Here is a 57,671-nt window from a genome sequence, read left to right on the forward strand (position 1 = left end):
GTACGCTGAGCTTGATTAAGCAAGGGGCAAAAACGGTCACTGAAGCTTCGGATATTATTGAGGAGTATGAAGCAGATTTGCGTACAAGGGAGGTTTCTTCATACAATAGAGAGCAGAGTCTTAATCTGAAGGAGGTCTCCAAAGTGCCAGAAAGTGAGACTTCTGAGGAAAACCGTGTCATACTGTTGCTTGAACAGGGAACCATGACACTGGATGAACTGCTTGATGCTACGGCATGGGATTTTGGACTTTTACACGCAGTTCTGTTATCGTTAATCATAAAAAAAAGGATCGCCCAGCTAGCGGGCACAAAATACAAGCTTATTTAGTAGTTGTTTTTGCAAAGTCCTTAGTTAGTAAATGCACAAATTCAATTTTAAACATCAGGTGGAGGGCAGTATGGCATTCATCCGCGTCGCGGATTCCTACTCCTTCCCCACTTCCTGAAATGTGTTGACATTATGACTCGCAGCAGCGGAGCAGATGGAATTTTTCTGAAGAATCTCAGCGATCCGGAAGAATGACCAATCTGTGAAGCTCTCTATCGCGTCATAACTCACCACATTTCAGGAAGTCTATCATATTCATGTGTGTAATTGAGAGGAGGAAGAGCCTATGGCGGATTCACTCGTCATCGTGGAATCGCCTTCCAAGGCGAAGACGATCGGCAAATACTTAGGCAGCAAATATATCGTCAAGGCTTCTATGGGTCATATCAGGGATTTACCGAAGAGTCAGATCGGCGTAGAGGTCGAAAATGATTTTAATCCCAAATACATTACCATTCGAGGTAAAGGCTCAATTCTAAAAGAATTAAAGGATGCCCGAAAAAAAGTAAAAAAAGTATATCTGGCGGCTGACCCGGATCGCGAAGGTGAGGCTATTGCCTGGCATCTGGCACATGCGCTGGAACTGGACGATACAGCAGATTGCCGTGTTGTATTTAATGAAATTACGAAGCAGGCTGTCAAAGATGCTTTTAAAACACCACGTAAAATCAATATGGATTTGGTCAATGCTCAGCAGGCACGACGGATACTGGATCGACTTGTTGGCTACAAAATCAGCCCGTTGCTCTGGAAAAAGGTAAAAAAGGGCCTATCCGCTGGGCGTGTGCAGTCGGTTGCGGTGAAAATTATTTTGGACCGGGAAAACGAGATCAGTGAGTTTGTACCGGAAGAATACTGGACGATTACAGCTAAACTAGCTATTAAAGACAGTACCTTTGAAGCGAAATTTCATAAGCTGCGCGGTGAAAAGAAAGAACTCTCTAGCGAAGCGGATGTACAGGAAGTGTTGGAAGCTATCGGAAAATCGTCCTACAAGGTACGCGATGTTAAAGAGAAAGAGCGTTTACGCAATCCTTCTCCTCCATTCACAACAAGTTCCTTGCAGCAGGAGGCGGCTCGGAAGCTCAACTTCCGTGCATCTAAAACGATGTCTGTAGCTCAGCAGCTATATGAGGGTGTGGATTTAGGTAAAGAAGGGACCGTGGGTCTGATTACGTATATGCGTACGGATTCCACACGGATCGCCGCTTCAGCTCAAGAGGAAGCGAAAGAATTAATTATTCAAAAATATGGCGAAGCTTTTGTACCTGAAACTCCTCGTCAATATTCAAAAAAAGCGGCCAACGCCCAGGATGCGCATGAAGCGATTCGTCCAACCTCTGCGTTACGCGATCCGGAAACAGTTAAGCCGTTTATGAGTCGGGATCAGTTCCGTTTGTACAAATTGGTATGGGAACGTTTCATGGCCAGCCAGATGGCGTCTGCTATTATGGATACTTTGTCCGTAGATATTGAAGCGGGTGAGACGATATTCCGGGCAGCAGGTTCTAAGGTTCGTTTTCCAGGTTTCATGAAAGTGTATGTAGAGGGAAATGACGACGGTAAAACCGAAGAAGATAAACTGCTGCCACCACTTCATCCAGGCGATAAATTAAAAAAAGAAGCGGTTGAGCCGAAGCAGCATTTTACACAACCGCCTCCCCGTTATACGGAAGCGCGACTGGTGAAGACGCTGGAAGAACTGGGTATAGGACGTCCAAGTACGTATGCACCAACGCTGGAAACCATTCAGAAACGTGGGTACGTTGCTATTGAAGAGAAGAAGTTTTTCCCTACAGAGCTGGGCGAATTGGTCATCGAACAGATGGAGGAGTTCTTCCCAGAGATTCTGAATGTGGAGTTTACAGCTAATATGGAAGGTGATCTTGACCACGTCGAAGAAGGCGAAGGTAATTGGGTCAAGGTGTTGAGTGACTTTTACGAGTCATTCGAGAAGCGACTTGAAGTGGCTGAAGAAGAAATGAAAGAAATTGAAATAAAAGATGAAGTATCCGATGTCATTTGTGATAAGTGTGGCAGCCAAATGGTGTATAAGCTTGGCCGATTTGGTAAATTCCTGGCCTGTTCTGCTTTTCCAGATTGCCGTAACACAAAGCCAATTGTTAAGGATATCGGGATTAATTGTCCTACATGCGGTGAGGGTCATGTCGTCGAACGACGGAGTAAAAAGGGACGTGTCTTCTATGGATGTGACCGCTACCCGGAATGTGATTTTGTTTCCTGGGATAAACCGTCCATTAAGCCTTGCCCAAGTTGCAGTAGCCTAATGGTCGAAAAACGTACAAAACAAGGAACGAAGCTCAACTGTACTGTCTGCGATCACAGCGAAATGCTGGAAGAGAGCGATGAGAGCGTAGAGACTTCTTAAGAACAACAATAGCAGGGGGATTTAAACGTGAGTGAACTACAAAAGGTAACGGTCATCGGAGCAGGTTTGGCGGGCAGCGAAGCTGCCTGGCAAATTGCAAGCCGTGGAGTGCCAGTTAAGTTATATGAAATGAGGCCGGTTGTAAAAACACCAGCACATCATACAGATAAATTTGCCGAACTGGTATGCAGTAATTCCTTGCGGGCAAACGGCCTAACGAATGCAGTAGGCGTACTGAAGGAAGAGATGAGAATACTGAACTCCTTGATTCTGAGTGCAGCAGATCGTCATGCTGTTCCGGCTGGCGGTGCATTGGCAGTGGATCGTGACGGATTTTCCGGTCATATTACTGATACGCTTCATCAACACCCTTTGATCGAGGTTGTTAATGAAGAGCTTCAGGAAATCCCACAGGATGGTATTGTGGTCATTGCGACGGGGCCTTTAACTTCTCCCGCTTTGTCGGAACAGATTAAATCGCTGATGGGAGAGGAGTATTTTTATTTTTACGATGCGGCAGCCCCGATTGTAGAAAAGGACTCTATCGACATGAGCAAGGTTTATGTGGCTTCCCGTTATGATAAGGGAGAAGCAGCGTACTTGAATTGTCCGATGAACGAAGCGGAATTTGATGCTTTTTATGAGGCTCTGATTACGGCTGAGGTAGCGCAAGTCAAGGAATTCGAAAAAGAAATTTATTTCGAAGGCTGTATGCCCATCGAAGTGATGATGCAACGTGGGAAACAAACGGCATTATTCGGACCAATGAAACCTGTGGGTCTCGTAAATCCACATACAGGTGAACTGCCCCACGCAGTTGTTCAGCTTCGGCAGGATAACGCCGCAGGAACGCTGTATAATCTGGTTGGTTTCCAGACTCACCTCAAATGGGGGGAGCAAAAGCGTGTATTTTCAATGATTCCGGGTCTTGAAGAGGCAGAGTTTGTACGTTACGGTGTGATGCATCGTAATACCTTTATTAATTCTCCGCAGCAACTTCATCCAACCTATCAGTTCAAGGGAAGAAGTAATCTATTCTTCGCCGGACAAATGACCGGTGTAGAGGGATATGTGGAGTCGGCGGCTTCTGGTCTGCTGGCCGGGATGAATGCGGCACGAGCAGCGCGTGGACAGGAAATGTTTGTATTTCCTGCAGAAACGACATTAGGCAGCATGGCGCGGTATATTACGACCGCTGATTTTAAGCATTTTCAACCGATGAATGCAAATTTTGGTTTGCTTCCAAAGTTGGAGGAACGGATTCGTAACAAAAAGGAAAAAAATGAAGCTCTCGCTAATCGCGCGCTGGAAAGTTTGCATGGTTATATCAACGAAACGGGAGTTATGTCAGCTGAAGTACAGGCATAGGGATGAAGGAAAAGGAGGAGCGCGTTATGGATATGTCCTTTCATGCTACCACCATCTGCGCTGTACGCCACAATGGCAAAGGAGCTATTGCGGGTGATGGACAGGTAACGTTCGGCAACAGTGTTGTAATGAAGCAGACGGCAAAAAAAGTGCGCAGATTGTATCGTGGTCAGGTCGTTGCTGGATTTGCGGGTTCGGTGGCAGATGCTATCACGTTATTTGAAAAGTTCGAAAATAAGCTAGAGGAACACCACGGAAATCTTCAAAGAGCAGCCGTGGAACTGGCCAAGGACTGGCGTCAGGATCGTATTCTGCGCAAGCTGGAAGCGCTCATGATTGTGATGGACTCATCCGGAATGCTGCTCATTTCTGGAGGCGGCGAAATTATCGAGCCGGATGATGATGTGCTTGCGATTGGCTCAGGTGGTAATTTTGCATTGGCGGCTGCCCGTGCTTTCAAACGCCATGGCTCTGGCATGGAAGCAAAGGACATGGCACGGGAAGCGCTAGAGGTTGCTTCGGAAATATGTGTGTATACGAACAATCAGATTATCGTGGAAGAACTGTAAATCGGCTCTGAGTATTCAAGGGTGGAGGAGTGCAAAATGAATAATCAATCGTTGACGCCCAGACAAGTGGTATCCGAGCTGGATAAGTATATTGTCGGACAAAAGGAAGCTAAAAAATCTGTTGCTGTTGCCTTGCGTAACCGTTATCGGCGTAGTAAGCTGCCGGATGATATCCGGGATGAAATTGTGCCTAAAAATATTTTGATGATCGGACCGACAGGTGTGGGTAAAACTGAAATTGCACGTAGACTTGCACGGCTCGTGGGGGCTCCTTTTGTCAAGGTAGAGGCGACCAAATTTACAGAAGTGGGTTACGTCGGTCGTGATGTGGAATCCATGGTGCGTGATCTGATGGAAACCTCCATTCGCATCGTTAAGACGGAACGAACAGAGAATGTGAAGGACAAAGCGGAGGACATGGCAAATGAACGGATTGTCAGCATCCTTGTACCTGCAGAAAAGTCAAACAAATCGCAACGTAATCCCTTTGAAATGCTGTTTGGCAATAACACGGGAACTTCGGTAGAAGAAGAACCACCACAACAGGATGGATCTTTGGCGGAAAAGCGCCGTAAGGTTAAATTCGATCTGTTATCCGGTAAGCTTGAGGATGATGTCATAGAGATTGATGTGGAGGATACTGCACCCAATATGCTCGATATGTTTGCTGGGCAAGGGAATGAACAAATGGGTATGAATATGCAGGAGATGTTCGGAAGTTTTCTGCCCAAGCGGACGAAGAAGCGCAAGCTACCAGTCAAGGAAGCTCGCAAGGTGTTGATTCAAGATGAAGCCGCCAAATTGATCGATATGGATGATGTGATTCAGGAGTCTGTGAAGCGTGCTGAGCAATCCGGTATTATTTTTATTGATGAAATAGATAAGATTGCCAACCAGGGTAAGGGTAGTGGCCCCGATGTGTCAAGAGAAGGCGTCCAGCGCGATATTTTACCTATTGTCGAGGGATCTACCATCATGACCAAATACGGTCCGGTAAGAACAGATTACATTCTGTTTATTGCTGCAGGTGCTTTTCATGTTGCAAAACCATCTGACCTGATCCCTGAGCTTCAGGGCCGTTTCCCAATCCGTGTGGAATTAAGTAGCCTGACCTTGGATGAGTTTGTGTCGATATTGACGGAGCCTAAAAATGCGCTGACCAAGCAATACACTGATTTACTCCGTACTGAGGAGATTGAAGTCGAATTTTCTGAGGAAGCGATCCGTGAGATTGCCAGCATTGCTGAGTCTGTAAATCGCAACACCGAAAATATTGGCGCACGTCGTTTGCATACCATTCTAGAAAAGCTGCTGGAGGATCTGTCGTTTGAAGCACCAGAGCTTACATTGGATCGTATGATCATTACCCCGGAATATGTACGTGAGAAGCTGGGAGATATTGCCCAAAACAGGGACCTTAGTCAGTATATTTTATGAATAGGGTTTCTAAAAATAGGGTGTGTGGTCCAGAATAACACTATCTTGCACCGTCGTTTAGACCTAGATAATGGTCAAGTTGATGATTTTTCTGTCTATTCCAAAAGTAGGACGTATAATCTTTTACAGGTGTAAAGTGCTAAGAAAACATTCATTTTCTTGAAATAAACCTGAAAAATTTAACATTTTATGCATCTAAAGCCCTCTTTTTTAAAAAAGATAGGGCTTTTTTCTTATTGTAATTAGGTCCCAACTCTACGAAACTTAGAATATATGACAGAAAGTTATTATTTTCTACTTAAGACCTAAAAGAAATGTATAATTATGAAATTTTATTGTCGAAAAAAAGTGAAAAATCTTGTTTTATTGAATCTTACTTTGGAGTAGACGCTGGGAGGGAGGAGCTAAATGAATCTGCTGGGTGATATGAGCTTTCAAAAGCTTCAGGCAGGTGTACAGGCGGCAAATACGAGACAACGTGTGATGGCGGACAATATATCCAATGCGGATACCCCGTATTTTAAGCGTTCGGAGGTTTCATTTGAAGAACTGCTTCAGCAGCAAATGGACGGTGATGTCACACCACTACGTGGAAAAGTAACCAATTCAAGACATTTTCAAATAGGACCTGTGAACTCCATTCCAGATGCCACGGTCACCAAAGATGGGTACTCAGTCATGAATAACAATATGAACAACGTAGATATCGACAGAGAAATGAGTCTTATGGCTGAAAATCAACTAAGATATAATACCTACATCCAAGAAATTAATGAGCGCATCAAAATGATGAGAACAGCGGTAGAAGGGAGATAGGACTAGGTGAAGATTAACAACGGCTTTGATATTAGTGCATCTGCTCTTACGGCCCAACGGTTGCGGATGGACGTTATATCTAGCAACATTGCCAACGCAGAGACAACTCGGGCGAAAGTAGAGAATGGACAAGCAGTTCCATATCGGAGAAAAACGGTTGTTTTGGAGCCGAACCAATCTGGCTTTGCCGATGTTTTAAAGGCTCAAATGGAAGGAAGTAGCACAAACGCTGCTGGCGTTAAGGTTTCGCAAATTCAGGAAGATCAGTCACCTTTGAAGCCTGTGTACAATCCGGGTCACCCGGACGCTGATAAAGATGGCTATGTATATATGCCTAATGTAGACATTATGAAAGAAATGGTCGACATGATATCCGCAACACGCTCATACGAAGCCAATGTAACAGCTCTGAATGCATCAAAGGCTATGGTTTCCAAAGCGCTTGAAATCGGTCGCTAAGTTCTAGGACTACTAACTACTTAATAGGGAGAGTAAAACATGATTCAGAACGCCATGTTTAATGTACAGACACCGGTAATACAGCAGATTCAATCGCCTAACAATGAGTTGACGAAAGCGACGCCTTCCGAATCCTTGAAGGATTTTGGTTCCTTCCTAAAGGATGCTCTCAATGAAGTAGGGCAGCAGGAAGCCGCTACGCACCAGATGTCCGACCAATTCATGGCAGGCAAAGTTGATGTAGATCAGGTCATGATCACTTCCCAACAAGCGCTGCTTTCCCTGCAGCTTACTACACAGGTCCGAAACAAAGCGATCGAAGCCTATCAGGAGATCATGCGTACACAGATGTAAAGAGGGTTTAGCAAAGTTTCGGATGGGGTGACGGAGTGAACGAGAGAATCGCCCAATATCGGGATAAGATTTCCGGGTATTGGAATAATTTCAGCAAAAAACAGAAGATATTACTTGTTTCGACATTAGCATTCATCATTATCGCCGTTGTAGTGCTAACGATGCAGTTTACTAAAACCGAGTATGAAGTGGCTTTCCGAGATTTAAATGCTAACGATGCAGCCGGAGTCATTAAATATCTCGATTCTGCGGGTATACCGTATCAACTTAATGCTGGTGGGACACAAATCGCAGTTCCAACCGCTAATGCGGATAAGGCGAAGGTAGATGTTGGGTCTCAAGGCCTGATTCAGAAGGGTTCAATCGGCATGAGTGCTTTTGACCAGTCCTCCTCTGCCATTGGTATGACGGAGAACGAGTTCAATGTGAAGTACAATAATGCATTGAACGGCGAAATACAGCAACTGTTGGAACGGATGGATGGTGTCCAAAGCTCCAAAGCTGTCATTAATATGCCAAAGGAAAACATTTTTGCCGGACTTGAAGAAAAGGACAAAGCCTCCGCTTCGATTCAAATGGAATTCGAGCCTGGCTTTACTCCAAATCAGCAAGCGATCGACGGATATTTTAATCTGGTAAAAACGGCCGTACCGAATCTGCCAGTGGAAAACATTACGATCACCAATAAGGAATATGAGTTGATTCCAACGGCCAAGGGCGGCCAAGGTGGGCTCACTAGTGGTGTTCAGGAAAACATGGCTCTACAGAAGAAGTTTGAGAGCGATGTAAGGAATAATGTCCAACAATTTTTGTCGAAAATTGTTGGAGACGACAAGGTAAACGTGCTGGTTATGTCCCAGCTAAATTTCGACAAAGTCACATCAAAAGAACAAATGGTCACACCTGTTGATCAAACGAAAATGAAGGGTATTGAAATTAGTGCCCAACAAATTCAGGAAAGCTATACGGGCAGTAGTGGACAAACCGGAGGAGTTGCAGGAACAGGAACACAGGATGTTCCGGGCTACCCGGGAGGAGCTAATTCCGGTAATACCAGCTCAGATAAGAGCTCAAGTACGATTAACTACGAAGTTAACCGAATTGCAAGGGATATTATCCAAAGTCCGTACACTGTAAAAGATTTAACCATTAATGTTGCAGTTGAACCACCAACAGGTCAGCAAACGTTGGATACTGCAACTCAGACAGCAATTCAAAATATTTTGGTTAATATTGTAAGAGCATCTTTGGCGAATTCTGGTACTACTATTACAGACGCTGATTTGGCTAAGAAGGTTTCAGTGTTCTCACAAGCTGTTCCAGCACCTGCGAGCACGAATACATTCTTCTCAGCTTCCAACCCTTGGCTATGGGGCATCGGAGCTGCTGTTCTGGCACTGCTGGCGGGGGTAATCTTCCTCATCGTACGCGGTCGTCGTAAGCAGGAAGAAGAGTTGGATGAAGAATTGCAACTCATGCCAACGCCGACGGAGTTCCCGTCTATTACCATGGAAAGTGTGACAAATGAAAGTCAAGTGCGTAAACAGCTTGAAAGTCTGGCGAAAAAGAAACCCGACGAATTCGTCAATCTGCTTCGTACATGGCTGGCTGACGAATAGAGGTGAGTTCATTGGCAAAGGCAAGCAGTCAAGGTTTAACGGGAAGACAGAAAGCAGCTATACTTCTGATCACAATGGGACCAGAGGTATCTGCTCAAATATTCAAGCATTTGCGTGATGAGGAGATCGAGCAACTTACATTGGAAATTGCCAATGTGCGGAAGGTCGATGCCATTGAGAAGGACTCCATCATGGCCGAGTTTCATCAAATTTGTTTGGCTCAGGAGTACATTTCCCAAGGCGGTATTAATTACGCTAAAGAAATATTGGAAAAAGCACTCGGGTCGCAAAAAGCAGTTGAGGTCATTAACCGTCTAACAGCGACGTTACAGGTAAGACCCTTCGATTTTGCCCGCAAGGCTGATCCAAACCAGATATTGAATTTTATACAGAATGAGAATCCGCAAACGATTGCTCTCGTGCTTTCGTACTTGCAATTCGAGCAGGCGGCTGCAATTCTGTCGTCTCTGCCACAGGAAAAACAGGCAGATGTGGCCCGGCGTGTCGCTGTCATGGACAGTACATCTCCGGAAGTTATTTCCCAGGTGGAACGAGTGTTAGAGCAAAAGCTATCTGCAACCGCAACGCAGGATTATACAAATGCGGGTGGTATCGAGTCCATTGTTCAGATTTTGAATGGCGTAGACCGCGGAACCGAACGTACGATTCTCGACTCGCTTGAAATTCAAGATCCAGAACTGGCTGAGGAAATCAAGAAAAGAATGTTCGTGTTCGAGGATATCGTCAATGTGGACAACCGTTCCATTCAGCGCATTATCCGCGATATCGACAATGCAGATTTGCAATTGGCGCTTAAAGTGTCCAGTGAAGAAGTACGCGATGTGATTTTCCGAAATATGTCGAAACGTATGGCAGAAACCTTCAAAGAGGAAATGGAGTACATGGGACCGGTGCGGTTGCGTGATGTGGAAGAAGCACAGACACGTATCGTATCGACAATCCGCAGATTGGAAGAGGCCGGTGAGATTATAATCGCACGCGGCGGAGGAGATGACATCATTGTCTAACTTGATCAAATCTTTCCAATATGTTCCTGTAGAGGCTTTGAAAACAATTGATGTGGCACATACGTATGCGCCAGAAACGACGGATGAAGAAATCACAACTGAATATACGGAGCCGGAGCCTCAGCGAGATCACGAGGCTGAACGGCTACGGGATGAAATGCTGAATGATGCTAAGGATTTTGCCGAACGTCAGGTTCGCGAGGCAGCTGAAGAAGCGGAACGGATGCTTCAGGAGGCACAGCAGCAGATTGAAGCCTGGTGGCAGGAACGACGCGAGCATGACGAGCAGTTAACTCAGTCGTTAAAAGCTGATGGGTTTCAGCAAGGATATGAAGAAGGTCAGAAGCTGGCTGAGGCCGAGCTCCAGACGAAATCAGAGCAGATGATGGAAGAAGCACAGGATATTCTGCGTCAGGCCTATGAGATCAAGGAACAACTGATTCAGGAAGCTGAGCCTTTCCTGGTTGAACTGAGTAGTGCTATTGCTGAGAAGGTCATTGAGAAACAGCTTAGCCTTGAGCCTGAATACACGATTGAATTAATTCGTAAAAATTTGGCTCGTAAGCGGGAAAAAGGAACCATTACATTGTGTGTGTCGCCTCAGCATTTCGCATTTGTGCAAGGTGCGCGAGAAGAATTGTCATTAACTGTCGATTCGCAGGCAGAACTGCAAATTATTCCTGATGGTACTGTGAAAGATCGCGGTTGTGTTATCCGTTCTTCCTTTGGAAGTGTGGATGCGCGGATTGATACACAATTAGCTGAGATCAAAAAGGAATTATTGCGTCTGGCACATGAGAATGAGGAGCGAAGACATGAAGGGGCTTAATGCGCAGCGCTACATGGATCATTTGCGCCAGCTGGACCCGGTTCGGGTAAATGGCAAGGTTACGCAGGTTATCGGCTTGATGGTTGAATCGGAAGGTCCAGACGCCAGTATCGGGGATGTTTGTTACATTTATCCGGGTAAAACGGCAAAGCCCTTGCAAGCGGAGGTCGTAGGCTTCAGGGACAATAAAGTGCTTCTGATGCCACTTGGAGAACTGCAATCCATTGGTCCCGGTTGTGATGTTGTAGGAACAGGGAAACCGTTGAATGTGCAGGTCGGGTCGGAGCTGTTAGGCAAAGTGCTGGACGGATTGGGTCAGCCTCTGGATGGCTCATTGATTCCCTCTCGAATGGCGAGATATTCAACCTTCAATATTCCGTCCAATCCGCTGAATCGTCCGCGTGTGCAGGAACCAATCAGTATCGGGGTGCGCGCTATCGACGGGTTGCTTACTATCGGTAAAGGACAACGGGTTGGTATTTTTGCAGGTTCGGGTGTAGGTAAAAGTACCTTGATGGGAATGATTGCTCGTAATACGGAAGCTGATGTGAATGTAATTGCCTTGATCGGGGAACGTGGACGCGAGGTGCTGGACTTTATTGAACGGGATTTAGGTCCGGAGGGACTAGAACGTTCCGTGGTCATTGTGGCAACTTCCGACCAGCCTGCGTTAATCCGTATTAAGGGTGCACTTATTGCAACGACGATTGCGGAATATTTTCGGGATCGCGGGTTAAATGTCATGCTGATGATGGATTCAGTTACCCGGTATGCGATGGCCCAACGTGAAGTGGGACTAGCCGTAGGGGAGCCGCCAGCAATGAGAGGGTACACACCTTCCGTGTTTGCTAGTCTACCTAAGCTTCTAGAACGTGCAGGGACAGGTCCTACTGGCTCCATAACCGCTTTTTATACGGTACTGGTCGATGGTGATGATATGAACGAGCCCATCGCAGATGCGGTGCGCGGGATTTTGGATGGACACATTGTCTTGAATCGTGGGATTGCGAACAAAGGACATTTTCCCGCAATTGATGTGTTAGCGAGTATTAGCCGGGTTATGAAGGATATCGCACCACGAGATCAGATAGACGCTGCCGAGAACATTAAGCGCTTAATGGCCGTTTACAAAGATTCGGAGGACCTGATTAATATCGGGGCCTATCAGCAGGGTTCAAATGCAGAAATTGACGAATCCATGGAGCGCATACGGGATATATGGGATTTTACAAGACAAAGAACAGATGAAAAGGCTGAACTGGACGAGGTAAGGGAGCGTTTGATTTCTGAATTTACGAGGAGATGAAGGTTGAACGATGAGATTTCAGTATTCCTTTCAGAAAGTTGTAGACTTGAAAACCAACGAAAAGTCACAGGCCGAATGGTTGCTTTCCAGTGCTGTTGGACAATTGCAGGCTGAGGAGCAGACATTAACACAGCTTGTAGGCGAAAGGAATCGGGTCATATCAGCCATTCAAAAGGCTGCCGAGGATTGCGCGCCACTCTCTACCATTCAGGAATTACAGGCTTATGTTAATCATCTGGACCAATGTATTACACGCAAGCATAGGGATGTTCAATATGCGCAGCAAAATGTGCAAAGCAAACAAACCGTTTTGACCGATAAAATGCTGGATGAACAGGTTTGGCTGAAAGCGAGAGAGAAGGCCAACGTGAAATTCCAACAGGAAATGCTCCTGCGCGAGCAGAACGAGCTGGATGAAATGGCTTCCGTGCGATTTGCCATGAAAGCCCGGTAAGCGGAAAGTCATAGGATACGCATATCAGCTGCCTGAGGAGGAAGACGATGGCACAGAAGTTAGCAGAAAATGAACTGGATATGGATTTAGGAAAAGAATCAGGCGGGGGATTTGAACGGTTTATGTTTTTCCTGATTCCGATTGTGTTCACAATCGTTCTGGTCGGGGTCCTGCTTACATTGTTCAATATGGACTTCAGAAGCGAAATGATTTCATTAGGGAACAAAATACCAGTTGTTAAAAATTGGGTGCCTGAACCGAAAGATAAGGCTACCCAGACGAAAGAGGCAGATCAGAAGGCACAGTCTGAAAGTTCTGAAGCAACCATTCAGCAGTTAAAGTCAGATTTAGCCAAGCAGACGGAGGAGCTTAAAAAGGCTACCGCTGCTAAGACGACACAAGATAAAAAGGTTACTGAACTGCAGAATCAGGTCAATACGCTGCAAACGCAACAGGAACAGCAGCCACAGGCCAGTCAGCAGGGACAGGCTGGTACGCAAACTACAGGTGGAACAACAAATGAAGATCCTTATGTAAAACAGGCCAGAGATCTTGCTAGCATGTATGAAGGAATGACAGCTAGTAAAGCGGCACCGATTATGGAGAATCTGACTACGGAAGAGACTGTGCAGCTGCTAAGCTACATGGACCCTGCCAACAGTGCAAAGATTTTGCAAAAGATGGACGCTAAAAAAGCAGCCGATATTACTATGGCTCTGAAAAACGTAACGCCATCTACGGATTTGTCAGTTGCTGCGTTGCAGTCTCGTCTGAAAAAGGATCAAGGTACCACAGCTGGCACGACGAGTAAGAGTTTGCAAAGCACTCAAATCAGTAGCACATTTGCTTCCATGGACAAGAAGAGCGGTGCCGAACTTATTTTACAAACTTACAAAATCAGTCCAGACAAGGCATTAAACATATTAAATACAGTAGATGATTCGACACGTGGTTCTTTACTACAAAATATGTCTGCCAAGGATGCGGCTCAGACTGCAAAAATTTTGAACAAACTGATGGGCAGTAAGTAATTTAAATGAAGGGAGGTGAAAAATAAATGACCCTTATTTCTCAAAGTGTATCGCTCAGCTCCAATCAAACAGCTAGCAGTACGACAGCCTCAACAACGAGTACAGCCACGGCTGCCGGAGCAACCACGGGTGCTTTTAATCAAACACTTACGCAAATGATGACAGGCGGGCAAACGGGCTCAGCAGGCACAGATGCGAACGGTTCTCCATTAGTTATGGTACTTCCGCTGATTGCAACGGGAGAATCCACGGAAGCTCCAACCGAGCCGCTGGTCGAAACACTGGCTCCTTTGCTGCAGAATCTCGAAAAGCTGGATGATCAGGTAGCTGCCGATCCTGCTCTGCTTGCTTCTCTGCAAGCGTGGATTCAGCAAGTACAACAGTTTTTGCAAGGCGACGGAACAAATCAACAGTTAAACGGTGGAGAAACGTCAGAGGCGACAGGCTTAACAGCCTTGGCAGCCAACCCTGCTACTCTTCGATTTGCATTGCAGGACGCTTTGTCACAACTTGCCAATGTAGCAGAGCAGGCTTCTGGAGACCAAAAGTCCCAGGTGGCACAGTTGCTACAATCGCTCCAAAGCGCAACGGCAGGGACGGGAGCTATTTCCGATGAGCAGTGGAATGGTGTAATGAAAGCTGTGGAACTTGCTGATGGTGGGGACTCACAAGCGGTTCAGCCTTCTGCAAATCGAGCAAATGGTACTCAGACCGTAGCTACAGCTACTACAGACAAACAGGTTGTTGTTTCTCAGCAGCAAGCAAGTCAGGGCGAAACTAATCAGCAAGGTTCAGAAGGGCAACGTTCATCAACTAATATTCTCGTTCAGTCTACAGTTAAGACGACTGGAGCGGATGAAGCGAGTGCATTCGTAGATGCAACTGAGCAAGCGGATCCGACAGCAACTGACAATCAGACTCCAGTGATCACAACTGCGGGACAGCTTTCGGTACAAACGCAAGGAACAACACCTTCGGCTCCAGCTCAACCAGTCGTACATGTACGGCAATTTGCCAAGGAGATGACCGAATTTGTAGTGCAGAAACTTGACATTGTAAAACACACTGGTTTGACGGAAGCGACTATCATGCTTCGTCCAGATCATCTGGGCCAGCTGGAGGTTAAGCTGACAATGCAAAATGGTCATCTGGTTGCCCAGTTCATGACTGAGCATAGCGGAGCGAAGGATTTGCTGGAACAGCAAATGTCGCAGCTGCGTTCGAGCCTGCAGAGCCAAGGTATCCAGGTAGATAAGGTAGAAGTAACGCACAATGAGTCGCTTTCCTCCCATATGTATCAGGATGGACGCGGATCTGGAGCTAATCAGCAGCAGCAATCCAACCAACGTTCCAAAGCACGTGGTAGAGAAGAGAGCGAGGATGCTATGAAGGTAGCTGAAATGGCAGAAGAGCTTCGTAACTGGACAGCAGAACAACGCGCAGATGATATGAATCGGACAGGCTCCTTTACAGCACAAGCGTAATGATGGAGGTGAGAACACAATGACGACTACAGACAACAATGTATCCACCAGTAACGTCTGGCCGAATTACAATGTGAATAATGTCAAAACAGCAAGTGCCAAGGATACTAAAACGATGGGTAAAGATCAATTTCTGAAAATTTTGATCACCCAGCTACAAAATCAGGATCCGATGCAGCCTTTGGAGGATAAAGAATTTATCGCTCAAATGGCCCAGTTTTCCTCGGTGGAACAACTGATGAACATTTCTACGCAGTTGAATGCATTGGGACAGTCTTTGGGTACGGCTTCCGGTTTGATAGGAAAAGAAGTCAGCTGGATTGAGGCAGGTAAAAAAGACTCCATTACAGGTGAAGCAGGCGCGGGTACAGTGAAAAGTGGAATCGTGGATTCCATCGTTATTCGCGACGGTGTGCAGTATGCCAAAATGGGAGCGGCTGAGGTAGCATTAAAAGATGTAACATCAGTAAGCCAGGCTAACACAACGACTCCCGCTACAGATACATCGGATACTTCATCTTCTTCCTCTACTGGAAGCGGTGAGAACTCATGAATGACAGGCTAACGGTCGGACGCCTTTTTCCCGCCAACGTGCCCCCGGCAGCAATCTCACAAAACCGAGTGAATTCGGTATCCAAGGATGCCAGACCGTTCGGTCAGGTGTTGCAGGATCAGGTGCTCAAGCTGAGCAATCATGCAGCCAAGCGTCTGGAGCAGCGGGGAATAGAGTTGAGAAGTGACCAAATGGCGAAAATTAACTCTGCTGTGGATAAAGCAGCTGCCAAAGGCGCCAAAGAATCATTGATTTTAATGCAGGATATGGCTTTGATTGTAAGTGTACCTAATCGAACAGTTGTTACCGCGATGGATAAGAAATCCATGGAGGATAGCGTATTTACGCAGATAGATAGTGCTGTAATTATTTCATGAAAAATGTATACGAAGTGGCTGGCCCGAATAGGAAAGCCATGAAAAAGCCGCGGATCGACTGATGCGGTCAACTAAGCAACCAATCAGAGGAGGATTTATACTCAATGTTGAGATCAATGTATTCAGGTGTATCGGGCATGAAGGGCTTTCAAACGAAGCTGGACGTTATCGGTAACAACATTGCAAACGTAAATACTACAGGCTTCAAGTCCAGCCGAGTGATGTTCAAGGATATCTTGAGCCAAACGAGTTCAGGCGCAAGTGCACCAGACGGAACCACAACCGCCGGGCAGAATGCCAAACAGGTAGGTTTGGGGGTATCGGTCAGTTCAATTGATACACTGCACCTTCCAGGTAGTGCAATGACTACGAATAACCCAACGGATTTACGTATTAACGGTGACGGATTTTTCCTGGTCAAAATGAATGATGCACAGGAAGTTCCTTATCTGACTCGTGCGGGCGATTTTCATGTAGACGCGAACCGAAATCTGGTTACATCTGATGGATTTTTCGTAGGAGATGCGGGTGGAGATCCCATCACACTTGCTGACAATGTTACAGCGTTCTCCATCTCACAGGACGGTACAATTGTACAACAATTGGATGACGGAACAGTTGATAATGGCACGCAAATTGGATTAGCCAGAGTCACGAATCCGGAAGGTTTAGAAAAAATCGGCGGGAGCTTGTACCGTACTACGGTCAACTCAAATATTGATGCAATTGAGCCTGGAGTAGCGAACGCAGATGGTCTGGGAGCTATTATCTCAGGTCAGCTGGAAATGTCCAACGTTGATCTGACAGGCGAATTTACCGAAATGATCGTAGCTCAGCGCGGATTCCAAGCGAACTCGCGTATCATTACGACCTCGGATGAAGTGCTTCAGGAAGTTGTAAACTTGAAACGATAATCTCATTTAAACGCGGAGGAGTAGAGGCTCCTCCGCACCTATCAGGAGGTTGGTGTTACGATGATCCCGTTAACGCGGCTGAACGGCTCGCCTATGTGGCTTAATGCGCTGCTCATTGAGACTGTGGAGGAAACACCGGATACATACGTCACTTTGGTGACGGGGAAACGGTTGATTGTATTGGAAAAAGCGGCAGATGTCGTCTCCTTGATCAAGGGTTACAGCCGTGAAATCGGCATGCATGCCGCCACGATAAAAGTGCAACAAATGGAGGAAGACGAATGAAGAAGATGCTGCCATGGCTCATTACAATTTTACTCGCGATTACTTTGATTGCAGGCGCGGCCTTTGTACTTATACCAGCGCTTAGCGGGAAGAAGTCGGAAGTCATACCGAATGCGCAAGCTGCTCAAGCAGAACAACTTCCAAGATTGTCAGCAGATGAATTGGTGGAAGTGAGCTCTGAAATTACCGGTATCAAAACGAATTTGGCAGACGCAGATTACATTGTCCAGATGAACCTATCTTTTCAATTGAACGATGCCAAAGCAAAAGAATCTTTTGAAAAAATCAAAGATATCAGTATTAAGCCCATCGTTATTCAATTACTTGCAGACACCAAACCTGATGAGCTCAGAACGGCTAAAGGCCGGGACCAGTTCAGTGACAAGCTGACGGATCTCATCAACAAGTCGCTCCCTGAAGGTCACCTGGGGAACGCCAAAATTACAGACTTTTTGCTGGCAGCCATTTGATTCCAGGTGAACTTGTCAGGAACACGTAAGGGGGTGAATAACATTGGTGGATGTACTGTCACAAGGGGAAATTGATGCCCTTTTAGCAGCTCTTTCGTCCGGTGAAATGGATGCGGAAGAACTTAAAAAGGAAGATACCCAAAAGAAAGTTCGCGCTTATGATTTTAAAAGAGCGCTTAGGTTTTCCAAGGATCATATACGGAGTCTGACGCGGATACACGAGAACTTTGCACGGTATCTGACCACATATTTTTCAGCGCAGCTTCGTACTTTTGTCCAAATTAATGTCGTTCAGGTGGAGCAGCTTCCTTATGATGAATTCATTCGCTCCATTCCGAAAATGACCATTCTGAACATTTTTGAAGCTGAACCGCTGGAAGGCCGTATGGTGCTTGAGGTTCACCCGAACGTTGCTTATGCCATGTTGGACAGGCTACTCGGAGGAACAGGTTCGGCACCGTCAAAGGTTGCTGCGTTGACCGAAATCGAGACGACGATCATGGAGCGAATTTTCAGTCGTACCTTTGATAGCCTGCAAGAGGCTTGGAAAACGGTACTGGACATTGAACCGCGCCTAGAGGCGATGGAAACAAATCCGCAGTTCATGCAGATTGTTTCGCCGAATGAAACGATTGCTCTGATTTCGCTTAGCACCAAAATTGGTGATACCACAGGGATGATTAACCTCTGTATCCCGCACGTGGTATTGGAACCCATTATGGCCAGACTGTCCACGCACCAGTGGTTTACATCCGAAAAGAAATCAAGGGCGCCCGAAGAGATCGACGCCTTGAGATTACGGGTCACCAAAGCAGAGCTCCCTATTATTGCGGAGTTGGGTGAATCCCGAATAAATGTAGCCGAGTTTCTGGGTCTTTCGGTAGGGGATGTCATTTCATTGAACAAGCCTGTCAAAGAAGGACTATCCATCCGGGTAGGCGAGAAATTGAAGTTTATGGGAAGTCCCGGCATGGTAAGAGATCGTGTTGCCGTACAAATTGATGAAATTGTCAACGAAGGAGTTGAAGAAATTGACGAGTAAAGACTATTTGTCCCAGGAGGAAATCGATGCCTTGCTGAAACAGTCTGAAGCGGGGACGGATTCTACTCCCGCCAACAAGACCGTTGACGATTTTCTGACTCCTCTGGAGCAGGATGCTCTCGGGGAAATCGGTAATATAACGTTCGGCAGCGCAGCTACGGCTCTTTCCACACTGCTCGGTCAAAAGGTGGATATTACGACACCTAAAGTTTCAATTATTACCCGTTCTGAATTTGAAACTGCATTTCCAAAGCCACACGTAGCTGTACATGTAAATTATGTTGATGGATTCGAGGGTATTAACTCACTCGTAATCAAAAAGCGTGATGCACAAGTGATAGCTGACTTAATGCTTGGTGGTGAAGGAAACCCAGTAGATGAAGAATTGAATGAAATCCACATCAGTGCCGTGCAGGAAGCGATGAACCAGATGATGGGGTCGTCGGCGACCTCTATGTCTACCATGTTTAATCGTTTTGTTAATATCTCTCCACCGGGGATTGATATTTTGGATCCTATGCACGGTGATGGAGTATCCAGTCTGCCGGATGAAGAGACGCTCATTACAGTATCCTTCCGTTTATTGATCGGGGATCTTATTGACTCTACGCTGATGCAACTGTTACCTGTTAATTTCGCCAAAAAAATGGTGAGCATCCTAATGAATGGCGGAGAGGATGAGGAACAACCGCAAGCGTCCGCACAGCAGGTAGCTGCAACAGCAGCTCCTGAAGCGCCGCAACAAGCTAGCGTTCCGCAGCAACCGCCTGCACCAGCCTATCAGCAGCAGCCTGCAGCCGCGCAGGCGCCACAAGACGCAGGCTATGGGCAACAACCGCCAATGTATCCTCAAGACCCGGGATATGGGCAGCAGGGCGCTCCAGGCTATGGAACACCGGGTTATGGAATGCCAGCTGGTGTACCGCCGCAAGCTCCTTACGGAACGCCTCATCACTACGGCGCAGTACCGGGACGTAATGTAAATGTACAACCTGTACAATTTTCTAACTTGCAGTCCGGTGCATTTGCGCAAGTGGATGAAAACAATTTAAATTTATTGATGGACATTCCCCTTAGAGTCACCGTAGAATTAGGAAGGACCCAAAAGCAAATTAAAGATATACTAGAGCTCTCACAAGGTTCAATTATTGAACTGGACAAGCTTGCCGGGGAGCCGGTGGACATTTTGGTTAACAACAAACTGATTGCCAAGGGCGAGGTTGTCGTAATCGACGAGAACTTTGGCGTGCGTGTAACAGATATTGTAAGCCAATGGGACCGTATTCAAAAATTACAATAAAAGCATAATTTAGGGAGGATTTATTTCAGATGGCAAACCGTATTTTGATCGTGGACGATGCTGCATTTATGAGAATGATGATTCGGGACATCCTGTCCAAAAATGGATTTGAAGTAGTAGGAGAGGCCCAGGACGGATCACAGGCCATTGAAAAATTCAAGGAGCTTCGTCCGGACCTGATTACGATGGATATCACGATGCCTGAAATGGACGGCATTGCCGCTCTGAAGGAAATCAAACAAATTGACGCGAACGCAAAGGTTATCATGTGTTCCGCGATGGGTCAGCAAGCAATGGTTATTGATGCCATTCAAGCTGGCGCAAAAGATTTTATCGTTAAGCCTTTCCAATCGGATCGGGTTATCGAAGCCATCAACAAAACACTGGGTGTGTAAGGCGCACCCAGTATGGATACACAACAGGGTGCCTCTGACGCATTGAGTACATCCAGCAATATAGGCAACATTGCCTGGGTCCTTTTCGTGCTAATCTTTATCATCGTACTGATCGTGTACTTGATACGGTTTTTGAGTAAAAGAAATCAGAGCTGGTTCAGCAACCGCTCCGTTCGCATACTGGGAGGCGTGGGACTTGGTCCCAATAAATCCCTTCAGCTTGTTGAAGTTGGTAGCAGTGTGTACCTCATTGGTGTGGGAGAAGATATCCGGCTTGTTGACAAAGTATCCGATCCTGAAGAAGTGGAGCAAATTTTGGCCGCACTGGAGCAAGAAGCTTCTCTGCAGCGCGGCCCGATTGCCCCGCTATTCGCTAAAATTGCGGATAAGCTTCGCCGGAACAACGCGGCACAGCAGCAGTCTGAAGAGGAGACATCTTTTCACGAGATGTTTGAATCCAAGCTTCGGCAAATGCCGAATCGCAAGGATAAACTTGAAAAGCTGCGCAATGAGGAGAATACTACAGATCGGTCGGGAGATTCATGAGAAAAAAGATTATACTTGCATGTTTGCTGCTTGTCTTGTTCAGCTTCATTTCGGTGACGGCGGCCTCTGCGGAACCGATTCCGAACATTGATATTCAAGTCGGCAATTCGGACAAAGGACAGCCCGGTGCCACCTCGCTGTCTATTATTTTACTTATTACTGTCATTAGTGTAGCGCCGGCGTTGCTTGTACTTATGACAAGTTTTACGCGAATTGTGATTGTGCTTGGCTTTGTGCGAACTTCGCTGGGAACCCAGCAGATGCCGCCTAATCAGGTGCTTGTCGGGCTGGCTTTGTTTCTCACTTTATTCATTATGGCACCGACGTTCTCAGCTATGAATGAAACTGCACTTCAGCCGTATCTCAAGGGGGATATAACACAGTCTCAGGCGCTGGATAAGGCATCGGTACCGATCAAGACCTTTATGTTCTCTCATACACGTGAGAAGGATCTACTGCTCTTTATGAAATACACCAAGATGGAAAAGCCAAAGAATTATCAGGATATTCCACTAACGGTGATGGTTCCGGCTTATGCAATCAGTGAGTTGAAGACGGCATTTCAGATGGGCTTTATGATTTTCATACCGTTTTTAGTTATAGACATTGTGGTGTCGAGTACACTCATGGCTATGGGGATGATGATGCTACCACCAGTAATGATTTCACTTCCTTTTAAGATACTGCTTTTCGTACTTGTAGATGGTTGGTATTTGGTTGTCAAATCATTGCTTCTGAGTTTTAACACATGAATACTTCATGCAAGGACAGCAATCAAGGAGGACGGCAATGACTTCGGAGTTTATTATTTCCCTGGCTGGGCAAGCGGTGTACATTGTACTCAAGGTGAGCGCTCCGATGCTGATTTTGGGGCTAGTCGTGGGTTTGATTATCAGCATTTTTCAGGCGACAACCCAAATTCAGGAGCAAACACTGGCCTTTGTTCCGAAGATTGTCGCCGTATTGCTGGCATTGCTTTTGTTCGGGCCCTGGATATTGACCACATTAGTGGACTTTACGTATAACATTCTGGACAATTTGTACAAATATATAGGTTAGGCTGAATGTTATGAACATATTGTTACAGAGTTTTCCTGTTTTTTTGCTGATTTTTTGTCGGATTACCTCATTTTTTGTAGTAGCGCCTATTTTTTCAACCCGAGGGGTACCTAATATCTTTAAGGTCGGAATTTCAGGATTTCTAGCTTTGGTCGTGTATCTTACATATGGTACGCATCAACAGGTACCGACCGATGTAGCGTATGTGCTCTTAGTGGGCCGTGAAGTGCTGATTGGGTTGTTATTGGGGTTTACTGCATATCTGTTCATGACAGCGATCCAAACCGCAGGTTCTTTTATAGACCTACAGGTGGGTTTCGGAATGGCGAGTGTGTTTGATCCTATGACAGGGGCTTCAACGCCTTTAACGGGGAATTTTAAGTTTGCCATAGCTGTATTGTTCTTTTTAAGTATAAATGGGCACCATCATCTGCTAAATGCTATCTTATACAGCTATGATTGGGTACCGTTGACAAATGATTTTTTTGTAAAGCTGTATGGTGGCAGTGTAACTGAATTCCTGGTACGTTCTTTTGCGGAATCATTTATGCTTGCTTTTCAAATTGCTGCTCCCATTGTAGTGGCTACCTTTTTAACAGATGTGGGACTCGGTTTTTTAGCTAAAACAGCGCCACAATTCAACATTTTTGTTATTGGTGTACCTCTTAAAATTATTGTGGGACTGTTCATGTTACTGCTTCTCATGCCAAGTTTTGCTTTTATATTCGAAAGATTGTTTTCTGTGATGTTCGAATCCATGCGCAACTTGTTGGATATTATGGGTAATCGTCCTTAATGTCTGGTCTGGAGGAACGTAGTTTGTCATTTAAATATGCTATGAACCTGCAGTTGTTCTCAGGGGAAAAAACGGAAAAAGCTACACCCAAAAAGAAACAGGATGCAAGACAAAAAGGGCAGGTTGCCAAAAGTATGGAGTTGCCCGCCGCTGGTGTCCTGCTGGTTACGTTTTTTTGCCTCATGATTTTCGGCGGGTATTTTAAGGATCATGCAGTTCGACTATTTCGAGATATTTTTGTGAATCGGCTCTCTATGGAGGTAACGCCGAACACAACGCTGCTGATGATGGGTGAGTACGGCGTGCAAATCTTGATTATGCTGGCACCTATTTTTATTGGGGCTATTGTCATCGGGATAGTAGCAAATTACATGCAGATCGGTTTTTTATTAACCGGAGAGGGCATTACGCCCAAGTTTAGCAAGATTGATCCGATTAAAGGATTCAAAAATATTTTTTCCATGAGGTCATTGGTTGAATTCCTGAAATCTGTTTTAAAGATGACCGTAATTGGTTATCTGGTGTACAGCGTACTCTGGAAAACAAAGGCTGACCTACCCAAACTAGCTGAAATGTCCGGCGATCAGATGTTGAGCTTTACAGCTTCATTAACAATGGAACTGGGACTCAAAATTGGTGTGGTGCTGTTCGTTTTAGCGGTGTTGGATTATATGTATCAACGTTACGAGCATGAGAAAAACCTGAAAATGTCCAAGCAGGACATTAAGGATGAATACAAGAAAATGGAGGGTGACCCGCTGATCAAGGGGAAAATTCGCGAGCGTCAGCGCCGTATGGCTATGCAGCGTATGATGCAGGAGGTTCCTAATGCAGATGTCATCATCACCAACCCTACGCACTTTGCTGTGGCATTGAAATATGACGGTTCGGAGATGGAAGCGCCGCAGATTATTGCGAAAGGGCAAGATTACGTTGCACTCCGAATTAAAGAAATTGCCAAGCAAAACGGCGTAATAACGATGGAAAACAAGCCGCTGGCGCGGGCGCTGTTTCAACGAGCCGAAATCGGGGATGCGATACCAGCTGATCTGTTCCAGGCCGTTGCCGAAGTGCTGGCGTATGTATATAAATTAAAAGGTAAAGTGAAATAAAGGGATCGGAGGGCTAGAGACCCGTGAAAATAAAAGAAATAACTGTCCTTGCAGGCGTCATCGGTATCGTTCTTATGATGATTCTCCCGATCCCATCATGGCTGCTGGATATCCTACTCGTCATTAATATTTCTATTGCTTTGATGATTCTACTCGTTTCTATGAACACGAAGGAAGCATTACAGTTCTCTATTTTCCCTTCATTGTTGCTCATTACAACGTTGTTTCGATTGGCACTTAATATTTCTACAACCAAACTTATTTTAGGTGAGGGCCATGCAGGGGAAGTAGTTGCTACGTTTGGTAGTTGGATTGCAGGAGGGCAAATTGCCGTCGGTTTTGTTGTCTTTCTCATTCTCGTGGTCGTACAGTTCATTGTTATCACCAAGGGATCTGAGCGGGTTGCTGAGGTAGGCGCACGGTTTACGTTGGATGCGATGCCGGGTAAACAAATGAGTATTGATGCTGATCTGAATGCAGGTTTGATCAATGAGCAGCAAGCCCGTGAACGACGCAGTAAAATTGAACGGGAAGCAGATTTTTACGGAGCGATGGATGGTGCGAGTAAATTCGTTAAAGGTGATGCCATTGCTAGTATTATCATTTTGATCATTAACTTGGTCGGTGGCTTTATTATCGGTATGGCCGTTCAGGGAAAAGGATTTCAAGAGGCGCTGTCGACTTATTCTGTTCTCACCATCGGTGACGGACTGGTCAGCCAGATTCCCGCACTGCTCATATCCACGGCGTCAGGCTTGATTGTTACGCGGGCTACGTCGGATGGCAACTTGGCGGAGGATTTAACTGGACAGCTCTTTTCTTATCCAAAACTGATCTACATTGTGGCAGCCACAATTGCATTATTGGGACTTTTCACACCTATTCATATCATTACAACTCTTCCACTGGCGATACTGCTGTTTTTCGCGGCTCGAAGAATGCAGGGCAATATGGAGCGCAAGCAGATAGCCGATGAGCAGCTGGAAGAGGAGCAACAAATTGAAGAAGTCCGTAGTCCGGAAAGTGTCATTAATCTGCTTCAAGTAGATCCAATTGAATTTGAATTTGGATACGGGTTAATTCCGCTGGCGGATACACAGCAGGGCGGGGATTTATTGGATCGGATTATTATGATCCGTCGTCAATGTGCTTTGGAGCTGGGTTTGGTTGTGCCGGTCATTCGTATTCGGGACAACATTCAGCTCAAGCCTAACGAGTATGTAATTAAAATTAAAGGTAATACCGTGGGCGGCGGAGAGCTTCTGTTAAATCATTACCTGGCTATGAGTCCAGGATACGACGATGATTCTATTACAGGAATCGAAACGACGGAACCAGCCTTCGGATTACCTGCGCTCTGGATTGATGAGAACACCAAGGATGTTGCGGAACTATCGGGTTATACCGTAGTGGATCCACCTTCAGTTGTAGCTACTCATCTTACGGAGACGATCAAGAAACATGCTCATGAGTTGCTTGGCAGACAGGAAACACGGTCGCTGGTCGACAATCTCAAAGAGAATTATCCAGTGCTGGTGGACGACCTTATTCCTTCTGTGCTTGCGATTGGGGATGTACAAAAAGTGCTGGCCAAGCTGTTGAAAGAAAAAATCTCCATTCGCGATATGGTGACTATTTTCGAAACATTAGCTGACTACGGCACTTATACAAAAGATCCCGACGTGCTGACTGAATATGTCCGTCAGGCGTTGTCCCGCCAGATTACGCAGCAATTTGCCCAACAAGGGGAGACGTTACGCGTTATTACAGTGGGACCAGGATTGGAGAAGAAAATTGCTGAAAGCGTGCAACAGTCGGAGCAAGGTAGCTATTTGGCTCTTGATCCGGTGTCTACGCAAACGGTGTATCAAAGAATGATGGAGCAAATCAACCGCCTTATTCAATCTGGACAGCAGCCTATTGTGTTAACGTCACCGACAATTCGTATGTATTTGCGGCAAGTGATGGAGCGGACGATGCAGGATGTCCCGGTGCTGTCGTACAGTGAGCTGGAGCCGAACGTTGAAATTCAAAGTGTCGGGGTGGTGAACTTATGAGAGTGAAACGATATGTAGTGGATACCATGCCAGAAGCTATGCTGCAAATCAGGGGTGACTTAGGAACAGACGCCGTCATTTTAAGTACAAAAGAAATGAAGGTCGGCGGTTTCATGGGAATGTTCAGTAAAAAGAAAATCGAAGTGGTTGCTGCGGTAGAGGAGAAGCAACCTCAAAAGCCACGACGGTTTGGGCCCTCTTCACAAGAACTTGCCCAGGCGGCTTCACCTCTAATGAACGCTCCTGAACAGCCAGAAAAATCATTTATGTCTGTGGTTCCCAGACAAGCTGCTCCAGAAGCTTATCGACGGGTAACGCAGATGACGGGTGGTTCCAAAGAAGAACAAGCTGAATTAACGATTAATGAAGAACAAGCTGCTTCAGCAACTGAGCATTTGTCATCTAGGTCTGCAAATAATCTGGAGACTATATCTCAAGCACTTGATCATGAAGCATTGCTTTCGAACATGAAATCATCCAGTGAACTGTTTAAACAGCCCATTGAAGTAAGTGCTCCAGATAAGAGCGGAGTAGAAGAAAATCAGGCTCTGCTTAATGAATTGCGGGAAATGAAAGCCATGATGACTCGGTTTTCCCGAAATTCTTCATTGGAAAGTACTTGGCCGGAGCCGTTGCAAGAGATTTGTGAGCGTGTACTGGAGCAGGAAGTGGAACGTGATTTACTGGAGTATTGGCTCGAACAGGTATATGTGCGTCGGAGTGAGCACCCTTTTGCGCCTGAAACTTTTGATTGGGAACAAGCCTTTCGTGAGGAAGTGGCCAGTTTTATTCAGACAAGACTGGACAAAGGGATCTCTAAAGATACCAAAATTGTGTATGTGGCAGGTCCTACCGGAGTAGGGAAAACGACAACCATTGCCAAGTTAGCAGCAGAGCAGTTGTTTAAGCATCATCGCAAAGTTGGATTTATTACTTCTGACACGTACCGGATTTCAGCCGTCGAGCAACTGCGTACATATGCTACGATTTTGAATGTACCGCTTGAAGTTGTGCAATCTCCTGGTGACGTCCACAGAGCCATTCAACGTCTGGAACATTGTGACCTGATCCTCATGGATACCGCAGGACGAAATTATCGTAATGAATTACTTGTTTCGGAACTGCAAAGTCTGCTTTCGCCTATTAATGAAAGTGAGACGTATCTGGTACTCAGTCTGACATCCAAAAGTAAAGATATGCTCAATATAACTGGACATTTCAGTAAGTTTGGTCTTGGTAAGGTTGTATTTACTAAGATGGACGAGACAGGTAGCTGTGGTGGGATATTTAACCTTTTGCATCATTTTCCGATGCAGCTGGCTTATATTACCAATGGACAAAATGTTCCTGACGACCTGCTTCATCCCGATGCAGAAATGGTGACAAGCATGCTGCTTGGACCCAAAGCATCAACAGGAGTTAACGGAGATTCCATATGAGTGACCAAGCCCAATCACTTAGACAAATGGCTTCTTCATTGGATAAATATCGATTGCCCCCACGTAATCGTCAAGCAAAAATTATAACGATCACCAGTGGTAAAGGCGGGGTGGGCAAATCCAATTTCACGCTGAACTTTGCTCTGGCTCTGCAATCCCTTGGTCGAAAGGTACTTGTGTTTGATGCTGATATAGGTATGGCCAATATTGATGTATTAATGGGAGCCAATTCACAATACAATCTTCTTCACCTGCTAAAACGTGAGAAATCAATTGATGAAATTATTCAAACGGGTGTAGGTGGTTTGCCCTATATAGCTGGAGGATCGGGCTTGAGCGAATTGTTTACGTTATCGGATAACGATCTGAATTATTTTGCCGAAGAAGTAGAGAAAATGGCGGCAGATATGGATTACATTTTATTTGATACAGGTGCAGGTTTATCTAAAGAAAACCTTAAATTCATCACTTCAGCTGACGAATGCCTGGTCGTAACCACACCGGAACCTACGTCCTTAACAGATGCGTATGCGCTAATTAAAGTCGTCAGCGGGTTACAAAAGGATACGGCATTCAAAATTATAGTCAATCGTGCCGATAACGATAATGAGGCCCGTCAAGTTGCCGATAAGATCGCACTGGTTGCGAAACGCTTTTTGGAGATCGAAATCCCGTTGCTTGGACATATCAGTGATGATACTCATGTCATGCAAGCAGTCAAAAGGCAAGTACCTTTTATGGTTGCTTTTCCGGGATGTGCGGCTTCAAGAGATGTATTGAATCTGGCACACCGTTTTGCAGCAATGCCACAGATTCCGCAATCAGGTGCATTGAGTGGAATTAAAGGGTTTATGCAAAAATGGTTGCGGCGTTCTGTACATTGATTTTGATGAGAGGAAACAGAGGTGTTTAACATGTGTGCTTACCAGGTGCTGGTTGTAGATGATTCGGCCTTTATGCGCAAAATTATTACAGATTTAATTGTAAGGGATGAGTCGTTCAACATCGTAGGTACAGCCGCCAATGGCAAAGAGGCTGTAGAGAAAGTGAAGGAATTGCAGCCCGATTTGGTCACCATGGATGTCGAGATGCCTGAAATGAATGGTCTTGAAGCATTGCCATTGATTATGGCAGCCCATCCGCTACCTGTTATTATGCTGTCAGGCATTAATGAACAAGGTATGAAGGAGACCATCATGGCTCTGGAGGCAGGAGCTTTCGATTTTATAAGAAAGCCTTCCATTGCTCATGCGCAAGATATTGAGCAAGTGAGCAAGGCGCTGCTGGAACAGATGCACACTGCTATGCAAGCAGTGCGGAGCCGCCTGGAACGCAAGGAAGCTAATGAGCGCAAAGCTGCATTGGAACAAGCGGAGAAAACGCCACAGGAAAAGCCTCCAGGACAGGCTGTGACTGAGAAACGAACAGGCAGTCAAGCTTCGACAGACAAGCCTCCTGTTGTTCCGCTTGCTCCTTCACCTGCTGTATCAGCTCAGCCGAAGCGTGATGCGGGCAAGTCCGTCCCGGCAACAGCCAAGCAGGAAACTAAACGACAACAGTCTGGAACATCTGTTACAGCGGGGCGCATAGAACAGCCAGGTGCTCAGACAAGCAAGTCAGTCCAAGCACCTACTGTTCAGAAGAAGGAAGACTTGTCCAAGGGGATGGGACGAACACCAGGGCAACTAAACAGTTCTAATACGGCCGCTGGCAAATCGCTGCATGGTAAGGATAAAGCAGGGCTGGTTAAGCCGGAGCCCCGTAAGACGGTGATTTCATCAGCTACGCCTACTCCTGCGGCTGCTACGCCTCCAGTAACGGCACCTACAGTTCCTGCCACATCTAAGGGATTTTCTCTTAAAAAAGGTGTGCACACGTCCAGCTTTCGCAAACTGGTGGCGGTGGGATGTTCTACGGGCGGCCCGCGGGCGCTTAAGACGCTGTTGGAACGCATTCCTGGTGATTTTCCTGCTCCAATCGTTATCGTTCAGCATATGCCGCCAAACTTCACTCGTTCGCTGGCACAACGCTTAAACACGTTAAGTCCACTCCGAGTTGTGGAGGCTGAGCAGGGAATGACGCTGGAGACTGGAACGGCCTACATTGCCCCAGGGGGATATCAACTAAGAATTGTGCCAGGAGCCGGTGGTAAATACACTGTGTCACTGAAGATGGAGGAAGCTCGCAATGGTCACCGTCCTTCCGTAGATACGATGTTTGAATCGTTGCTCTCGTTAACCTCGTTGGAGCGGCATCTAGTATTGCTCACTGGAATGGGGAGCGACGGGGCCAAAATGATGAAAAAGCTTTATGATGCTGGGGTGCAATCCACATTTGCTGAAAATGAGGAAACTTGTGTAGTGTACGGAATGCCCCGCTCAGCAGTAGAGTTAAAATGTGTGCGTCACCTTCTGCCAATGCAGGAGATCGCCCCCAAGCTTGTACAAGTTGTGAAATAATCGGAGTGTAACTCATGGAGGAGGTGTCTCACAATGGACATGAACCAATATTTAAACATGTTTATTGATGAGTCGAATGATCATCTGCAATCTCTTAACGAAAAAATGCTTCAACTGGAAAGCAATCCAACCGATCTAGGCATCGTTCAGGTGATTTTCCGTTCTGCCCATACCCTCAAGGGAATGGCTGCTACGATGGGGTTTGAAGACCTAGCATCGCTCACTCACCAAATGGAAAACGTTCTTGATCTGGTACGTAACAACAAGCTGGCGATGCATGAATTTATATTCGATACCTTATTTAAAGGATTGGATGCTTTGGAGTCCATGGTGCAGCACATTACAGAGGGAGGCGACGGAAAAGCGGATGTCTCCTCTATTGTATCTTCACTACAATCCATCGTGAGCGGGGATTTCCAAAAGTCTGGCGCAAATGCTGCCACTGAGGAGTCTCCATCTAAAAAAGTGGACAAAAACGATAGTGCTGGGCTTGTCTTGGATCAGTTCCAGTATTCTGTACTGGAGCAATCTATTTCTGAAGGACATCGTGTTCACTATATACAGGTAACAATCAGCTCAGAGAGCCAGTTGAAGGCGGCACGTGCTTTTATGGTGTTCAATACGCTGGAAAACTCTGGTGAAATCGTCAAGGCCTATCCGTCGGTACAGGATATTGAGCAGGAGAAATTCGAGCAAAGCTTCTCGTTATATTACATAACGCAGAAAGAAGTTGGGGAGCTGGAAAAGGAAATCGCGGGTATCTCTGAAATTGAGACTGTCTCAGTGGTACAACTAGATCAGGAATCGCTTAAACAAATGAGCGAAGTTACTGCTGGACTGGCTGAGACTGCTGCAGTACAGGAAGCTCCTGTTGCCGTGCAACCACCTGCTCCTTCCCAGCCGCAGTCTCCAGCTGCGGCCTCTGTGGCTAAGCCAGCTGCAGGTAAGGCGCCAGCAGCTAAGGCAGCTGCGCCTACGCATAACCGTACGATTCGTGTAGATATTGAACGTCTGGATGTACTTATGAACTTATTTAGCGAGTTGCTTATTGACCGTGTGCGGTTAGAGCAGTTGGCAAGTGAAGCTTCCAATCCAGCACTGACAGAAACCGTAGAGCACATGAGTCGTGTGAGCAGCGATTTGCAAAACGTCGTTCTTAAATTGCGGATGGTACCAGTAGATACTGTTTTCAATCGTTTTCCGCGTATGGTGCGCGATCTGGCCAAATCGCTGGATAAAAAACTTGATTTGGTTATTACTGGAGCAGAGACTGAAATGGACCGCACTGTTATCGACGAAATTGGCGATCCTCTGGTGCATTTGCTTCGTAACTCCGTGGATCATGGCATTGAGTCGGTAGCCGATCGGATAGCAGCTGGTAAACCTGAGACAGGAACGGTTAACTTGCGTGCTTTCCATAGCGGAAATAACGTATTCATCGAGATTGAAGATGACGGAAATGGTATTAATCGCGATAAGGTACTAAACAGTGCTATTTCCAAAGGGATTTTGACGGCAGAGCAGGCAGCGGTCATGACCGACGAGGAAGCCTATCAGGTATTGTTTGCTCCGGGCTTTAGCACAGCTGCAGTCATTTCAGACGTATCAGGACGCGGTGTCGGTTTGGACGTTGTTAAATCCAAAATCACCGCTTTGGGTGGCAATGTTACGGTTCACTCTACACTGGGCCAAGGCACTAATTTCTCTGTACAATTGCCGCTGACCCTATCCATTATTGCAGCCATGATGATACAGATCGGTTCTGAAAAATATGCGATTCCATTGTCCTCCATTGTGGAAACTGCGATCGTCAAACGGACACAAATTCGTTCTGTACATGGCAATAAAATGATTGCTTTCCGCGATTCTCATATCCCGCTCATCTCCTTGAGTCAGCTGTTTGAGGTACCGGACTTCAATGAAGATGAAGAAGAAGAGACAGAGGTCGTGGTCATCCGCAAGGGAGACCGTCTGGCAGCTCTTTCCGTACAGGACTTTTTGGGGCAAAGTGAAATTGTCCTTAAAAATCTGGGCAAATACCTTCCAAACATCCAAGGAATTTCAGGCGCCACGATTCTGGGTGACGGTCAGGTTGCTTTGATCATTGACCCGAATGTTTTCATTAAATAATGTCTTCATCAGAAATGAAAGAAATGTGAAGTTGCTGACATCAATAAGGAGGGTTTTTAGACATGGGAGAAGAAATTAAAGTTATCGTATTTAAGCTTGGTGAAGAGGAATACGGTGTTGAAGTAGAAAAAGTCCAATCTATTGAACGCATGGTGCCGATTACACGGGTTCCAAGAACCTACGATTTTGTTAAAGGCGTATTCAACATGAGAGGCGTAGTCATTCCGGTTATTGATCTTCGTGGCCGATTTGGATTGCCTGAAGCTGAATATACCGATCAAACTCGCATCATTATCGTTGCAGTGGGTGAAATGCAAGTCGGCTTTATCGTTGACTCAGCGAATGACGTTATTGACCTGAATACTGACAATATCGAGACACCACCGGAAGTGATTGGCGGAGTTAAGGCTAAATACCTTCGCGGAGTTGCTAAAATTGGTGAAGAGCGCTTGTTGATTATGCTGAACTTGTCGGAAGTCCTGAATCGTAGCGAGATGAACCAACTGGAAGGCTTAGAGGATTAACATATGGAAAATCTCGGAAATCTTGAAGACTTCAAGTTGGATGTGTTGAAAGAAGTCGGCAACATTGGCTCGGGGAACGCTGCTACAGCGCTCTCCCGGCTTCTCAATAAACCGGTCGATATGGGTGTCCCCAAAGTACAAATGCTGCCCTTTGAGGAAATTGCCGAGAAAGTCGGCGGCTATGAGCAACTTGTTGTTGCAATATTTTTTAGGGTAGAAGGGGAAGCCCCCGGGAATCTATTCTTCATATTGCAGCCTCAGGCGGCAAAAAGCTTACTTTCCCGTTTGGCGAATATTCCTTCAGATGACGAGGACAGTTTTAACGAAATGGAGCACTCAGCCCTGTCGGAGATCGGAAACATTTTAGCGGGCTCATACCTGTCTTCGCTGGCAGACTTTACGCGTTTATCTATGTATCCAACAGTCCCTGCGCTGGCGTTGGACATGGCAGGAGCAATTCTCAGCTATGGACTGCTGCAGTTTGGGCAGATGGGGGATGCTGCATTATTGATTGACACATCGTTTCTGGAAGGGCAGAATCAGATAGAGGGTCAATTTTTCCTGATTCCTGATCCAGAATCGTTCGGGAAAATCTTTAGGTCGTTAGGAGTCCCGATGAACGATGATTGAGGATAAAAGCATCATTAAAGTCGGTATGGCTGACTTAAATGTTACCAGTAACCCGAACTCGATTCGCACGACAGGACTTGGCTCCTGCGTCGGATTGACTCTCTACGATCCTCATTTGAAATTGGCAGGTATGGCACATGTGATGCTACCATCCTCGGATATTGCACGTGAAGGGCAACTGAATATTGCTAAATACGCCGATACGGCGCTGCCCGAGTTATTTGAGCGGATGCTGAAATTGGGTGCTGAACGACGCAGGCTGATTGCCAAAATGGCAGGGGGAGCGCAGATGTTCGCCTTTGCTGGTAGTGGAGACACCATGCGGATTGGTCCACGTAATGTAGAATCATGCAAGGAAATGCTCGTAGATCTCGGCATTCCTTTGATTGCGGAGGACACAGGTGGCAATTATGGACGAACGATTGAGTTGGACTCTGAAACTGGCGTTTTGAATATTCGAAGCGTACAAAAAGGTGTAAAGGAATTATAAACATGTTATTTGGCAGCTTACGCATTAATCTTTGGTCTGGAGTAGTCGGATTTATTCTGACTTTTGTGTTGTCCGTTGGCAGCAATCTGCTGACCACGAGCTTAATTCGTGGCTTGATCGCCTTCGTTTTTTGGTTCCTACTTGCATTTGTGCTGCGCTGGACACTAGGTGTTGTGGCGCGGCCAGATCTGGGGAATGCCCAAAGCCGGGCAAGCTCTCAGGTAGATGGCGTAGGGGGTAACCTGGACCTGACGACACCAGACGAAAATGAAGACCTGAATGAATTGCTGAAACCGAAACCAGAGCAGACGGACGAGGGGAATAATGGTTTCGCACCTTTAAACCCACCTAAGCTGGTTTCCAACAAGGACCCTGAAGAATTGGCCAAGGCCGTTCGTCACCTGACAGACAAATAAGGAGGGTGAAGCCGATGAACGAGCGAAAAGCCGCTCATTTAAACCATTCCGAACTATGGGAACAATGGAAAGAACACGGTGACAAGGAAGCAAAAAAACAGTTAATTGAAAAGTATCTCCATATTGTGGAATATGTGTCAGGCCGTCTTGCAGTAGGATTGCCTAAAAATGTATCCAAGGATGACCTGGCGAGTAATGGCGTTATGGGTTTGATTGACGCTTTAGAGAAATTTGACTATGAGCGTGGCTTGCAGTTTGAGACCTATGCTTCTTGGCGTGTTCGTGGAGCGATTTTGGATGGTCTTCGTCAAGGGGATTGGGTTCCTCGTTCAGTTAGGGAAAAAGCGAAAAAAATCGAGGATGCCTACCAGCATTTGGAACAAAGATATCTACGCACGGTAAGCGACGAAGAGATGAGTCATTATTTGGACGTTTCTGAGAAAGAGTTTCAAAATATGATCCAGGAGGTCGCCGTTATGTCGATTGTCTCACTGGAGGACCCGATCCGCGAAGAGGAATCGGAAACACGGCTTTCCCTTTTGGTGGACGAGAAGGCGAAAAATCCGGATCATAAGGTCAATGAATTTACACTTCGTGATGCCCTTGCACAAGGCATTGATAAATTGACTGAAAAAGAACGTATCGTTGTTTCTTTATTGTATTACGAGGATTTGTCACTCAGTGAAATCGCTGAGGTCATGTCGCTATCTCCATCGCGAATTTCACAGTTGCATTCCAAAGCAATATTACGTCTGAGAGCGACATTGGACAAACAACGGGATTTGCTAATGCGTAAAGATTAACGTACGGGAGGTTACAGTAACAGTTAGACGGAAGGAGCACCCTTGTGGAGAAGCAATATGCTTTGGACCAGTTTTTAAAAGTGGTTGTCTCACCTGACAAACAAACCGCCTACTTGGAGTTTGCCAAACGTGAAGAAGGCTTTGCCTGTTCTGTGGAAGAATTAGAGCGTTTTCTAAGCAACCAAAAAATATCCTACGGTTTAATGACCGATGCAATTCGTGTATTTGCGGCAAGTCCGGAAGATCATTTCTTCGGAAAATTACTGATTGCTCAGGGAAAGCAGCCGATCCATGGCACAGACGGAAAAATTAATCTGGCTGATATTGTGACTGGCGAAGATGCACATAAGCCGCTTGAAACCGTGGATGGACGGGTGGATTATAAAGAATTAACTCGTTTAAGAAATGTAAAACGTGGTCAACTGATTGCCGAACGGGTTGATCCTGTGCCGGGTGTACCGGGGATTGCTGTAACCGGAGAGGAAATTCCTTTTCTTCCAGGTAAAGAGGCGCGTTTTAAAGTCGGAAAAAATGTAGTGATCCATCCAGAAGGTGTTGCGATGTATGCGGCTATTGACGGACTGGTGACTACGACTGAAAAGGGCAAACTTAATGTATTCCCTGTATATGAAGTGAACGGGGACGTCGATTATAGTGTCGGTAACATTGATTTTGTTGGAACCGTCGTCATTCGTGGGAATGTCTTGACTGGTTTTCGTGTTCGGGCGGCTGGCGACATTCGTGTCATCGGTGGTGTGGAAGGCGCTGAAATTGAGGCGGAAGGTTCAGTGGAAATCAGTGGCGGTATTATCGGATACCATAAGGGGTTCGTGAAAGCTGCACAAAATGTCAAATGCTCATTCATACAAGATGGTAACGTGATTGCCGGAGGCGATATACTTGTATCCCAGAGCATCATGCATTCCCAGATTAAAGCGAGTGTAAATGTACTCTGTGAGGGGACCAAAGGGCTTATCGTAGGTGGCAGTGTACAAGCTGGTAAAAAGGTAGTGGCTCGTACCATCGGTAATACGATGTCCACAGCTACTGTTATCGAAGTTGGTGTGCTTCCCGAACTGCGCGATGAACTGACAGAACTCCGCGCACGTTTGAAGCAGCAGACAGACAGTCAGGATAAAACGAATAAGGCTCTTACCATATTGGATCAGCTTGCCGCCGCCGGACAGCTTGCACCTGAAAGAATGGCTATGCGAATCAAGCTGACATCTACTAAAAAGTCTAATGAACAGGAGCTTTTGGAAACCAAGTCCAGAATGCTTGAAATTGAACGAACATTAGAGGATACAAGCCGCGCACGGGTAGAAGTGAAAAATGTAATTTACGGTGGCTCTAAAATAGTTATCGGCAGATATACAAAATTCATTAAAGATTCAGTGGAAAGAATGGCGTTTTATTATCACGAAGGAGACATCAGCATGTCCTCCTACGTGTAATTCGGCACACTGAAAAACAACATTCAACATTGTATTCCTTGGAAGACAGAACGGATGCCCAATCGGAAAGGGTGTGGTCCAATGAGCTTGAAGGCTGTTGAATTGCAAATTGCCGTACCTCGCACCAGCGAAGCAGGAAAATACCAAAGTGAGTCCCAGCAGCGGCCGATGAATGATCAAGCATTGCTTGGACAAAAGGCCGCGTTGGAGACGGAAAACATGCGTCAGCGAAGCAGTGCCGTAGACCAGTCTGCGGAAACATTCGTCGGTGATCGGCAAACAGGAGGGCAGAGCAGAGATTCTTCCCAGCAGAGCCGCTCCCGCTCAGATGAGTCTGAGCTACCTAAGGAGCATCCGGCAGAGCATCCGTTCAAGGGACACCATATTGATTTTTCGCTCTGATCCGACAGGTGGAGAAGCGTTATTAAAGGAGACGATGGGCAGTGGATCAACCATGGATTTATATTGTTCTGCTGGGCGCCGCAGCTGTTGTCTACGCCTGGCTTCTGCCTAAGCGTCAGCCAAGCCGGGGAACAGAAGAGGCCGTCGTCCAAAAGGTCGAGGCCACATTGGAGCAATATATGGCCGATATTGAAAACGATAATGACGAGTTGATTGAGCTCGTTTCGGGTATGAAGCAGGAGCATACAGTTAAACAGGCGGCATTACAGGAGCAAGTAGCTGAGCTTCGGCGCCGTATCGTGGAGCTTGAGCACCAGGCTATGTTTGCGACTGTCTCTATGCAAACCGAGCCTGTATCTAAGGAAATACAACATACAGCTACTTCTCATCAGGCAGCTGTTGCATACGGTCAATTTCAAAGTCCGCAACCTGGAATGTCTGTGCAGGAAGGCTACTCTGGTTCAGAAGCTCCCCTCATAACTATGGAGGAGCAGACGGTATTACAAGACCCTGAAACTGAGCAGGAAGCAGAGTCCATCCGTGATCGTTATCAAGAGTTGTTTGCGCTGCATGAGCAAGGCAAGTCAGTGGACTATATAGCCAAGCAATCAGGCATTCAACGGGGTGAAGTACAGCTCATATTGCAACTCGCGGAGCGGGAGGATGTAACGTGATCAAAAACCGTTCATTTATGCTAGGCATGGGTACTGGTCTGATAACGGGGGCATTGCTGTTGCAATTGGCAATGATCGGTCAGGGACAATCACAGCAATCTTCCACAGACCCGAAAAACATGACGCGAGAGCAGTTAGAAAAGGCAGCAGCCGAATTAAATCTTCAGATCAGTGACAGCTCTGATCCGAAAATGACAGAAGAGGAATGGCGTAATAAGGTGATCAAGGAAGGTAATAAAACTCCGGTTGCACCCCAAAAGGCTAAACCAGCTCAAACGCCGGCAACACCAAAGGCACCTGCAAACAGCACATCCTCGACTGCGTCTAAACCTTCGACTAGCACATCGGTTCCACAAAGTCCGAATAAGCCGCAAACTCAAAGATCCGGCACTACACCGACTCCCAATATCCCCAAGCAGCCTGCCACCCCACAAGTGCAGTATAGCATTGCATCGGGAAGCAATTTGAGAAGTGTGGCATCAGGATTGCAACGGGCAGGGGTCGTATCTGATGCTAGTGCATTTGAGGCAGCAGCTAAGGCCGAAAAAATCAATACCAAAATTCGTACGGGTACCTATCAGTTTGCTAAAGGTGAGGATTTCAGTTCTATTATTACTAAAATTACGAAAAAGCCGTCCAACTGACCAGACCGGGAAGTGGACGGCTTTTATTCATGCTGACAAGTTCGATAAGAGGCGTAAAACGTCACATTTTGCGTTGTTCCAACTATTGTCGAAAAGTTGGTTGCAACGATGCAAGTGTTATGGTATATTAATTGACGGTGTTAAAAACGCACGTCGGTTAATTTTATAGAGGGTGCTTTCCAATGGAAAGTCTTTATGAAAAATGATGTCGGCGGAGGACACACAAAAAACCAAACTTAGGAGGTGCGTGAAGATGGCAGTAATCTCCATGAAACAGCTTTTGGAAGCTGGGGTTCACTTTGGTCACCAAACACGTCGCTGGAACCCGAAAATGGATCGTTATATCTTCACTGAAAGAAACGGTATTTACATCATTGACTTGCAAAAGACAGTGAAAAAGGTTGAGGAAGCTTACAACTTCGTAAAAAGCATTGCAGCTGAGAATGGTACAATTCTGTTCGTAGGCACGAAGAAACAAGCACAAGATTCCGTTAAAGAAGAAGCAGCACGCGCTGGTCAATTCTACATTAACCAACGTTGGTTGGGTGGTACGCTGACTAACTTCCAAACGATTCAAAAACGTATTGACCGTTTGAAACAACTGGAAGCTTGGGAAGAAGACGGTACATTTGCAGTTCTTCCTAAAAAAGAAGTTATCATTCTTCGCAAAGAAAAAGATCGTCTTGAAAAATTCTTGGGCGGTATCAAAAACATGAAGGGCCTTCCGAGTGCTCTGTTCATCATTGATCCACGCAAAGAACGTATCGCGGTTGCTGAAGCTCGCAAATTGGGTATCCCAATCGTTGGTATCGTTGATACAAACTGCGATCCAGACGAAATCGACTATGTTATCCCAGGTAATGACGACGCAATCCGCGCTGTTAAATTGCTGACAGGTAAAATGGCTGATGCAGTTATGGAAGCAAACCAAGGCGAAGAAACTACAGCATAATATTTCCATTAGGAAATACCTATATGAATTAAATGAAAAGGGTGGTTGGCAGGTGTATAACCTCTCACTACCCTTTTTTTAAGGAATAAAGCACGGTATACCACTGAAAATCAAATTTGGAGGGAAATAATATGGCAGTTAATGCTAGCGCAGTAAAAGAGCTTCGTGAAAAAACAGGCGCAGGAATGCTGGATTGTAAAAAAGCGCTTGAAGAAGCAAACGGTGATTTGACAAAAGCGGTTGAAGTTCTGCGCGAAAAAGGACTTGCAGCTGCAGCCAACAAAGCAGGTCGTATTGCTACTGAAGGTGTTGTTGAATCCTACATTCATGCTGGCGGCCGTATCGGCGTACTGGTAGAAGTAAACTGCGAAACAGACTTCGTAGCTAAAACAGACCAGTTCAGAGATTTTGTACGCGACATTGCAATGCATATCGCTGCATCGAACCCTCGTTATGTCCGTCGTGAAGAAGTGCCACAGGAAGAAATCGAAAAAGAAAAAGAAATCCTGAAAGCACAAGCTCTGAACGAAGGTAAACCAGAGAAAATCGTTGAGAAAATGGTTGAAGGCCGCATTGGTAAGTTCTATGAAGAGTTCTGTTTGCTGGAGCAATCTTTCATCAAAGATCCGGACAAAACAATCTCCACGCTTATCAACGAAAAAATCAGTACAATTGGCGAAAACATCTCCCTGCGTCGCTTTGTTCGTTTTGAACTGGGTGAAGGTCTGGAGAAAAAAGAAGACAACTTCTACGAAGAAGTTATGTCTCAAGTGAAACAATAATTACCAACGAACGGTAATTGCATATGAAAAAAACGGAAATGGAACACATCAGTGTTCCTTTTCTTGCAACAGGACACCTATCCTGTTACATAAAGTATAAATGATATTGGAGGGTGATCATTTGGAAAAACCTGTATTTAAGCGTGTTGTCCTGAAAGTTAGTGGTGAATCGCTGTCAGGCCCTAACGGTTACGGTATTGATGCGGATACGATTGCGTCCATTGCTGAACAAGTCAAAGATGTGGTGGAACTGGGAGTAGAAGTTGCTATCGTGTGTGGTGGCGGTAACATCTGGCGTGGTATTGCTGGAAGTGCCAACGGAATTGACCGGGCCACGGCAGATTACATGGGTATGCTGGCAACAGTGATGAACTCACTGGCCTTACAGGATGCTTTGGAACAGATTGAAGTGCCTACGCGTGTACAAACATCCATTGCGATGCAACAGATTGCAGAACCATACATCCGCCGTAGAGCTATCCGTCATTTGGAAAAAGGTCGGGTTGTAATTTTTGCAGCAGGTACAGGTAATCCGTTCTTCTCGACTGATACTACAGCTGCACTGCGTGCCGCTGAGATTGAAGCGGAAGTGATTCTGATGGCTAAAAATAAAGTGGATGGCGTATATTCTGCTGATCCGTTTAAAGATAGCACAGCTGAGAAATATGAGCAGCTTACGTATTTGGATGTGCTCAACAAAAATCTCGGTGTCATGGATTCTACTGCTTCCTCGTTGTGCATGGATAACAATATTCCGTTGATTGTCTTTGCTATTACAGAGCAAGGTAACATTAAACGTGTCGTGCTGGGTGAGAAAATTGGTACGATCGTCAAAGGGAGTGTAAATTAATGCCACAATCTGTGAAAAAGAGTGCTGAGGAGCGCATGCAAAAAGCAATCCAAGCATTGCAACGTGATCTTGCATCTTTGCGTGCAGGACGGGCGACACCAGCTTTACTGGACCGTGTGCAGGTAGAGTATTATGGTGCAATGACTCCAGTCAACCAGCTGGCGAATGTCAATACACCTGACAGCCGGACCTTGATGATTCAGCCTTGGGACAAATCTTCCTTGGCCGATATCGAGCGCGCTATACAAAAATCCGATTTAGGTTTGACACCTTCGAATGATGGCAACACCATTCGTCTGAGCATTCCTGCTTTGACGGAGGAGCGCAGAACTGACTTGGTGAAGTTGACGAAAAAGAACGGTGAAGAAGCGAAGGTCGCTATTCGTAACATTCGTCGTGATGCAAATGATGACATCAAAAAAATGGAGAAAAGTGATATTTCCGAGGACGAATCTCGTAAATATCAGGAAGATATCCAGAAAACAACTGATAAATTTATTGCTGAAGTGGATAAAGTTTTAGCTGCAAAAGAAAAAGAAATTATGGAAGTTTAAAAGATTGGCAGCCCCTCCCTTACGGTGGGGTTTGTCTCTTTTCAAGCCTGAGGCACATTTTCAGAGAATGCTGGAGGAACTGGAATGATCAAACGGGTTCGGTCTTGGTGGAACGGGGAACAAAAACAGCAAACACCGGCCATTTCAAAAGACAATATTCCGCAGCATGTTGCTGTCATCATGGATGGGAACGGCAGATGGGCCAAACGGATTGGAATGCCGCGGATTGTAGGGCACCAAAATGGAATGAAGGCAGTGAAACGCACAGCAATTGCGGCGGATGAACTGGGTATTAAGTATTTGACTTTGTTTGCATTTTCAACTGAAAATTGGACGCGTCCAAAGGACGAAGTTGATTTTCTAATGCGCTTACCGCAGGAATTTTTGGCTATTGAGCTAGATGAGTTGATTGAAAAAAATGTGCAGGTGCGTATGATGGGAAACAAGGAACATTTACCTTCCCATACCGTTGAGGCACTGACTGAAGCGACTCGACGAACTGAAAATAATACCGGACTTGTTCTTAATTTCGCATTAAATTATGGAAGTCGGTTGGAAATCACAGAATGCATGCAAACATTGGGCCGTCAAATTGCGGATGGGAAGCTTAAAACAGAAGATATAACATCTGAGCTGATCGGTAATACGTTGCTTTCTAGTGGTATGCCAGACCCTGATTTACTGATTCGAACAAGCGGTGAGCTTAGACTTAGTAATTTTATGCTCTGGCAGCTTGCCTACAGTGAGTTGTGGTTTACTGATATTTATTGGCCTGAGTTTAAGAAAGAACACTTATACGAAGCAGTGATCGAATATCAGCAAAGAACACGGCGGTATGGCGGACTGAAGTAAATGGAGGATGAAAGCCGTTGAGACAGAGATTAATTACCGGTATTCTGGCAGGCATATTCTTTTTGGCGATGGTCCTGTGGGGCGGCTTGGCCTACCATTTGCTTATATTGGCGATGGCCCTAATCGGATTTTATGAGTTCGCACGAATGACGCAGGTATCTCCTTTTGGAGGTACAGCAATACTTGGATACGTAAGCATATTTGCTTTTATATTCCCATATGAATCTTTTGGTTTGCACTCACCCTTACCCATTGCCAGTATGCTTTGGCTGGTAATGATAGCTTTTATGATCATCACGGTAGGAACGAAAAATAAAATCCCGATTCAAACGGTAGCTATACTATTCCTTGGTACCGTTTATATAGGGTTTGGATTTTCGTATATAGCGGAATCACGTCATATGGAACATGGACTGTTATGGACTTTTTTATTGTTGGCTTGTATTTGGGCAAGTGATGCAGGGGCATATTTTGTAGGCAAAATGGCAGGGAAGACGAAACTATGGCCTGCGATTAGTCCAAACAAAACGGTCGAAGGATCCATTGGCGGCATTGTTTTAGCGTTGGTTATAGCTCTAGTATTCGCTGGATTGTCAGGTGGACTGCTGCCATGGGGCAAAGCCATCGGCATCGGTTTGTCATGTGCAGTTGTGGGACAACTGGGCGATTTGGTACAATCTGCATACAAACGAGTGTACGGCATTAAAGATTCCGGTAATCTGCTGCCAGGGCACGGTGGTATATTAGACCGCTGCGACAGCTGGATTGTCGTTTTTCCATTTGTACATATGCTGATGCTGCTTCCATGAGTCTGTTGATTACAGTTTATGCTCAGGCTTAATCTCTATGTTGCTCACTCTGCGTTATTAGAAGGATGGAACCAGTAGCATAGCTGCCTGAATAACAAACAATGAGCTCCTGGCTAAAAGTGATTTTCAGGATAGGAAGGTGCATCATGAAAAGAATTACGGTACTTGGTTCAACCGGATCTATTGGAACTCAAACGCTGGATGTAGTGTCAATGCACCCGGATCAGTTTACTGTTGAGGCTTTAGCAGGTGGTTCTAATATAAAGTTACTTGCTGAGCAGGCGCATCTCTATAAACCCAAAAAGGTGTCTGTGGGTACTCGGCAGTTGGCGGATGAAATTCGTCCTTTACTGCCTTCTGGAATGGAACTGTATTGGGGAAATGAAGGACTCGTTGAGCTTGCTGCGAACACAGAGGCGGATATGGTTGTGACGGCTGTAATGGGCAGTGTCGGATTGCACTCCACGCTGGCCGCGATTGAGGCTGGAAAACAGATCGGTTTGGCCAATAAGGAAACACTGGTTACTGCTGGTCATCTGGTCACAGCGCGGGCTCAGGCGAAAGGAGTGCCGTTGCTGCCGATTGACAGTGAGCATTCAGCTATTTTCCAATGCTTGAATGGTGAGCGTATGAAAGATGTGGCACATATTACCCTCACAGCATCAGGGGGTTCTTTTCGAGATTTGACAAGAGAACAGTTGCGTGAAGTTACCGTGGAAGATGCACTCAAGCATCCCAATTGGTCAATGGGGGCCAAAATTACGATTGATTCAGCAACGATGGTAAACAAGGGGCTGGAAGTCATTGAGGCGCATTGGCTATTCGGACTTGATTATGAGCAGATTCATGTGTTGCTTCATCCGGAAAGCATTATTCATTCCTATGTTGAGTTTCAGGATACAAGCATTGTTGCTCAACTTGGGAATCCGGACATGAGAGTACCCATTCAATATGCGTTGACTTACCCTGAGCGTATGAAGTCCCCGGCGAAGCCGTTGTCACTGGCTGAAGTGGGTAGACTCCATTTTAAGGAAATGGATTATAATCGTTTTCCTTGTTTAAGGCTTGCCTTCGAATGTGGTAAAATGGGTGGTACAGCACCGACCGCATTTAATGCAGCTAATGAGATTGCTGTTGCCCGTTTCCTGCGTGGAGAAATTTCTTTTCTGCATATTGAAGCTATTATTGAACGTGTGCTGGAGCGGCATGTCAATGTGGCTAATCCTGATCTTTCTGCGATTGAAGCCTGTGACGGAGAGACTCGTAGCATAGCTGCGGGGTTGTAGGCTAATGTTGGGTTAAGAAACGAAATGTGATTCTCTTGTGCGGGATTGGAGAATAATGATAATCTAGGAAGACAAACTCGATCTCATTGAAAGGGGAACGGAAACGATTGGAAACGATTCAAATAGTGTTGATGACGGTGCTCATGTTTTTCGTCATAGTGACGGTGCATGAATGGGGGCATTATTATTTTGCCAAGCGCGCCGGGATTCTGGTACGGGAGTTTGCGATCGGTTTCGGTCCGAAACTGTTTTCTTATAAAAGAAACGAGACGCGATTTACGCTGCGTTTGTTGCCGTTCGGTGGCTTTGCCCGCATGGCGGGAGAGGATCCGGAGATCAATGAAATTGAGACCGGACAAACGATTGCTGTACGCGTAACGGATGACGTCGTTAAAACCATCTATCTAGATCAACTGGATAATCGCAAGAATGTGGTACGCGGCGAAGTGTTGGATATTGATCTGGAACAGTCGTTAACTTTAAAATTGGATGTAGATGGCGAAGATCAGCAATACACAGTACACCCGCAAGCGATGATGGTAACCAAAGGACAATCCATTCAGATTGCACCAAAGGATCGGCAGTATGGGAGTAAAACAGTAGGACAGCGTGCGATGGCTATTTTTGCTGGACCACTGATGAATTTTATACTTGCCTTTATTCTGTTTGGTCTTCATATTCAGATGGTCGGCATACAAGTGGACAACCCGACCTATGTCCAAATTAGTGAAATTACAGCAGGTATGCCCGCTGCTGAAGCTGATTTGCATAAGGGAGATATCATCGAATCGGTGAATGGAATAGCCATTGGTGCAAATGTTGAAAACATGATCAAACTGATTGCGGATTCTCAAGACAAGCCGATGAAGTGGACGGTTCGCCGTGATAATAAGACCTTTGATCTTACTATTACACCTCGTGCAATGGAAGGACAAAAGGGTGGCAAGGTGGGCATTGTGCCTGAACTTCCAAAACGCCAAGCAGGTGTGGGTGAAACGTTCAAATTTGCCGGACAATCCATGGTCAGAACGACCGATATTATTTTCCAAGGATTTAGCCAGCTCATTCAACGTTTTTCTATCAACGACCTGGGAGGCCCGGTACGTACTTTTGAAGTGACGGGGCAAATTGCCAAGCAGGGGATTGAGCAGTTGACGTATTGGACTGCTATAATGAGTCTTTATCTGGGGATATTTAATTTATTGCCTATTCCAGCACTGGATGGAAGCAGACTTGTTTTCCTTGGTGTGGAGGCGGTAAGAGGACGTCCCGTTGATCCGAGCAGGGAAGGAATGGTCCATTTCGTTGGTTTTGCTATGCTATTCCTGCTTATGATTGCGGTCACGTATAACGATATTTTACGCTTAATTAATGGTTAATTAGAGACGGATTTGTATAAAAATGGTCTGTATGGGAGGACATGCATTTCTATGTCGAATGATAAACAGTTTGTCGAGGAAATTACGCCGCAGAGCGAAGATTTTTCCCGATGGTATATTGATGTTATTAAAAAAGCAGAACTGATGGATTATTCCCCTGTTCGCGGGTGTATTGTATTCCGACCCGATGGTTTTGAAATTTGGGAGCATATCAAGGAAGCCATGGACGTGCGCTTCAGAGAAACAGGCCACCGTAATGCCTATTTTCCAATGTTCATTCCCGAAAGCTTTTTTCAAAAGGAAAAAGAGCATGTCGAAGGGTTTAATCCTGAACTACCTTGGGTAACCGAAGCTGGTGGAGAAAAGCTGGAAGAGCGTCTTGCAATACGTCCGACTTCGGAAACCATGATAGGTCATATGTACTCTAAATGGATTCAATCCTATCGTGATCTGCCGGTGCTTATTAACCAATGGGCTAACGTAGTGCGTTGGGAAAAACGCACGCTTCCTTTCTTGCGCACAAGTGAATTTTTGTGGCAAGAAGGTCACACGGCCCATGAAACAGAAGAAGAAGCACGTGAAGAAACGATGAAAATGCTGGAAGTATACCGTGAGGTTATTGAGGAAGTTCTAGCTATTCCAGTTATTACTGGACAGAAAACACCTTCTGAAAAGTTTGCAGGTGCGAAGGATACATTTTCACTGGAAGCGATGATGAAGGATGGACGGGCGGTACAAGCTGGGACTTCCCACTATATGGGAACTAATTTTGCTGTTGCATTTGACATTAAATATTTGAGCCGTGAAAACAACCTGGAATTCGCGCATACGACTTCATGGGGAACAAGTACACGTTTGATCGGCGCACTGATTATGGTCCATGGAGATGACCGTGGTCTGGCATTGCCTCCTAAAGTTGCGCCTACGCAGGTTATTATGGTTCCAATTGGACCACCTAAGAAGCGTGATGCCGTTATCGCTCGTGCAGATGAACTATTTGCTGAGTTGAAACAAGCGGGAGTGCGTGTTAAAATGGACGACCGCAGTGATGTAAGCCCAGGCTGGAAATTTAATGAATATGAAATGCGCGGTGTGCCGGTTCGTATGGAAATCGGGCCTCGTGATATGGAGAACGGCGTCTGTGTGCTCGTATCCCGTATCAGCGGTGAGAAAAAAATCGTGCAGCAGGATAATCTGGTTGAGGAAGTACACGCGATGCTCGCACAGGTACAGCAGGAGATGTTTGATCGTGCGAAAAATTTCATGGAAGAAAATTTCTATTCTGTCGATACGTTGGACGAAATGAAGACTCTCATGGAGGAAAAACGCGGTTTTACTTTGGCAGGTTGGTGCGGATCTGAAGAATGTGAAGACAAAGTTAAAGAAGTGACAGGTGCTACAAGCCGTAATATACCGTTTAAAACAACCGAGCAAAAGTCCACATGTTTGTGCTGTGGCAAACCTGCCAAGCATACAGTAGTGTTCGCACGGGCGTACTAATATAGAAGTAGGGTAATACCACTATACTCACTTCATTCTCTTCGCCGACAGGGTAGCTGTTACCGGACAACGTTCCGAAGGATCTATGTCGTTGTGAGGAGGATTAAAGAGGGTTACGAAAAGCTTTTGCGGTCGGAGATGTTTTTGACGCAGAAGCTTTTCATGTTTTCAGAATGGTAGATTTGAAATTGGGGGGAGAGCCATGGGCGGAGCTGAAGAAAAGAGAAAGCGGCTGGAACTGCTGATGAAGCAGGTTGTGATGCCGACGGGAGTGGTTGAACCTTATTTTTTGGACGGTTGGATTGATCAAGTGGAGATTAGCCGTACCAATAAGGATTGGAATATCACTATTGCCAAGGAGACACTGGTCCCCGCTCAGGTGTATCGTACGTTCTGTATTCAAGTACAGGAAAAAATGAGTCACATCGCAAAAATTACGTTCCGTTTTCAGTATAGTGAGCAGATTCAGCCGGGTGATATCATTAGTGAATACTGGAAACTTTTTCTAGAGTGGGTACATCGTGAGATTCCTTCTGTTAACGGTTGGTTGAATCGGGCTGTGTATGAGTGGGAAGACGGTCTATTATTGCTAACGATGAGCGACAGTATGTCATTGGAACTGGCGCGTAAAAAGCAGATAGATCAAGCTATCATCAAATTTTACAATAAATATTTCGGGCTCTCTATGCGCATTAAAGTCCAGGTGGGTGAAAGTAACCAGGAGGCATTACAGCAATTCCAAGAGAAGAAGATGCAGGAAGAACGCGAAGTTATTCAGCAGATGATGGAAAGTATGGAATCCGAAATGCCGCCTTTGGACGAAGAAGAAGGAGACGTACGGCTTCAATTTGGTTATGACATCAAAGAACCGGCTGTTCCGATGCAAGATATTCAGGACGAAGAAAAGAAAGTCACCTTACAGGGGACAATCTTCGGTTTGGATAGTAAAGAATTGCGCAATGGCAGTACGTTGTTTACGTATTATTTGACCGACTTTAGTGATTCCCTGCAAATGAAAATGTTTGCTAAAACTAAAGAAGATCTGAAGATCCTCAGTTTGTTGGCTAACGGGAAATGGGTCAAAGTGCGGGGGCGAGTTGAATATGATCGTTTTATGCAAATTCCCGAGCTGGTTATGATTCCTTCCGATCTAGTTGAAGTACAGGCTCCACCCACACGTAAGGATAAGGCAGAGGAAAAACGGGTTGAGTTCCATCTACACACAAAGATGAGTGCAATGGATGCTGTCGCCTCGATTGATCAATACGTCAAAACAGCCGCCAAATGGGGGCACAAAGCGATTGCGGTCACCGATCACGGTGGTGTGCAATGCTATCCTGATGCAGCAAAAGCAGCAAAGAAAAACGGAATTAAAATGATCTACGGTATTGAGGCCAACGTGGTTAATGATGCCGTTGAGGTTGTAATGCAGGCACAACCATTAAATTTGAAAACAGCGACTTATGTCGTTTTTGATATTGAAACCACCGGTTTATCGGTTACACAGAATAAAATTATTGAGATTGCGGCTGTAAAAATGCATGATGGCAAAGAAGTTGATCGTTATGCTACCTTTGTCAATCCGCATGAGCGTATACCCTACAATATCCAGCAACTGACCAATATTAACGATGAAATGGTCAAGGATGCGCCGGATGTAGAACCTGTTATGAAGGAGTTTGTAGCTTTTGCTGGCGATGCTGTATTGGTTGCCCATAATGCGCGATTTGATGTCGGCTTTATCCAGGCCACCCTTCGAAATATGGGTTTGCCTGAAATGACTAATCCGGTACTGGATACGCTCGAACTGGCTCGTTTACTGTTTCCAACGATGAAAAACCACCGTTTGAATACGCTGACGACCAAATATAAAGTGGCGCTCGAAAGCCATCACCGGGCCATTGACGATACAGTCGCACTGACTGAAGTGCTGAACGGCTTGCTGAATGATGCGGAACAAATTAAGGGTTTAAAAATGCTCGATCGTCTGAATGATTATGTGGGTAAGGATTTATCGACCGTTCGTCCTTTTCACTGCTGTATTTATGCCCTCAACCCGATTGGCAAAAAAAATCTGTACAAGCTGGTTTCGATGTCTCATACCGAATATTTCAAGCGTGTGCCTTGTATTCCTAAATCAAAATTGTCAGAAATGAGAGACGGATTGCTTATTATTTCTGGCTGCGAAAAAGGAGAGTTCTTCGAGGCTGTATTGAACAAGTCCGAGGAAGAGGCCGAGGAAATTGCACAGTTTTATGATGTATTGGAGATTCAGCCTTTGACAATGTATATGCATCTAGTGGAAAAGCAATTGGTAAGTGGGCCTGATGCTCTGAAAACGGCGATACGCAAAGTATGCGAAATTGGTCGGCGACTTGATAAGCCCGTAATTGCCACAGGTAATGTTCACTATTTGGAAACTCGCGATAAGCTGTACCGTGATATTACGATACACGGCATTACGGGATTTAGCCCGCTAAAAGATATTCGTAAGCCAGATGCGCATTTACGCACCACAGACGAAATGCTGGCAGAATTCGAGTTTTTGGGCGAGGAGAAAGCCTATGAAGTCGTTGTGAAGAATACCATTGAGCTGGCGGATCGGTTTGAGGAGCTGGAGCTGTTCCCTGACAAGCTGTTTACACCTTTGCTGGATGGGGCGGACGAGGAAATCCGCAACACTTGCTACGAGACGGCTAAATCCATTTATGGTGAGGAATTGCCCGAGGTGGTTGTAGCCCGCCTTGAAAAAGAACTGGAGCCGATTATTAAATACGGTTTCTCTGCCAATTATCTCATTTCCGAGCGTCTGGTTAAAAAGTCTAATAAGGATGGATATCTGGTAGGTTCACGGGGTTCTGTTGGATCTTCTGTGGTCGCTACCTTTCTCGGAATTTCCGAGGTTAATCCACTGCCTGCACATTATATTTGCGGTAATCCTGATTGCAGACATAGCGAATGGATTTTGGACGGTAGTGTGCCGAGCGGATTTGACTTGCCAGACAAAAACTGTCCGAACTGTGGTGGCAAATTGAAGGGTGAGGGACAGGATATTCCGTTTGAAACGTTTCTTGGGTTTAAGGGAGATAAAGTTCCCGATATTGACTTGAACTTCTCTGGCGAATATCAGCCTGTCGCACATAACTATACGAAAGTATTGTTTGGTGAGAAAAGTGTATTTCGTGCTGGAACCATAGGTACAGTTGCCGAGAAAACAGCCTTTGGCTTTGCAAAGAAATATGAAGAGGCGCATCATAAAAAATGGCGTGGGGCTGAGCTGAACAGGCTGGCTTCGGGCTGTACAGGGGTCAAACGCAGTACCGGGCAACATCCAGGCGGAATTGTCGTTGTTCCCGATTATATTGAGGTCGAGGATATTACGCCGGTACAGTATCCCGCCGATGATACAAGCTCGGAATGGAAAACAACGCATTTTGATTATCACGCTTTTGATGCGAATTTACTCAAACTCGATATTCTGGGTCATGATGATCCGACTATGATGAGAATGCTTCAGGATTTGACCGGTGTCGATCCTACGACCATTCCAATGAATGATCCTAAAGTGATGAGCATGTTCAACTCCACGGAGGCGCTCGGTGTAACCCCCCAGCAAATCCGCACGCCTGTAGCAACCTATGGTGTACCGGAGATGGGAACGAAGTTTGTACGCCAAATGCTAGTAGAGTCGCAGCCAAGTTCTTTTGCTGATTTACTGCAAATATCCGGACTGTCTCACGGCACGGGCGTATGGCTGGGGAATGCACAGGAACTGATTAAGAATAATACCTGCAACATCAAGACTGTAATTGGTTGCCGTGATGATATCATGTTGTTTCTGATTTACAAGGCAGGGATGGACGCAGGTCTGGCCTTTAAAATTACGGAGAGCGTACGTAAAGGTAAGGGGCTTAGTGCCGAATGGATTGAGGAAATGAAAAAATGCAAGGTGCCACAGTGGTACATTGATTCCTGTCTGAAAATCCAGTACATGTTTCCGAAGGCGCATGCTGCAGCCTATGTTATTTCAGCAGTGCGCACAGCGTACTTTAAGCTGTATCATCCGATTGAATATTATGCGACTTACTTTTCAGTACGTGCAGCCGATTTTGATATTGAGCTGTGCTGTCAGGGATATGATGCAATCGCGCGGAAGATTGTCGAAATTGAGCAACTCGGCTTTCAGGCACCGCCCAAAGAAAAAGGGATGCTTCCGATCCTAGAAATGGCTCTGGAAATGACGGCTCGCGGGTTTAGTTTTAAATCCATTGATTTGTACCGTTCCGAAGCTACACGCTTCAAGGTCGATGGAGATTCACTCATTCCGCCATTCGGAGCTCTTCAGGGAATTGGCGACAATGCAGCACGTAACATCGCAGCCTCCCGTGAACAGGGTGAATTTTTGTCTGTCGAGGATTTTCAACAAAAATCGAAGGCAAGTAAAACCATTGTCGAAATGCTATCCCAGTTGGGATGCTTTCGAGGTTTGCCAGAGAGTAATCAGCTGTCTCTGTTTTAATCCGAACTACAGTAGTCAAGCTCTGGCACTTGTCACATAACTATGGTTATGTTATAATTTTTTTGGTAATCATGGAGATAAAACCGTTGCTAAAAGAGTGGGGAAACCCACTCTTTACTGTTTGATATACAGTTACAACGTGAAAAGGTTATTTTTGGGCACGAAACCGGTACGCCGGTTTATTTGCAGTGAGCCCGAAATGAACATTACATCAAATGAAAATGAAAATGCCGGTGATGGAGAAGCATTGTCCATGGTAATAGGGCGTCTTTTTTTCACCACAGGAAAGTTCACTTTTGGAGGTTATAATCTTTGAGCACACCAAAGATCAAATCAGTAGTAGAAGAAATGGCCCAACCTTACCTCGATGAGCATGGTTTTGAACTGGTCGATGTCGAGTATGTCAAAGAGGGCAGCAATTGGTTTCTTCGCGTTTTTGTGGACAAAGACGGAGGAATTGATCTGGACGACTGCAGTATGATCAGTGAATATCTGGGTCAAAAGTTGGATGAAAATGACCCTGTTTCTACAGCATATTTTCTGGAAGTGTCTTCACCAGGCGCCGAAAGACCGCTAAAAAAAGCGGAGGACGTTACTAAAGCGGTAGGCAAAAACGTATTCGTTACTACATACGAGCCGATCAACGGCCTGAAGGAATTCGAAGGTCGTTTGCTTTCTTTTGAAGATGGGGAACTCACCGTTCAAAGCGGACAAAAGAAGCATGTTATACCTTATGACAAGGTAGCTGGTGCAAGGCTCGCGATCATATTTTAATTCAGATTTGACTGTTGCTGTTTGACATGTACTACATGTTTTTTTACCTCGTGTGCCGACCAGTACGCAGGTGCATCATTTGAAAGGGGGAGCAGTAATCCATGAGTATGGATTTTATTGAAGCAATGAACGAGTTGGAAAGAGAAAAGGGGATCAGCAAGGATGTGCTGTTTGAGGCCATTGAAGCAGCCTTGATTTCCAGTTACAAACGGAATTTCAACACCGCACAAAACGTGCGTGTTGATATGAACCGCAACTCGGGAGTCATTAAGGTATATGCCCGCAAGCTGATCGTTGAGGAGGTATTGGATCCTCGCACCGAGATTTCGTTGCCTGCGGCCCGTGAGATTAACCCGCATTTTCAGTTGGAAGATATTGCTGAAATTGAAGTCACACCACGTGATTTTGGACGGATTGCTGCACAAACTGCGAAGCAGGTCGTGACCCAGCGTATCCGCGAAGCGGAACGGGGACTGATCTACAACAAGTTTGTGGACAAGGAAGAGGATATTGTAACAGGAACTGTACAGCGCCAAGACCCACGTAATATTTATATTGATCTTGGTAAGGTGGAGGCGGTTCTCCCGTTAGGTGAATTGATGCCTAATGAGAAATTTAGCCATCTGGATCGAATTAAGGCTTATATCACCAAGGTAGAAAACACAACCAAAGGACCGCAAATTATGCTGTCCCGATCACATCCGGGTCTGCTTAAGCGTTTGTTCGAACTCGAAGTGCCTGAAATTTTTGATGGTGTTGTAGAGATTCGTTCCGTAGCGCGTGAAGCAGGCTTCCGTTCTAAAATCGCGGTTCATTCCCGTAACGCCGAGGTTGATCCGGTCGGCTCTTGTGTGGGTCCTAGAGGTACACGTGTACAGACCATTGTAAATGAGCTGCGTGGCGAAAAAATTGACATTGTACGTTATTCCGATAATGTTGATGAATACGTGGCTAATGCGCTGAGTCCATCCAAGGTGCTCGAAGTGCAAGTATTTGAAGAAGAGAAAATGGCGCGTGTTATTGTGCCTGATTATCAGCTTTCTCTTGCTATTGGTATCAAAGGGCAAAATGCCCGTCTTGCTGCTAAGCTTACGGGCTGGAAAATTGATATTAAGAGTGAAACACAGGCGGAGGAAGAACTCGGCAGACCGAGAACATCCACCGATGAAATGCATCAGGATTCCGTTTCTGTAGATTAAGCGGAGTGTAGGGGGGTTAATGCATGAAACAGAGAAAGATACCTTTGCGCAAATGTGTGGCCTGTCATGAAATGATGCCAAAGAAGCAGTTGATCCGTGTCGTCAAAACCCCTGAAGACGAAGTGTTGATTGACTTGACTGGCAAAAAGTCGGGACGCGGCGCTTACTTGTGCGGCAAAGCCGCCTGCTTCAAGCTGGCTCAAAAGAGCAAGGCACTGGATCGAGCATTGAAGCACTCGGTTCATCCTGATATTTATGAGCAGCTAAGTCGTGATTTTGCTGCCGTCGAGGAAGAATTCCTGGCGGCACAAGGCAGCGTGCAGGATGAATAAGGCGCTGTCTGGATTGGGTCTTGCCATGAGAGCTGGCAAGCTGCTAACAGGTGATGAGATCGTTTATAAAGCGATCAGGTCTTCAGAAGCCAAGCTGGTCATTCTTGCGAAAGATGCTTCAATGAATACTCAAAAGAAATTCCGCGACAAATGCGGGACGTACAAAATCCCCTTATTGATAGGATTTGACCGGGAAAGCTTGGGAAGCAGTATCGGCAAACCTGAACGGGTTGTGCTGGCTGTGACGGATCAAGGATTCGCGAAATTGATCAAGAAACATGCGGGGATAATGTCGGAGGTGGAGTATATTGAGTAAACAAGAAAGCAAAGACAAAGTGCGGGTATACGAATACGCCAAATCGTTGAACATGAGCAGCAAAGAAATTATCACCATTCTTAAACGGCTGGATATTCCCGTGAACAACCATATGAGCGTCATGGAACATGATGCCGTAGGTAAAGTGGAAAGTTTTTTTAAGAATATTAAATCCAATGCTGCGGCCAAGCAAGGCGGAGCAGGTACGGCGCAAGTAAGCTCGAATCAGGCCGGTTCAAGCCAGAATAGTAATCATTCAACTGAGCAAACCAAAAATCAACAGGAAAAGCAGGTAAGTATGAATAGGACAAACAACAACCAAAACAGTAACCGAAGTAGCGCTCCAAAAGCGCAAAGCAGTCAGCAGGGCGGTCAAAACCGCAGTCAACAAAGTACTAGCAGACCCACTGGTCAGCAAAGTACACAGAACCGCAGTAATGGTCAACAACAGGGAGGACAACAGCGTCCTAGTGGCAACACAGGTTCGCGTCCTCAAGGTAACCAAAGCACTAGCTCACGCCCTCAGGGAAGTAGTCAGGGTGGTACGGCTGTAAGAACATCATCCTCCACAGGTAGCAACAATGCGAACCGTAGTGGTGGCAACCGTACAGGTAGTAACTCCAGCAACGGTGGTAACCGTTCCGGTCAAGGACGTTTTGACGATAACCGTCAAGGCGGCGGACGCGGTGGTAACGGTGGTCGTGGAGGCAATAATCGCGGCGGCAGCAATCGTAGCGGGAAATTTAACAATCGTGGTAAAGGTCAACAACAGGAGCGTCGCGAGAAAATCGACAACACGCCTAAGAAAATTATTGTGCGTGGTGAGATGACCGTAGGCGAAACAGCCAAGCTTCTTCATAAGGATGCGTCAGAAGTCATCAAAAAGCTGATTGTGCTCGGAACAATGGCGACCATCAACCAGGAACTGGATATGGATACCATCCTCTTGCTTGCCGGAGACTTTGGTGTCGAGGTAGAAGTGAAAATTCCTGTCGAAGAAGATCGTTTTGAAACCGTGGAAGAAAATGATGATCCTGCGGATCTCAAAACACGTCCACCGGTTGTAACGATTATGGGTCACGTCGATCATGGTAAAACAACTTTGCTGGATGCCATTCGCTCGACTAATGTAACCGGTGGCGAAGCTGGCGGTATTACACAGCATATTGGTGCATACCAAGTTGAAATTAACAGCAAAAAAATCACTTTCCTGGATACACCGGGTCACGAAGCCTTTACTGCTATGCGTGCACGTGGTGCCCAAGTGACAGATATGACGATTATCGTGGTTGCAGCTGACGACGGTGTTATGCCACAGACGGTCGAAGCTATTAACCATGCGAAGGCGGCAGGTCTGCCCATTATCGTAGCTGTGAACAAGATCGACAAACCGGATGCCAACCCGGATAAAGTGAAGCAAGAACTCACTGAATATGAATTGGTACCTGAAGAGTGGGGCGGCGATACAATTTTCGTCAACGTTTCCGCGAAACAAAGAATGGGTCTGGAAGACCTGCTCGAGATGATTCTGCTCGTAGCTGAAGTGAATGAGTACAAAGCGAACCCGAACAAACGGGCACGTGGTACCATCATCGAGGCAGAACTGGATAAAGGTCGCGGTTCTGTAGCCCGTATCCTCGTTCAGAACGGTACACTGAAAGTCGGCGATGCTTTCGTAGCGGGTAACTGCTTCGGACGTGTGCGTGCCATGGTCAACGATAAAGGTCGTCGTCTTAAGGAAGCAGGTCCTTCCACTCCAGTTGAAATTACTGGTTTGACAGAAGTTCCACTTGCTGGCGATCCATTCATGGTGTTTGAGGATGAGCGCAAAGCTCGTGCTATTGCTGACAGACGTGCGATCACGCAACGCCAATCTGATCTGGGCAGTAATACCCGTGTAACACTGGATGACCTGTTCCAACACATCAAGGATGGCGAAATGAAGGATCTGAACGTCATTATTAAAGGTGACGTACAAGGTTCCGTCGAAGCGTTGAAAGGTTCCTTGAACAAGATTGAAGTCGAAGGTGTGCGCGTTAAAATTCTTCACAGTGGTGCAGGAGCAATCACCGAATCCGATATTATTTTGGCAGCAGCTTCCAATGCTATTGTCATTGGTTTTAATGTTCGTCCGGATAACCAGGCGAAATCTACAGCGGAAGCTGAAAAAGTGGATATTCGTCTACACCGTGTCATTTACAATGTCATTGAAGAAATAGAGCAAGCCATGAAGGGCATGCTGGATCCTGAATATAAAGAAAATGTGATTGGGCATGCTGAAGTACGTAACGTATTCAAAGTTACTAAAGTCGGTACGATCGCTGGTTGTATGGTGACATCCGGTAAAATTACCCGTTCAGCAGAAGCACGCCTGATTCGTGATGGCATCGTCATTTTTGAAGGTAAAATCGACTCACTGAAACGCTTTAAGGACGACGCAAAAGAAGTTGCCCAAGGTTACGAATGCGGTATTACCCTTGATGGCTATAATGATGTTAAGGAACTCGACATTATTGAAGCGTTCGTCATGGAAACAGTGGAGCGCTAACGGCAGAGAGGTGAGCATCCATGGCTAAAATACGTACAGGTCGGGTTGGCGAGCAGATCAAGAAGGAGCTAAGCCAACTCATACAAACTGAATTAAAAGACCCCCGCATCGGTTTTATCACGGTAACGGGTGTCGATCTTACAAATGATTTGTCCCAAGCGAAAATATACTTGAGCGTGCTCGGGGATGAAGAACAAAAAAATTCTTCCCTGAAGGCATTGGACAAAGCGAACGGTTATCTTCGTTCTGAACTCGGCAAACGGATACGGCTGCGCCATATTCCTGAGTTGATTTTCAAAATTGACGAATCTATTGCTTACGGCAGTCGAATTGAAAAACTGCTGAGTGATATCGACAAGGATGAAAAATAAAACTTTTAGTTTGTCTGAAGGAACCATGAACTGAATGTAAAGGAGAAGGCAATGCATACCTATGAACAGGCGCTTCAACAAGCGAAGGAATTTATTCTGGAGCATGATGATTACCTGATCGTATCGCATGTACAGCCGGACGGAGACGCAGTCAGCTCCACCGTAACGGTGGGCTGGCTTCTCTCATGTCTGGGGAAGAAATTTA

General features: G+C 45.8%; 59 protein-coding genes (2 of these 59 only partly in view). All 59 read left to right on the forward strand.

The window, feature by feature from the left end:
* Positions 1-329, forward strand: the 3' end of a protein-coding gene (gene dprA / locus JOE49_RS15310) for a DNA-processing protein DprA (RefSeq protein WP_023988183.1). The gene continues 790 nt to the left of window position 1, outside the view; the window shows 329 of its 1,119 coding nt (coding positions 791-1,119); the start codon falls outside the window, past its left edge; it ends in the stop codon at positions 327-329.
* 286 nt (positions 330-615) lie between these two features.
* Positions 616-2,718: a type I DNA topoisomerase gene (gene topA, locus JOE49_RS15315; RefSeq protein WP_160790004.1), complete on the forward strand. Its 2,103-nt coding sequence runs from the start codon at positions 616-618 to the stop codon at positions 2,716-2,718.
* Between the two features lie 27 nt (positions 2,719-2,745).
* Positions 2,746-4,086, forward strand: a complete 1,341-nt coding sequence (trmFO, locus tag JOE49_RS15320) for an FADH(2)-oxidizing methylenetetrahydrofolate--tRNA-(uracil(54)-C(5))-methyltransferase TrmFO (RefSeq protein ID WP_209941748.1) — start codon at positions 2,746-2,748, stop codon at positions 4,084-4,086.
* A gap of 26 nt (positions 4,087-4,112) precedes the next feature.
* A complete protein-coding gene (gene hslV, locus JOE49_RS15325) occupies positions 4,113-4,655 on the forward strand; it encodes an ATP-dependent protease subunit HslV (RefSeq protein ID WP_013309881.1) in 543 nt (180 codons plus the stop codon).
* Positions 4,656-4,691: 36 nt separating this feature from the next.
* Positions 4,692-6,092 carry an ATP-dependent protease ATPase subunit HslU gene (gene hslU, locus JOE49_RS15330; RefSeq protein ID WP_209941750.1) on the forward strand — a complete coding sequence of 467 codons (1,401 nt, stop codon included), beginning with the start codon at positions 4,692-4,694 and terminating at the stop codon, positions 6,090-6,092.
* 408 nt (positions 6,093-6,500) lie between these two features.
* Positions 6,501-6,908 (forward strand): flagellar basal body rod protein FlgB, encoded by a 408-nt coding sequence (gene flgB, locus JOE49_RS15335; RefSeq protein WP_013309883.1) that lies wholly within the window; start codon positions 6,501-6,503, stop codon positions 6,906-6,908.
* Positions 6,909-6,914: 6 nt separating this feature from the next.
* Complete coding sequence (flgC, locus tag JOE49_RS15340) at positions 6,915-7,367, forward strand: flagellar basal body rod protein FlgC (protein ID WP_028542726.1); 453 nt, start codon at positions 6,915-6,917, stop codon at positions 7,365-7,367.
* Positions 7,368-7,406: 39 nt separating this feature from the next.
* Positions 7,407-7,721 (forward strand): flagellar hook-basal body complex protein FliE, encoded by a 315-nt coding sequence (gene fliE / locus JOE49_RS15345; RefSeq protein WP_007430020.1) that lies wholly within the window; start codon positions 7,407-7,409, stop codon positions 7,719-7,721.
* Between the two features lie 35 nt (positions 7,722-7,756).
* Entirely contained in the window at positions 7,757-9,340 is a 1,584-nt protein-coding gene (gene fliF, locus JOE49_RS15350; protein ID WP_160789836.1) for a flagellar basal-body MS-ring/collar protein FliF, read from the forward strand.
* 11 nt (positions 9,341-9,351) lie between these two features.
* A complete protein-coding gene (gene fliG, locus JOE49_RS15355) occupies positions 9,352-10,368 on the forward strand; it encodes a flagellar motor switch protein FliG (RefSeq protein WP_013370674.1) in 1,017 nt (338 codons plus the stop codon).
* Positions 10,361-11,197, forward strand: a complete 837-nt coding sequence (locus JOE49_RS15360) for a FliH/SctL family protein (RefSeq protein WP_025723732.1) — start codon at positions 10,361-10,363, stop codon at positions 11,195-11,197. The genes fliG and JOE49_RS15360 overlap by 8 nt, the downstream gene beginning before the upstream one ends.
* Positions 11,184-12,503, forward strand: a complete 1,320-nt coding sequence (gene fliI / locus JOE49_RS15365; RefSeq protein WP_013309889.1) for a flagellar protein export ATPase FliI — start codon at positions 11,184-11,186, stop codon at positions 12,501-12,503. Before JOE49_RS15360 ends, fliI begins: the two co-directional genes overlap by 14 nt.
* A 10-nt stretch (positions 12,504-12,513) precedes the next feature.
* The gene (gene fliJ / locus JOE49_RS15370; RefSeq protein ID WP_013309890.1) at positions 12,514-12,957 is read left to right on the forward strand and encodes a flagellar export protein FliJ; all 444 of its coding nucleotides are present in this window, start codon (positions 12,514-12,516) and stop codon (positions 12,955-12,957) included.
* Between the two features lie 47 nt (positions 12,958-13,004).
* Entirely contained in the window at positions 13,005-13,988 is a 984-nt protein-coding gene (locus JOE49_RS15375) for a magnesium transporter MgtE N-terminal domain-containing protein (RefSeq protein WP_028542724.1), read from the forward strand.
* Between the two features lie 26 nt (positions 13,989-14,014).
* Positions 14,015-15,472 carry a flagellar hook-length control protein FliK gene (locus tag JOE49_RS15380; protein WP_209941752.1) on the forward strand — a complete coding sequence of 486 codons (1,458 nt, stop codon included), beginning with the start codon at positions 14,015-14,017 and terminating at the stop codon, positions 15,470-15,472.
* 19 nt (positions 15,473-15,491) lie between these two features.
* Complete coding sequence (locus JOE49_RS15385) at positions 15,492-16,025, forward strand: flagellar hook capping FlgD N-terminal domain-containing protein (protein ID WP_053325259.1); 534 nt, start codon at positions 15,492-15,494, stop codon at positions 16,023-16,025.
* Positions 16,022-16,402 (forward strand): TIGR02530 family flagellar biosynthesis protein, encoded by a 381-nt coding sequence (locus JOE49_RS15390; protein WP_209941754.1) that lies wholly within the window; start codon positions 16,022-16,024, stop codon positions 16,400-16,402. Before JOE49_RS15385 ends, JOE49_RS15390 begins: the two co-directional genes overlap by 4 nt.
* Positions 16,403-16,506: 104 nt before the next feature.
* Positions 16,507-17,316 carry a flagellar basal body rod protein FlgG gene (flgG, locus tag JOE49_RS15395; protein WP_025723727.1) on the forward strand — a complete coding sequence of 270 codons (810 nt, stop codon included), beginning with the start codon at positions 16,507-16,509 and terminating at the stop codon, positions 17,314-17,316.
* 60 nt (positions 17,317-17,376) lie between these two features.
* Positions 17,377-17,601 (forward strand): flagellar FlbD family protein, encoded by a 225-nt coding sequence (locus tag JOE49_RS15400; protein WP_013309896.1) that lies wholly within the window; start codon positions 17,377-17,379, stop codon positions 17,599-17,601.
* A complete protein-coding gene (locus JOE49_RS15405) occupies positions 17,598-18,071 on the forward strand; it encodes a flagellar basal body-associated FliL family protein (protein ID WP_023988194.1) in 474 nt (157 codons plus the stop codon). Before JOE49_RS15400 ends, JOE49_RS15405 begins: the two co-directional genes overlap by 4 nt.
* A gap of 43 nt (positions 18,072-18,114) precedes the next feature.
* The gene (fliM, locus tag JOE49_RS15410) at positions 18,115-19,113 is read left to right on the forward strand and encodes a flagellar motor switch protein FliM (protein ID WP_023988195.1); all 999 of its coding nucleotides are present in this window, start codon (positions 18,115-18,117) and stop codon (positions 19,111-19,113) included.
* Positions 19,103-20,413, forward strand: a complete 1,311-nt coding sequence (fliY, locus tag JOE49_RS15415; RefSeq protein ID WP_053325261.1) for a flagellar motor switch phosphatase FliY — start codon at positions 19,103-19,105, stop codon at positions 20,411-20,413. Before fliM ends, fliY begins: the two co-directional genes overlap by 11 nt.
* Positions 20,414-20,442: 29 nt before the next feature.
* The gene (locus JOE49_RS15420; RefSeq protein ID WP_010346372.1) at positions 20,443-20,808 is read left to right on the forward strand and encodes a response regulator; all 366 of its coding nucleotides are present in this window, start codon (positions 20,443-20,445) and stop codon (positions 20,806-20,808) included.
* Positions 20,809-20,820: 12 nt separating this feature from the next.
* Positions 20,821-21,354: a flagellar biosynthetic protein FliO gene (locus JOE49_RS15425; RefSeq protein WP_209941756.1), complete on the forward strand. Its 534-nt coding sequence runs from the start codon at positions 20,821-20,823 to the stop codon at positions 21,352-21,354.
* On the forward strand, positions 21,351-22,106 hold the full coding sequence (gene fliP / locus JOE49_RS15430; RefSeq protein ID WP_013309901.1) for a flagellar type III secretion system pore protein FliP: 756 nt from the start codon (positions 21,351-21,353) through the stop codon (positions 22,104-22,106). Before JOE49_RS15425 ends, fliP begins: the two co-directional genes overlap by 4 nt.
* Positions 22,107-22,143: 37 nt before the next feature.
* Positions 22,144-22,413, forward strand: coding sequence for a flagellar biosynthesis protein FliQ (gene fliQ / locus JOE49_RS15435; RefSeq protein WP_007430038.1), 270 nt, complete (start codon positions 22,144-22,146; stop codon positions 22,411-22,413).
* 10 nt (positions 22,414-22,423) lie between these two features.
* Positions 22,424-23,209 (forward strand): flagellar biosynthetic protein FliR, encoded by a 786-nt coding sequence (gene fliR / locus JOE49_RS15440; protein WP_023988198.1) that lies wholly within the window; start codon positions 22,424-22,426, stop codon positions 23,207-23,209.
* Positions 23,209-24,321 (forward strand): flagellar biosynthesis protein FlhB, encoded by a 1,113-nt coding sequence (gene flhB / locus JOE49_RS15445; RefSeq protein WP_023988199.1) that lies wholly within the window; start codon positions 23,209-23,211, stop codon positions 24,319-24,321. The genes fliR and flhB overlap by 1 nt, the downstream gene beginning before the upstream one ends.
* Before the next feature lie 23 nt (positions 24,322-24,344).
* Positions 24,345-26,378: a flagellar biosynthesis protein FlhA gene (gene flhA / locus JOE49_RS15450; protein ID WP_016820963.1), complete on the forward strand. Its 2,034-nt coding sequence runs from the start codon at positions 24,345-24,347 to the stop codon at positions 26,376-26,378.
* Positions 26,375-27,817 (forward strand): flagellar biosynthesis GTPase FlhF, encoded by a 1,443-nt coding sequence (gene flhF, locus JOE49_RS15455; RefSeq protein WP_209941758.1) that lies wholly within the window; start codon positions 26,375-26,377, stop codon positions 27,815-27,817. Before flhA ends, flhF begins: the two co-directional genes overlap by 4 nt.
* Positions 27,814-28,701, forward strand: a complete 888-nt coding sequence (locus JOE49_RS15460) for a MinD/ParA family protein (protein ID WP_209941760.1) — start codon at positions 27,814-27,816, stop codon at positions 28,699-28,701. Before flhF ends, JOE49_RS15460 begins: the two co-directional genes overlap by 4 nt.
* Before the next feature lie 30 nt (positions 28,702-28,731).
* Entirely contained in the window at positions 28,732-30,276 is a 1,545-nt protein-coding gene (locus JOE49_RS15465; protein ID WP_209943636.1) for a chemotaxis protein CheB, read from the forward strand.
* A 33-nt stretch (positions 30,277-30,309) separates the two neighbouring features.
* Entirely contained in the window at positions 30,310-32,406 is a 2,097-nt protein-coding gene (locus JOE49_RS15470) for a chemotaxis protein CheA (RefSeq protein ID WP_023988203.1), read from the forward strand.
* Between the two features lie 62 nt (positions 32,407-32,468).
* Positions 32,469-32,930 carry a chemotaxis protein CheW gene (locus JOE49_RS15475; protein WP_007430046.1) on the forward strand — a complete coding sequence of 154 codons (462 nt, stop codon included), beginning with the start codon at positions 32,469-32,471 and terminating at the stop codon, positions 32,928-32,930.
* Between the two features lie 3 nt (positions 32,931-32,933).
* Positions 32,934-33,560, forward strand: coding sequence for a chemotaxis protein CheC (locus JOE49_RS15480; protein ID WP_023988204.1), 627 nt, complete (start codon positions 32,934-32,936; stop codon positions 33,558-33,560).
* Positions 33,553-34,050: a chemotaxis protein CheD gene (locus JOE49_RS15485; protein ID WP_010346358.1), complete on the forward strand. Its 498-nt coding sequence runs from the start codon at positions 33,553-33,555 to the stop codon at positions 34,048-34,050. The genes JOE49_RS15480 and JOE49_RS15485 overlap by 8 nt, the downstream gene beginning before the upstream one ends.
* Before the next feature lie 2 nt (positions 34,051-34,052).
* Positions 34,053-34,466: a hypothetical protein gene (locus JOE49_RS15490; RefSeq protein WP_013309910.1), complete on the forward strand. Its 414-nt coding sequence runs from the start codon at positions 34,053-34,055 to the stop codon at positions 34,464-34,466.
* A 14-nt stretch (positions 34,467-34,480) separates the two neighbouring features.
* Positions 34,481-35,269, forward strand: coding sequence for a FliA/WhiG family RNA polymerase sigma factor (locus tag JOE49_RS15495; RefSeq protein WP_013309911.1), 789 nt, complete (start codon positions 34,481-34,483; stop codon positions 35,267-35,269).
* Between the two features lie 44 nt (positions 35,270-35,313).
* Positions 35,314-36,723 (forward strand): DUF342 domain-containing protein, encoded by a 1,410-nt coding sequence (locus JOE49_RS15500; RefSeq protein WP_023988205.1) that lies wholly within the window; start codon positions 35,314-35,316, stop codon positions 36,721-36,723.
* A gap of 81 nt (positions 36,724-36,804) precedes the next feature.
* Positions 36,805-37,125, forward strand: coding sequence for a hypothetical protein (locus JOE49_RS15505; RefSeq protein WP_209941762.1), 321 nt, complete (start codon positions 36,805-36,807; stop codon positions 37,123-37,125).
* 41 nt (positions 37,126-37,166) lie between these two features.
* Positions 37,167-37,799: a hypothetical protein gene (locus tag JOE49_RS15510; protein ID WP_209941764.1), complete on the forward strand. Its 633-nt coding sequence runs from the start codon at positions 37,167-37,169 to the stop codon at positions 37,797-37,799.
* A complete protein-coding gene (locus tag JOE49_RS15515; protein ID WP_209941773.1) occupies positions 37,796-38,443 on the forward strand; it encodes an endolytic transglycosylase MltG in 648 nt (215 codons plus the stop codon). The genes JOE49_RS15510 and JOE49_RS15515 overlap by 4 nt, the downstream gene beginning before the upstream one ends.
* Positions 38,444-38,696: 253 nt before the next feature.
* Positions 38,697-39,395 (forward strand): 30S ribosomal protein S2, encoded by a 699-nt coding sequence (rpsB, locus tag JOE49_RS15520; protein WP_013309916.1) that lies wholly within the window; start codon positions 38,697-38,699, stop codon positions 39,393-39,395.
* Between the two features lie 131 nt (positions 39,396-39,526).
* Positions 39,527-40,177, forward strand: coding sequence for a translation elongation factor Ts (gene tsf, locus JOE49_RS15525; protein ID WP_013309917.1), 651 nt, complete (start codon positions 39,527-39,529; stop codon positions 40,175-40,177).
* 121 nt (positions 40,178-40,298) lie between these two features.
* A complete protein-coding gene (pyrH, locus tag JOE49_RS15530; RefSeq protein WP_013309918.1) occupies positions 40,299-41,027 on the forward strand; it encodes a UMP kinase in 729 nt (242 codons plus the stop codon).
* Positions 41,027-41,581: a ribosome recycling factor gene (gene frr, locus JOE49_RS15535; protein WP_023988209.1), complete on the forward strand. Its 555-nt coding sequence runs from the start codon at positions 41,027-41,029 to the stop codon at positions 41,579-41,581. Before pyrH ends, frr begins: the two co-directional genes overlap by 1 nt.
* Positions 41,582-41,665: 84 nt before the next feature.
* Positions 41,666-42,433: an isoprenyl transferase gene (locus JOE49_RS15540; RefSeq protein ID WP_023988210.1), complete on the forward strand. Its 768-nt coding sequence runs from the start codon at positions 41,666-41,668 to the stop codon at positions 42,431-42,433.
* A gap of 17 nt (positions 42,434-42,450) precedes the next feature.
* Positions 42,451-43,242 carry a phosphatidate cytidylyltransferase gene (locus JOE49_RS15545; RefSeq protein WP_209941775.1) on the forward strand — a complete coding sequence of 264 codons (792 nt, stop codon included), beginning with the start codon at positions 42,451-42,453 and terminating at the stop codon, positions 43,240-43,242.
* 146 nt (positions 43,243-43,388) lie between these two features.
* Complete coding sequence (locus JOE49_RS15550; protein WP_209941784.1) at positions 43,389-44,528, forward strand: 1-deoxy-D-xylulose-5-phosphate reductoisomerase; 1,140 nt, start codon at positions 43,389-43,391, stop codon at positions 44,526-44,528.
* Positions 44,529-44,635: 107 nt separating this feature from the next.
* Complete coding sequence (gene rseP, locus JOE49_RS15555) at positions 44,636-45,907, forward strand: RIP metalloprotease RseP (protein ID WP_023988213.1); 1,272 nt, start codon at positions 44,636-44,638, stop codon at positions 45,905-45,907.
* A 51-nt stretch (positions 45,908-45,958) separates the two neighbouring features.
* On the forward strand, positions 45,959-47,407 hold the full coding sequence (proS, locus tag JOE49_RS15560; RefSeq protein ID WP_013309924.1) for a proline--tRNA ligase: 1,449 nt from the start codon (positions 45,959-45,961) through the stop codon (positions 47,405-47,407).
* Positions 47,408-47,609: 202 nt separating this feature from the next.
* The gene (locus JOE49_RS15565) at positions 47,610-51,926 is read left to right on the forward strand and encodes a PolC-type DNA polymerase III (RefSeq protein WP_209941786.1); all 4,317 of its coding nucleotides are present in this window, start codon (positions 47,610-47,612) and stop codon (positions 51,924-51,926) included.
* Positions 51,927-52,238: 312 nt separating this feature from the next.
* Positions 52,239-52,700, forward strand: coding sequence for a ribosome maturation factor RimP (rimP, locus tag JOE49_RS15570; protein WP_013309926.1), 462 nt, complete (start codon positions 52,239-52,241; stop codon positions 52,698-52,700).
* Between the two features lie 101 nt (positions 52,701-52,801).
* On the forward strand, positions 52,802-53,899 hold the full coding sequence (gene nusA / locus JOE49_RS15575) for a transcription termination factor NusA (protein WP_013309927.1): 1,098 nt from the start codon (positions 52,802-52,804) through the stop codon (positions 53,897-53,899).
* Positions 53,900-53,922: 23 nt separating this feature from the next.
* Positions 53,923-54,231, forward strand: coding sequence for an RNase P modulator RnpM (gene rnpM / locus JOE49_RS15580; RefSeq protein ID WP_007430067.1), 309 nt, complete (start codon positions 53,923-53,925; stop codon positions 54,229-54,231).
* Positions 54,224-54,547: a L7Ae/L30e/S12e/Gadd45 family ribosomal protein gene (locus JOE49_RS15585; RefSeq protein ID WP_013309928.1), complete on the forward strand. Its 324-nt coding sequence runs from the start codon at positions 54,224-54,226 to the stop codon at positions 54,545-54,547. The genes rnpM and JOE49_RS15585 overlap by 8 nt, the downstream gene beginning before the upstream one ends.
* The gene (gene infB, locus JOE49_RS15590) at positions 54,540-57,095 is read left to right on the forward strand and encodes a translation initiation factor IF-2 (protein ID WP_209941787.1); all 2,556 of its coding nucleotides are present in this window, start codon (positions 54,540-54,542) and stop codon (positions 57,093-57,095) included. Before JOE49_RS15585 ends, infB begins: the two co-directional genes overlap by 8 nt.
* Positions 57,096-57,115: 20 nt before the next feature.
* Positions 57,116-57,466, forward strand: coding sequence for a 30S ribosome-binding factor RbfA (rbfA, locus tag JOE49_RS15595; protein ID WP_010346342.1), 351 nt, complete (start codon positions 57,116-57,118; stop codon positions 57,464-57,466).
* A 51-nt stretch (positions 57,467-57,517) separates the two neighbouring features.
* Positions 57,518-57,671: the start of a DHH family phosphoesterase gene (locus JOE49_RS15600; RefSeq protein ID WP_209941789.1), read on the forward strand. It continues 824 nt past the right edge of the window; only the first 154 of its 978 coding nucleotides appear in the window; it begins with the start codon at positions 57,518-57,520; its stop codon lies off the right edge, out of view.

Origin of the sequence: Paenibacillus sp. PvR133 (assembly GCF_017833155.1) — a bacterium.
Classification (GTDB): domain Bacteria; phylum Bacillota; class Bacilli; order Paenibacillales; family Paenibacillaceae; genus Paenibacillus; species Paenibacillus polymyxa_B.

Excerpts from the sequence above, each read along its gene's own strand:
- JOE49_RS15460 (WP_209941760.1), top strand. The coding sequence starts at position 27,814 with ATGAGTGACCAAGCCCAATCACTTAGACAAATGGCTTCTTCATTGGAT.
- JOE49_RS15385 (WP_053325259.1), top strand. The coding sequence starts at position 15,492 with ATGACGACTACAGACAACAATGTATCCACCAGTAACGTCTGGCCGAAT.
- JOE49_RS15470 (WP_023988203.1), top strand. The coding sequence starts at position 30,310 with ATGGACATGAACCAATATTTAAACATGTTTATTGATGAGTCGAATGAT.
- fliI (WP_013309889.1), top strand. The coding sequence starts at position 11,184 with ATGAAGGGGCTTAATGCGCAGCGCTACATGGATCATTTGCGCCAGCTG.
- nusA (WP_013309927.1), top strand. The coding sequence starts at position 52,802 with ATGAGTATGGATTTTATTGAAGCAATGAACGAGTTGGAAAGAGAAAAG.
- frr (WP_023988209.1), top strand. The coding sequence starts at position 41,027 with ATGCCACAATCTGTGAAAAAGAGTGCTGAGGAGCGCATGCAAAAAGCA.
- fliE (WP_007430020.1), top strand. The coding sequence starts at position 7,407 with ATGATTCAGAACGCCATGTTTAATGTACAGACACCGGTAATACAGCAG.
- flgB (WP_013309883.1), top strand. The coding sequence starts at position 6,501 with ATGAATCTGCTGGGTGATATGAGCTTTCAAAAGCTTCAGGCAGGTGTA.
- JOE49_RS15400 (WP_013309896.1), top strand. The coding sequence starts at position 17,377 with ATGATCCCGTTAACGCGGCTGAACGGCTCGCCTATGTGGCTTAATGCG.
- rbfA (WP_010346342.1), top strand. The coding sequence starts at position 57,116 with ATGGCTAAAATACGTACAGGTCGGGTTGGCGAGCAGATCAAGAAGGAG.
- fliQ (WP_007430038.1), top strand. The coding sequence starts at position 22,144 with ATGACTTCGGAGTTTATTATTTCCCTGGCTGGGCAAGCGGTGTACATT.
- rnpM (WP_007430067.1), top strand. The coding sequence starts at position 53,923 with ATGAAACAGAGAAAGATACCTTTGCGCAAATGTGTGGCCTGTCATGAA.
- JOE49_RS15585 (WP_013309928.1), top strand. The coding sequence starts at position 54,224 with ATGAATAAGGCGCTGTCTGGATTGGGTCTTGCCATGAGAGCTGGCAAG.
- JOE49_RS15540 (WP_023988210.1), top strand. The coding sequence starts at position 41,666 with ATGATCAAACGGGTTCGGTCTTGGTGGAACGGGGAACAAAAACAGCAA.
- fliJ (WP_013309890.1), top strand. The coding sequence starts at position 12,514 with ATGAGATTTCAGTATTCCTTTCAGAAAGTTGTAGACTTGAAAACCAAC.
- JOE49_RS15465 (WP_209943636.1), top strand. The coding sequence starts at position 28,732 with ATGTGTGCTTACCAGGTGCTGGTTGTAGATGATTCGGCCTTTATGCGC.
- JOE49_RS15495 (WP_013309911.1), top strand. The coding sequence starts at position 34,481 with ATGAACGAGCGAAAAGCCGCTCATTTAAACCATTCCGAACTATGGGAA.
- flhF (WP_209941758.1), top strand. The coding sequence starts at position 26,375 with ATGAGAGTGAAACGATATGTAGTGGATACCATGCCAGAAGCTATGCTG.
- JOE49_RS15550 (WP_209941784.1), top strand. The coding sequence starts at position 43,389 with ATGAAAAGAATTACGGTACTTGGTTCAACCGGATCTATTGGAACTCAA.
- flhB (WP_023988199.1), top strand. The coding sequence starts at position 23,209 with ATGTCTGGTCTGGAGGAACGTAGTTTGTCATTTAAATATGCTATGAAC.
- JOE49_RS15380 (WP_209941752.1), top strand. The coding sequence starts at position 14,015 with ATGACCCTTATTTCTCAAAGTGTATCGCTCAGCTCCAATCAAACAGCT.
- JOE49_RS15420 (WP_010346372.1), top strand. The coding sequence starts at position 20,443 with ATGGCAAACCGTATTTTGATCGTGGACGATGCTGCATTTATGAGAATG.
- JOE49_RS15390 (WP_209941754.1), top strand. The coding sequence starts at position 16,022 with ATGAATGACAGGCTAACGGTCGGACGCCTTTTTCCCGCCAACGTGCCC.
- JOE49_RS15475 (WP_007430046.1), top strand. The coding sequence starts at position 32,469 with ATGGGAGAAGAAATTAAAGTTATCGTATTTAAGCTTGGTGAAGAGGAA.
- JOE49_RS15405 (WP_023988194.1), top strand. The coding sequence starts at position 17,598 with ATGAAGAAGATGCTGCCATGGCTCATTACAATTTTACTCGCGATTACT.
- JOE49_RS15485 (WP_010346358.1), top strand. The coding sequence starts at position 33,553 with ATGATTGAGGATAAAAGCATCATTAAAGTCGGTATGGCTGACTTAAAT.
- topA (WP_160790004.1), top strand. The coding sequence starts at position 616 with ATGGCGGATTCACTCGTCATCGTGGAATCGCCTTCCAAGGCGAAGACG.
- hslV (WP_013309881.1), top strand. The coding sequence starts at position 4,113 with ATGGATATGTCCTTTCATGCTACCACCATCTGCGCTGTACGCCACAAT.
- tsf (WP_013309917.1), top strand. The coding sequence starts at position 39,527 with ATGGCAGTTAATGCTAGCGCAGTAAAAGAGCTTCGTGAAAAAACAGGC.
- hslU (WP_209941750.1), top strand. The coding sequence starts at position 4,692 with ATGAATAATCAATCGTTGACGCCCAGACAAGTGGTATCCGAGCTGGAT.
- proS (WP_013309924.1), top strand. The coding sequence starts at position 45,959 with ATGTCGAATGATAAACAGTTTGTCGAGGAAATTACGCCGCAGAGCGAA.
- JOE49_RS15425 (WP_209941756.1), top strand. The coding sequence starts at position 20,821 with ATGGATACACAACAGGGTGCCTCTGACGCATTGAGTACATCCAGCAAT.
- JOE49_RS15490 (WP_013309910.1), top strand. The coding sequence starts at position 34,053 with ATGTTATTTGGCAGCTTACGCATTAATCTTTGGTCTGGAGTAGTCGGA.
- JOE49_RS15375 (WP_028542724.1), top strand. The coding sequence starts at position 13,005 with ATGGCACAGAAGTTAGCAGAAAATGAACTGGATATGGATTTAGGAAAA.
- JOE49_RS15480 (WP_023988204.1), top strand. The coding sequence starts at position 32,934 with ATGGAAAATCTCGGAAATCTTGAAGACTTCAAGTTGGATGTGTTGAAA.
- rpsB (WP_013309916.1), top strand. The coding sequence starts at position 38,697 with ATGGCAGTAATCTCCATGAAACAGCTTTTGGAAGCTGGGGTTCACTTT.
- JOE49_RS15505 (WP_209941762.1), top strand. The coding sequence starts at position 36,805 with ATGAGCTTGAAGGCTGTTGAATTGCAAATTGCCGTACCTCGCACCAGC.
- JOE49_RS15565 (WP_209941786.1), top strand. The coding sequence starts at position 47,610 with ATGGGCGGAGCTGAAGAAAAGAGAAAGCGGCTGGAACTGCTGATGAAG.
- flgG (WP_025723727.1), top strand. The coding sequence starts at position 16,507 with ATGTTGAGATCAATGTATTCAGGTGTATCGGGCATGAAGGGCTTTCAA.
- fliP (WP_013309901.1), top strand. The coding sequence starts at position 21,351 with ATGAGAAAAAAGATTATACTTGCATGTTTGCTGCTTGTCTTGTTCAGC.
- fliR (WP_023988198.1), top strand. The coding sequence starts at position 22,424 with ATGAACATATTGTTACAGAGTTTTCCTGTTTTTTTGCTGATTTTTTGT.